At 62.8% G+C, this 50,101-nt stretch carries 46 protein-coding genes, 1 pseudogene and 2 riboswitches (1 of these 49 only partly in view); of the genes and pseudogenes, 23 read left to right on the plus strand and 24 right to left on the minus strand.

The window, feature by feature from the left end:
• From urtB to GM676_RS12700, 3 genes are all read right to left on the minus strand, one after another.
• On the minus strand, positions 1–1,344 hold the 5' portion of the coding sequence (gene urtB / locus GM676_RS12690) for an urea ABC transporter permease subunit UrtB (protein ID WP_155463932.1). 228 nt of this gene lie to the left of the window's left edge; only the first 1,344 of its 1,572 coding nucleotides appear in the window; the start codon lies at positions 1,342–1,344; its stop codon lies beyond the left edge, outside the window.
• A 58-nt stretch (positions 1,345–1,402) separates the two neighbouring features.
• Positions 1,403–2,599: an urea ABC transporter substrate-binding protein gene (gene urtA / locus GM676_RS12695; RefSeq protein ID WP_229262664.1), complete on the minus strand. Its 1,197-nt coding sequence runs from the start codon at positions 2,597–2,599 to the stop codon at positions 1,403–1,405.
• An 82-nt stretch (positions 2,600–2,681) separates the two neighbouring features.
• Positions 2,682–3,791 carry a porin gene (locus GM676_RS12700; RefSeq protein WP_155463934.1) on the minus strand — a complete coding sequence of 370 codons (1,110 nt, stop codon included), beginning with the start codon at positions 3,789–3,791 and terminating at the stop codon, positions 2,682–2,684.
• A 120-nt stretch (positions 3,792–3,911) separates the two neighbouring features.
• Between GM676_RS12700 and GM676_RS12705 the strand changes: the two genes are divergently transcribed.
• From GM676_RS12705 to GM676_RS12715, 3 genes are all read left to right on the plus strand, one after another.
• The gene (locus GM676_RS12705) at positions 3,912–4,139 is read left to right on the plus strand and encodes a hypothetical protein (RefSeq protein WP_155463935.1); all 228 of its coding nucleotides are present in this window, start codon (positions 3,912–3,914) and stop codon (positions 4,137–4,139) included.
• A gap of 78 nt (positions 4,140–4,217) precedes the next feature.
• Complete coding sequence (locus GM676_RS12710; RefSeq protein ID WP_155463936.1) at positions 4,218–5,327, plus strand: DNA topoisomerase IB; 1,110 nt, start codon at positions 4,218–4,220, stop codon at positions 5,325–5,327.
• Between the two features lie 30 nt (positions 5,328–5,357).
• Entirely contained in the window at positions 5,358–5,771 is a 414-nt protein-coding gene (locus GM676_RS12715) for a hypothetical protein (protein WP_155463937.1), read from the plus strand.
• On the opposite strand, the gene GM676_RS12720 is transcribed toward GM676_RS12715, so the two are convergent.
• From GM676_RS12720 to GM676_RS12750, 7 genes are all read right to left on the minus strand, one after another.
• Positions 5,768–6,721 carry an ion channel gene (locus GM676_RS12720; RefSeq protein ID WP_155463938.1) on the minus strand — a complete coding sequence of 318 codons (954 nt, stop codon included), beginning with the start codon at positions 6,719–6,721 and terminating at the stop codon, positions 5,768–5,770. The genes GM676_RS12715 and GM676_RS12720 overlap by 4 nt on opposite strands.
• Before the next feature lie 4 nt (positions 6,722–6,725).
• Positions 6,726–7,262 carry a peptide deformylase gene (gene def / locus GM676_RS12725; protein WP_155463939.1) on the minus strand — a complete coding sequence of 179 codons (537 nt, stop codon included), beginning with the start codon at positions 7,260–7,262 and terminating at the stop codon, positions 6,726–6,728.
• Positions 7,259–8,158 carry a UTP--glucose-1-phosphate uridylyltransferase GalU gene (gene galU, locus GM676_RS12730; RefSeq protein ID WP_155463940.1) on the minus strand — a complete coding sequence of 300 codons (900 nt, stop codon included), beginning with the start codon at positions 8,156–8,158 and terminating at the stop codon, positions 7,259–7,261. The genes def and galU overlap by 4 nt, the downstream gene beginning before the upstream one ends.
• Before the next feature lie 3 nt (positions 8,159–8,161).
• A complete protein-coding gene (ligA, locus tag GM676_RS12735) occupies positions 8,162–10,495 on the minus strand; it encodes an NAD-dependent DNA ligase LigA (protein ID WP_155463941.1) in 2,334 nt (777 codons plus the stop codon).
• A 9-nt stretch (positions 10,496–10,504) separates the two neighbouring features.
• Positions 10,505–11,662: a cell division protein ZipA C-terminal FtsZ-binding domain-containing protein gene (locus GM676_RS12740; protein WP_155463942.1), complete on the minus strand. Its 1,158-nt coding sequence runs from the start codon at positions 11,660–11,662 to the stop codon at positions 10,505–10,507.
• Positions 11,659–15,186: a chromosome segregation protein SMC gene (gene smc, locus GM676_RS12745; RefSeq protein WP_371866220.1), complete on the minus strand. Its 3,528-nt coding sequence runs from the start codon at positions 15,184–15,186 to the stop codon at positions 11,659–11,661. Before smc ends, GM676_RS12740 begins: the two co-directional genes overlap by 4 nt.
• A gap of 91 nt (positions 15,187–15,277) precedes the next feature.
• Positions 15,278–15,835: a phosphatase PAP2 family protein gene (locus GM676_RS12750; RefSeq protein ID WP_229262659.1), complete on the minus strand. Its 558-nt coding sequence runs from the start codon at positions 15,833–15,835 to the stop codon at positions 15,278–15,280.
• A 167-nt stretch (positions 15,836–16,002) separates the two neighbouring features.
• On the opposite strand from GM676_RS12750, the gene GM676_RS12755 reads away from it, so the two are divergent.
• Genes GM676_RS12755 through GM676_RS12765 form a run of 3 tightly spaced genes read left to right on the plus strand, consistent with a single transcriptional unit; the run spans position 16,003 to position 17,136 of the window.
• On the plus strand, positions 16,003–16,602 hold the full coding sequence (locus GM676_RS12755; protein WP_155463944.1) for a glutathione S-transferase family protein: 600 nt from the start codon (positions 16,003–16,005) through the stop codon (positions 16,600–16,602).
• A gap of 19 nt (positions 16,603–16,621) precedes the next feature.
• Complete coding sequence (locus GM676_RS12760) at positions 16,622–16,846, plus strand: addiction module protein (RefSeq protein ID WP_155463945.1); 225 nt, start codon at positions 16,622–16,624, stop codon at positions 16,844–16,846.
• A complete protein-coding gene (locus tag GM676_RS12765) occupies positions 16,843–17,136 on the plus strand; it encodes a type II toxin-antitoxin system RelE/ParE family toxin (RefSeq protein ID WP_155463946.1) in 294 nt (97 codons plus the stop codon). Before GM676_RS12760 ends, GM676_RS12765 begins: the two co-directional genes overlap by 4 nt.
• Here the strand turns inward: GM676_RS12765 and GM676_RS12770 are convergent, their stop codons facing one another.
• Positions 17,137–19,668 carry a DUF1631 family protein gene (locus tag GM676_RS12770; RefSeq protein WP_155463947.1) on the minus strand — a complete coding sequence of 844 codons (2,532 nt, stop codon included), beginning with the start codon at positions 19,666–19,668 and terminating at the stop codon, positions 17,137–17,139.
• Between the two features lie 193 nt (positions 19,669–19,861).
• Between GM676_RS12770 and GM676_RS32775 the strand changes: the two genes are divergently transcribed.
• Both GM676_RS32775 and GM676_RS12780 read left to right on the plus strand, forming a co-directional pair.
• The gene (locus tag GM676_RS32775; RefSeq protein ID WP_170304286.1) at positions 19,862–21,424 is read left to right on the plus strand and encodes a methyl-accepting chemotaxis protein; all 1,563 of its coding nucleotides are present in this window, start codon (positions 19,862–19,864) and stop codon (positions 21,422–21,424) included.
• Positions 21,425–21,560: 136 nt separating this feature from the next.
• A complete protein-coding gene (locus tag GM676_RS12780) occupies positions 21,561–21,749 on the plus strand; it encodes a hypothetical protein (protein WP_155463948.1) in 189 nt (62 codons plus the stop codon).
• Between the two features lie 46 nt (positions 21,750–21,795).
• Here GM676_RS12780 and GM676_RS12785 read toward each other — a convergent pair whose 3' ends face one another.
• Positions 21,796–22,353: an ATP-dependent Clp protease proteolytic subunit gene (locus GM676_RS12785; RefSeq protein WP_155463949.1), complete on the minus strand. Its 558-nt coding sequence runs from the start codon at positions 22,351–22,353 to the stop codon at positions 21,796–21,798.
• A gap of 121 nt (positions 22,354–22,474) precedes the next feature.
• Positions 22,475–22,572: riboswitch (glycine riboswitch) on the plus strand.
• 9 nt (positions 22,573–22,581) lie between these two features.
• Positions 22,582–22,680, plus strand: a riboswitch (glycine riboswitch).
• Positions 22,681–22,725: 45 nt separating this feature from the next.
• On the opposite strand from GM676_RS12785, the gene gcvT reads away from it, so the two are divergent.
• The 7 genes from gcvT to GM676_RS12820 all read left to right on the plus strand — a co-directional run bounded on the left by gcvT (position 22,726) and on the right by GM676_RS12820 (position 30,634).
• Complete coding sequence (gene gcvT / locus GM676_RS12790) at positions 22,726–23,838, plus strand: glycine cleavage system aminomethyltransferase GcvT (protein WP_155463950.1); 1,113 nt, start codon at positions 22,726–22,728, stop codon at positions 23,836–23,838.
• Between the two features lie 33 nt (positions 23,839–23,871).
• Positions 23,872–24,252, plus strand: a complete 381-nt coding sequence (gene gcvH / locus GM676_RS12795) for a glycine cleavage system protein GcvH (protein ID WP_155463951.1) — start codon at positions 23,872–23,874, stop codon at positions 24,250–24,252.
• A 65-nt stretch (positions 24,253–24,317) separates the two neighbouring features.
• Positions 24,318–27,212, plus strand: coding sequence for an aminomethyl-transferring glycine dehydrogenase (gene gcvP / locus GM676_RS12800; protein WP_155463952.1), 2,895 nt, complete (start codon positions 24,318–24,320; stop codon positions 27,210–27,212).
• Positions 27,213–27,918: 706 nt separating this feature from the next.
• Positions 27,919–28,392, plus strand: coding sequence for a hypothetical protein (locus GM676_RS12805; RefSeq protein WP_155463953.1), 474 nt, complete (start codon positions 27,919–27,921; stop codon positions 28,390–28,392).
• Between the two features lie 75 nt (positions 28,393–28,467).
• Positions 28,468–28,725, plus strand: coding sequence for a hypothetical protein (locus tag GM676_RS12810; RefSeq protein ID WP_155463954.1), 258 nt, complete (start codon positions 28,468–28,470; stop codon positions 28,723–28,725).
• A 180-nt stretch (positions 28,726–28,905) separates the two neighbouring features.
• The gene (locus GM676_RS12815; RefSeq protein WP_155463955.1) at positions 28,906–29,871 is read left to right on the plus strand and encodes an AbiU2 domain-containing protein; all 966 of its coding nucleotides are present in this window, start codon (positions 28,906–28,908) and stop codon (positions 29,869–29,871) included.
• A 10-nt stretch (positions 29,872–29,881) separates the two neighbouring features.
• Complete coding sequence (locus GM676_RS12820; RefSeq protein WP_155463956.1) at positions 29,882–30,634, plus strand: hypothetical protein; 753 nt, start codon at positions 29,882–29,884, stop codon at positions 30,632–30,634.
• 124 nt (positions 30,635–30,758) lie between these two features.
• Here GM676_RS12820 and GM676_RS32940 read toward each other — a convergent pair.
• A pseudogene (locus tag GM676_RS32940) lies at positions 30,759–30,893 on the minus strand (YhfG family protein); the annotation flags it as partial.
• A 130-nt stretch (positions 30,894–31,023) separates the two neighbouring features.
• On the minus strand, positions 31,024–32,094 hold the full coding sequence (locus GM676_RS12825; protein ID WP_155463957.1) for a S41 family peptidase: 1,071 nt from the start codon (positions 32,092–32,094) through the stop codon (positions 31,024–31,026).
• Between the two features lie 113 nt (positions 32,095–32,207).
• On the opposite strand from GM676_RS12825, the gene GM676_RS12830 reads away from it, so the two are divergent.
• From GM676_RS12830 to GM676_RS12840, 3 genes are read left to right on the plus strand one after another with little or no spacing between them, the layout of a single operon-like run.
• Complete coding sequence (locus GM676_RS12830) at positions 32,208–32,597, plus strand: ArsR/SmtB family transcription factor (RefSeq protein ID WP_229262660.1); 390 nt, start codon at positions 32,208–32,210, stop codon at positions 32,595–32,597.
• A gap of 8 nt (positions 32,598–32,605) precedes the next feature.
• A complete protein-coding gene (locus GM676_RS12835) occupies positions 32,606–32,842 on the plus strand; it encodes a hypothetical protein (protein WP_155463958.1) in 237 nt (78 codons plus the stop codon).
• Between the two features lie 19 nt (positions 32,843–32,861).
• A complete protein-coding gene (locus tag GM676_RS12840) occupies positions 32,862–33,281 on the plus strand; it encodes a hypothetical protein (RefSeq protein WP_155463959.1) in 420 nt (139 codons plus the stop codon).
• A 1-nt stretch (position 33,282) separates the two neighbouring features.
• Here the strand turns inward: GM676_RS12840 and GM676_RS12845 are convergent, their stop codons facing one another.
• Both GM676_RS12845 and GM676_RS12850 read right to left on the minus strand, forming a co-directional pair.
• A complete protein-coding gene (locus tag GM676_RS12845) occupies positions 33,283–34,914 on the minus strand; it encodes a methyl-accepting chemotaxis protein (protein ID WP_155464015.1) in 1,632 nt (543 codons plus the stop codon).
• A gap of 15 nt (positions 34,915–34,929) precedes the next feature.
• Positions 34,930–35,364 (minus strand): cache domain-containing protein, encoded by a 435-nt coding sequence (locus tag GM676_RS12850; protein ID WP_155463960.1) that lies wholly within the window; start codon positions 35,362–35,364, stop codon positions 34,930–34,932.
• Positions 35,365–35,460: 96 nt separating this feature from the next.
• Here GM676_RS12850 and GM676_RS12855 point away from each other — a divergent pair, with 96 nt between their 5' ends.
• Together GM676_RS12855 and GM676_RS12860 are read left to right on the plus strand one after the other, a co-directional pair.
• Positions 35,461–35,796: a hypothetical protein gene (locus GM676_RS12855; RefSeq protein ID WP_155463961.1), complete on the plus strand. Its 336-nt coding sequence runs from the start codon at positions 35,461–35,463 to the stop codon at positions 35,794–35,796.
• 42 nt (positions 35,797–35,838) lie between these two features.
• Positions 35,839–36,222 carry a cupin domain-containing protein gene (locus tag GM676_RS12860; RefSeq protein WP_155463963.1) on the plus strand — a complete coding sequence of 128 codons (384 nt, stop codon included), beginning with the start codon at positions 35,839–35,841 and terminating at the stop codon, positions 36,220–36,222.
• A gap of 1 nt (position 36,223) precedes the next feature.
• Here the strand turns inward: GM676_RS12860 and GM676_RS12865 are convergent, their stop codons facing one another.
• Genes GM676_RS12865 through GM676_RS12875 form a run of 3 tightly spaced genes read right to left on the minus strand, consistent with a single transcriptional unit; the run spans position 36,224 to position 38,753 of the window.
• Positions 36,224–37,654: a hypothetical protein gene (locus tag GM676_RS12865; protein WP_155463965.1), complete on the minus strand. Its 1,431-nt coding sequence runs from the start codon at positions 37,652–37,654 to the stop codon at positions 36,224–36,226.
• Positions 37,651–38,370, minus strand: a complete 720-nt coding sequence (locus GM676_RS12870; protein ID WP_155463967.1) for an ABC transporter ATP-binding protein — start codon at positions 38,368–38,370, stop codon at positions 37,651–37,653. The genes GM676_RS12865 and GM676_RS12870 overlap by 4 nt, the downstream gene beginning before the upstream one ends.
• Positions 38,367–38,753, minus strand: coding sequence for a GntR family transcriptional regulator (locus GM676_RS12875; protein ID WP_155463969.1), 387 nt, complete (start codon positions 38,751–38,753; stop codon positions 38,367–38,369). The genes GM676_RS12870 and GM676_RS12875 overlap by 4 nt, the downstream gene beginning before the upstream one ends.
• 179 nt (positions 38,754–38,932) lie before the next feature.
• On the opposite strand from GM676_RS12875, the gene xth reads away from it, so the two are divergent.
• The 3 genes from xth to GM676_RS12890 are packed head-to-tail and all read left to right on the plus strand — an operon-like array spanning position 38,933 to position 41,477.
• Complete coding sequence (xth, locus tag GM676_RS12880; RefSeq protein ID WP_155464017.1) at positions 38,933–39,715, plus strand: exodeoxyribonuclease III; 783 nt, start codon at positions 38,933–38,935, stop codon at positions 39,713–39,715.
• A complete protein-coding gene (locus GM676_RS12885; RefSeq protein WP_155463971.1) occupies positions 39,715–40,479 on the plus strand; it encodes a histidine phosphatase family protein in 765 nt (254 codons plus the stop codon). The genes xth and GM676_RS12885 overlap by 1 nt, the downstream gene beginning before the upstream one ends.
• The gene (locus GM676_RS12890) at positions 40,476–41,477 is read left to right on the plus strand and encodes an NAD(P)H-hydrate dehydratase (protein WP_155463973.1); all 1,002 of its coding nucleotides are present in this window, start codon (positions 40,476–40,478) and stop codon (positions 41,475–41,477) included. The genes GM676_RS12885 and GM676_RS12890 overlap by 4 nt, the downstream gene beginning before the upstream one ends.
• Before the next feature lie 121 nt (positions 41,478–41,598).
• Here GM676_RS12890 and GM676_RS12895 read toward each other — a convergent pair whose 3' ends face one another.
• The 5 genes from GM676_RS12895 to GM676_RS12915 form a co-directional block, all read right to left on the minus strand.
• Entirely contained in the window at positions 41,599–43,263 is a 1,665-nt protein-coding gene (locus GM676_RS12895; RefSeq protein WP_155463975.1) for a peptide chain release factor 3, read from the minus strand.
• A 45-nt stretch (positions 43,264–43,308) separates the two neighbouring features.
• The gene (locus GM676_RS12900) at positions 43,309–47,856 is read right to left on the minus strand and encodes a pilus assembly protein (protein ID WP_155463977.1); all 4,548 of its coding nucleotides are present in this window, start codon (positions 47,854–47,856) and stop codon (positions 43,309–43,311) included.
• Between the two features lie 10 nt (positions 47,857–47,866).
• Positions 47,867–48,445, minus strand: coding sequence for a hypothetical protein (locus GM676_RS12905; protein ID WP_155463979.1), 579 nt, complete (start codon positions 48,443–48,445; stop codon positions 47,867–47,869).
• Positions 48,442–49,653 carry a prepilin-type N-terminal cleavage/methylation domain-containing protein gene (locus GM676_RS12910; RefSeq protein ID WP_155463981.1) on the minus strand — a complete coding sequence of 404 codons (1,212 nt, stop codon included), beginning with the start codon at positions 49,651–49,653 and terminating at the stop codon, positions 48,442–48,444. The genes GM676_RS12905 and GM676_RS12910 overlap by 4 nt, the downstream gene beginning before the upstream one ends.
• Position 49,654: 1 nt before the next feature.
• Positions 49,655–50,101 (minus strand): type IV pilus modification PilV family protein (locus GM676_RS12915; protein WP_371866221.1); only part of this gene is annotated, 447 nt, incomplete at its 5' end.

Genomic DNA, 50,101 nt, shown 5'->3' on the forward strand with positions numbered 1-50,101 from the left:
GTCCGGTCCCACGTTACCCAACTGCGACAGCGCCACGCCGCCCAGGCCGGCGATGCCGGAACCGAGGCCGAAGGTCATCATGTCGATTTTGGCGCTGGAGACGCCCACGCAGCCAGCCATGCGGCGGTTCTGCATCACGGCGCGCACGAACAGGCCGAGACGGGTTTTGTTCAGGATCAGCCACACGCCCGCCACCACCAGCAACGCGAAAACGATGATGACGATGCGGTTGTAGGCCAGCACCAGCGAGCCAAGCACGGTCACGCCACCGGACATCCACGACGGATTGGCGACTTCCACGTTCTGCGCGCCGAAGATGGTGCGCACGGCTTGCATCAGAATCAGGCTGATGCCCCAGGTGGCCAGCAGGGTTTCCAGCGGGCGGCCGTAGAGCCAGCGGATCACGGTGCGCTCCAGCGCGATGCCGACGGCGGCGGTGACCACAAAGGCTGCCGGCAGCGCGGCGGCCAGATACCAGTCCAGCGCATCCGGTGCCCAACGGCGGAAGGCAAGCTGGCACAGATAGGTGGTGTAGGCGCCGATCATCAGCAGTTCGCCGTGCGCCATGTTGATGATGCCCATCAGGCCAAAGGTGATGGCCAGGCCCAGCGCCGCCAGCAGCAGCACGCTGGCCAGCGAGATGCCGTAGAAGACATTGCCGATGAATTCCGTGCGCGCGAGGCGGCTGTCCAGCGCTTGCAACGTTTGCGTGGCGGCGATGCGCACGCTCGGGTCGGCGTCGCCGGACACCATGGCTTGCAGCGTCGGACGCAGACTGGCGTTGCTGCTGCCAGCCAGCGCTTCCACCGCGCCACGGCGCTTGGCGGCGTCCGGCGATTGCAGGTTGGCGGTGGCGGCGACGAGGCGCAACAGGTCGCGTACTTCGGCGTCGGTCTCCTTGCCAAGCGCTTTTTCGATCAACGGCGCTTGCGACAGCGTGGCGGATTTCTGCAATTCGATGGCCGCCGCCAGGCGCTGGGAACGTTCGGGCGAGAACATCTTCAGCGCGGACAGCGCCTCTTCGATGGCGCCGCGCAGACGGTTGTTGATCATCACGCCGTCCAGGCCTTCCGGCAGCGGGCCGGTGGCGCCGGTGGCGGCGTCGGTGGCCTTGTCGTCGGCAACGATGTATAGCTTGCCTTCGGGCGTGGCGTAGACATCGCCGTTTTGCAGCGCGGTCAGCAGGCGCGTGGCATCGTCGGTGGCGAGTGCGCCGATGTTGGCGATGGCCGCAACGCGCGCGTCCGGGTCATCGCCAGCCAGGGGCGCCAGCACGGCGGGATCGATCGCCGCACGCGCAACGCCTGCGAACAGCAGGCATGCAAGGAGCAGGAGTTTTTTCAAGATGCGGATTCCTTAGGTGAAGCTGCCCCGCGCCCAGCTGCCGCGCGGGGCGGGGAAATTACAGCTTTTGCTTGCCCTCGTTACCCGGGATGAACGGGCTCCATGGGTTGGCGCGCACCGGGCCTGGAGTTTTCCACACCACGTTGAACTGGCCGTCCGGACGAATTTCGCCAATGAACACCGGCTTGTGCAGGTGGTGGTTGGTCGCATCCATGGTCAGGGTGAAGCCCGATGGCGCCTTGAAGGTCTGGCCGCCCATTGCCGCGATCACTTTGTCGGTGTCGGTCGACTTGGCCTTCTCCACCGCTTGCGCCCACATGTGGATGCCGACGTAGGTGGCTTCCATCGGATCGTTGGTCACGACCGTGTTCGCGTTCGGCAGCTTCTTGGCGGCGGCGTAGGCTTTCCACTTCTTGATGAAGTCCGAGTTCACCGGATTTTTCACCGACTCGAAGTAGTTCCATGCAGCCAGGTGGCCCAGCAGTGGCTTGGTGTCCACGCCGCGCAGTTCTTCCTCGCCCACCGAAAACGCCACCACCGGCACATCGGTCGCCTTCAGGCCGGCGTTGCCCAGCTCTTTATAGAACGGCACGTTGGAGTCGCCGTTGATGGTCGAGATCACCGCCGTCTTGCCGCCCGCCGCGAACTTCTTGATATTGGCGACGATGGTCTGGTAGTCCGAATGGCCGAACGGGGTGTAGACCTCGTCGATATCGCTTTCCTTCACGCCTTTGCTCTTCAGGAAGGCGCGCAGGATCTTGTTGGTGGTGCGAGGATAAACGTAGTCGGTGCCCAGCAGGACGAAGCGCTTGGCGCTGCCGCCCTCTTTGCTCATCAGGTATTCGACTGCGGGAATGGCCTGCTGGTTAGGCGCGGCGCCGGTGTAGAACACGTTCTTTTCCAGTTCTTCGCCTTCGTACTGCACTGGATAGAACAGCAGCGAATTCAATTCCTTAAACACCGGCAGCACCGATTTGCGCGACACCGACGTCCAGCAGCCAAACACCACCGATACTTTGTCCTGTGCGATCAGGCCACGCGCCTTTTCGGCAAACAGCGGCCAGTTGGAGGCAGGGTCCACCACCACCGGCTCCAGCTTCTTGCCCAACACGCCGCCCTTGGCGTTGATTTCATCGATGGTCATCAAGGCCACGTCTTTCAGCGACGTTTCCGAGATCGCCATGGTGCCGGACAGCGAATGCAGGATGCCGACCTTGATGGTGTCCGCGGCGTGGGCCTGCGCACCGGCGGCCATCAGTGCGGTAGCGGCGGCGATGCGGCTCAGGGTGCCGATAAAGTTACGACGATTTTGCATGGGTGAGCTCCGTGGTGGTTAATCAGTATTGAAGTTGCAGGGCGATCGAGAACTTGTCGTTGTCCGCTACGCCAGTGATTTTGGTTTTCGAGTACACGGCGCTGATCTGCGCGTTGTAACCGTCGATGATGTAGTTGGTGCCGACGTCGAATTGTTTGGTGTCGATGTTGGTGTCGGCGGCGAACTTCTGCCAGCGCACGAAGGGCTGGAACTTGCCCCATCCGGCCTTGTCTTCGAAGATGTAGGAAGCGCCGGCCGAATAGGCCTTGCCCTGTTCGGACTTGATGACGTCATCGGTGTCGTACTTGTACCAGGCCGCTTCCACCGCGAACGCGCCGGCGCCCTTGATGCGCTTCTCCAGCAGGAAATCGACGTTGTACGAGCTGTAGTCGCCCACCTTGCCGACCGTGAGGATGCCGTCCTTCTGCGTGCGGCCGGCCACGCCGATGGCGAGGATGTCGGCGCCGCCGAGGTAGTTGCCGGTGCCGTAGTAGCCCGGTTCCGCGTCCCAGAAGTCGTACTGGATGCGGCCCGCGTACATCAGCGCGTCGTCGGCCTTGATGCCCGCGGCCTTGGCCTGGTTCTGCGTCAGCGAACCGATGCCGAAGGTGTGGCCTTCAAACGCGCCGAAAGAGTAACCGAGACGGCCGCCATCGCCCACATTGCCCCATACGACCACGCCGTCGTCGCGGCCGCGGAAGATGCCGCCGTTGTAGCCGTAGCGCGACGCCACGCCGGCCCAGTAGCCGCCGCCCAGCGAGTAGTAAGGACCGGCCATGTTGGCGCGGTCGGACGGCGACAGCAGGCGGCCGGCCCAGATATTCAGTTCCGGCGAGATGGCGAACTGGCCGGCGGCGTCCAGCACGCGGATTTGCTCGCCGTCCCACTCGGTGTTGAACATGCCCTTGATGTTCTTGTTGAGCGAAGCGCCGAAGAACAGGCGTCCGCTGTCGAGATTAAAATCGCTGGAGCGGCCGCCGTCCGGCGCGCCCTTCTCCGCGCTGGTGTAGCTCTCGCGCAGGCCGAAGCCGACGCTGACCGACTTGTCCTCGCCGAAGTTGACCGTCGCGCCGGCAAACGCGTTGCCCATTGCCGCCACAGCCACCGCCAGTACCACCTTCTTCAACGCCATCTTGCTCTCCCGTCTTGGTTTTGGATGAAACAAGATTAACCAGCCGGCAACCTGCTGGACATACGTTGAATGACGTAGTGGTAAAGGTGGCACAATACGGGCTTTGCGAGGAAAACCATCATGACCGTATTTGCCGCCCCTGTTTTCGACGCCACCGTGATCTACGACGGCCATGAGCTGTTCAAGGGCCAGGGCGCCGCCAAGGGCTGGGCCGAAAAGCTGGGCAAGGAGCTGGAATGCGAGATCGGCGTCGAGAAGATCGGCACCGGCTGGGTGCTGACCGGCACCGTGGACGGCGAGGCTTGCAAATGGAGCATCGTCGGCCAGCGCCTCAAGCGCATGGACTGAACAAAGCGTGCGCTAGCGCACATCACCCGGGTGCTCCCGGGCGTAGCATCCCAGCAGACCCGTTCAGCGAGGATGCCCATGAAGCGCGACCAGCACGCCCCCCTGCCCGCCGCCGCCCGCCCGGCGGCAGCCAAACCCGCGCGCGCGCCATCCGCCGCAGCGGGGGCGTCGGCATCGGCGTCCATACCGCCGCCGGTGGCGGCGAAGCTGGCCGGTTTGCGCTACGTCCATGACGACCAGCCGGGCATCGCCCGCCGCTTGCGCGGCAAGCAGTTCCAATACCTGGACGCCGACGGCAGCGTGGTCACGGACGAAGACACACTGGCGCGCATCAAAGCGCTGGTGATTCCGCCGGCATGGACCGACGTCTGGATCTGCAAGCACGCGCTGGGCCACCTGCAAGCCACGGGGCGCGACGCGCGCGGCCGCAAACAGTATCGCTACCACGCCCGCTGGCGCACCCACCGCGACGAAGCCAAATATAGCCGCATGCTCAGCTTCGGCCAGGCCCTGCCCGGCATCCGCGGCGCCGTCGATGAAGCGCTACGGCTCCCCGGCCTGCCGCGCCAGAAGGTGCTGGCCACCATTGTCTACCTGCTGGAAGCGACCCTGATGCGCATCGGGAACGAGGAGTACGCGCGCGAGAACAAATCCTTCGGCCTGACCACGCTGCGCGAGCGCCACGTACGGCTGGACGGCAGCACGGTGACCTTCCGCTTCCGCGGCAAGAGCGGCGTGCATCACGCGGTGGAAGTACACGACCGCCGGCTGGCGCGCATCATCAACCGCATGCGCGACCTGCCCGGCCAGGAACTGTTCCAGTACGAAGACGACGATGGCAATCCGCACGCCATCGATTCGTCCGACGTCAACGACTACCTGCAAGCGATCACCGGCGCCGATTACACCGCCAAGGACTTCCGCACCTGGGCCGGCACCGTGCTGGCGGCGATGGCGCTGAAAGCCTATGAAAAATACGACTCCGAGACGCAAGCCCGGAAAAACATCGTGCAAGCGATTGAATCGGTGGCGAAAAAACTCGGCAACACGCCGACGATCTGCCGCAAATGCTACGTCCACCCGGCGGTGCTGGAGGCCTACCTCGACGGCACCATGGTTGAAACCCTGAGCCGCTACCATCCCGAAGAAGCCGCCGTCCTCGCGCTTTTACAACAGCGATTGGAGTAGAATTCAGGTTCGTAAAACACGAGCCTGACCATGCCACCAGTCCTGCCTTTCCCGATCCGCAAAGAGTGCCCGCCCGGCGCTTGCGTGTGCGGGCGCGAGGACTTGCTCGACGCCTGGGAGCGCGACGGCGCCGATATCCGCGTGCTGCGCCTGACGCGTGAAGAGGAAAAACGCCTGATCGAACGCATCGAGGCCATGACCAGCTACGAAGATCTGGGCCGCATCAAGCAGCGCTTGCAGGAATTGCTCGGCATCCGGCTGACCATCACACCCAGCGACCGTGGCGTCAGCACCGTCATGGGCCTGAGCATCAAACTGGCCGAGCAGCCAGGCCTGTGCCGCCGCACGCACGAGGCTCTGCCCGCCGCCGTGCGCCGCTGCTTCCGCGAGCATCCCGAAATCGTCTACGCCCTGCTGAACGCGCGCGACCTGCTGGGCAATTAACCGGGATGCGCCAGCGCGGCGCCGGGCATGCTGCCCTCGCGGCTGCCATCGGGATAGATGTCGTGGAACTTGCTGTAGTCCAGCACCCGCACATTGCCTTCCATTTTGTCGGACAGGATGTCGGCAAAATGGTGGTTGTAGTAGATGTGCTCCGCCGCGTAAGTCTGGCGCGCGTGCACGAAATCGTTGAGGGTGTCGTCGGTGCCGGAGATGGCCACCGCCAGCGTGGTGCCTTCGGCCTGCAAGTCTTGCTGCGTCTTGCCGAACAAGGGACTCGATTCGTCGATCTTGTGCAGGATGGTCCAGGTCAGCGCGAACACGCCGGAATGTTCGCGTTCCAGAGCCAGATCGTAGAAGCGCGTGAACACCTGCCCTTCCAGCGTGGTCTCGCGCCGCACCAGCGAGGCGCGCACCGAGGCTTCCAGTATCAGGTTGGCGCGCTCGTTCCCGGCGCGCAGCATCAGGGTCGGCACGCCGTTGAATGGCGTGATCACCGCCACGTTGGAAAACATGATGCGCGAGGTCGGACGCGAGAAGCGTGCGAACAGCAGCCCGGTCACCGCCGCCACTTCCACCATGCCCAGCAAAATCTCGGTGGAGGCGACAATGTGGCCGTAGGTCGTCGCGGGATTCATATAGCCATAGCCCACCGTCGCCAGCGTCTCGATCGAGAAGAACACGCAATCGGGGAAGTAACCGGGACGCGCGTTGGAGATGGAGCCAGGCACCAGGTAGAAGGCCAGCGCAAAAACAAGATTGGTCAAGAAGTACAGCGCCCCCACCAGCAGAAAGAAGCGCGGCCAGCTTACCGTCAGCATCCAGTGGTAGATGTCGCCCCAGTGCCAGCGATTGATGCCCACGCGCTTGATGCGCGAGGTCCCGAGCTGAAACTCGCCGCGCACCTGTCCCACGCGCGGACGTATCGGTTGCTGCGGCGACTGTGGCTTCATAAAGTCAATCGTCGTCGTTGGGATCGAGGCCGGGGAACATCACCTCGGTGAAGCCGAATTTGGAAAAGTCCTTGATGCGCATGGGGTACAGCTTGCCCAGCAAATGATCCACCTCGTGCTGCACCACGCGCGCGTGGAAGCCGTCGACATCACGCTTGATCGGCTGGTTATACTGGTCCACGCCCTCGTAGCGCAGGCGCGTGTAGCGCGGCACGCTGCCGCGCATGCCGGGCACCGACAGGCAACCCTCAAACGCTTCTTCCATCTCCTCCGACAGCGGCGTGAGCACAGGATTGATCAGCACCGTCTCCGGCACCTGCGGCGCATCCGGATAGCGCGGATTGCTTTTGAAGCCGTAGATCACCAGTTGCAGGTTGACGCCGATCTGTGGCGCCGCCAGGCCCGCGCCATTGGCCGCATGCATGGTGTCGAACATGTCGGCGATCAGTGCGCGCATGGCCGGCGTGTCGAACTCGGTCACCGGTTCGGCCACGCGCAGCAGGCGCGGATCGCCCATCTTCAGGATTTCGCGGACCGTCATTTGGCTGGCACGCCGATGTCGCACTGGATATCGCGCAGGAATTCGCAGTATTCCGCGCCGGTTTCCAGATGCTTGAGGCCCATCGCGGTGGTGGCTTTCAGGTAGCCCAGCTTGGAGCCGCAATCGTAGCGGGTGCCGTCGTAGCGGTAGGCCAGCACGCGCTCGTCCTTCATCAGCGCCGCGATGCCGTCGGTCAGCTGAATTTCACCACCGGCGCCACTGCCCAGGTTTTCCAGATAGTCGAAGATGCGGCCGGACAGCACATAGCGGCCCACCACCGCCAGCGTCGATGGGGCGTCTTCCGGCTTCGGTTTCTCGACGATGCCGTGCACCAGCTCCAGCTTTGGCTGGTAGCCGCTGGCGCTGACAATGCCATACTGGCGCGTCGCCGCACGCGGCACTTCCTGTACCGCCAGGATGCTGGAGCGCTCGTAACCATACAGGTCGGTCATCTGCGCCAGCACCGGTTTGACGCCGGTGTCGGTATCCATGAAGTCGTCGGCCAGCAGCACGGCGAACGGCTCGTCGCCGATCACCGGGCGCGCGCACAGCACCGCATGGCCGAGGCCCAGCGGCTCCGACTGGCGGATGTAGATGCAGTTGACGCTTTTCGGAATCACATTGCGCACCAGTTCCAGCAACTGCTGCTTGTCGGCGGCTTCCAGCTCGGACTCCAGCTCATAGGCTTTGTCGAAGTGGTCCTCGATGGCACGCTTGTTACGGCCGGTGATGAACACCATCTCGGTGATGCCGGCGGCCACCGCCTCTTCCACCGCGTACTGGATCAATGGCTTGTCAACGATAGGCAGCATCTCTTTCGGCTGCGCCTTGGTCGCGGGGAGAAAACGGCTGCCCAGGCCTGCGACGGGGAATACGGCTTTTTGAATTTTTGGCATGATTTATTTTTCTTCGAGTAGTGCGAGCAGTCCTGCCTCGTCCAGAATGGTGACTTCCAGCTCCTGCGCCTTGGCCAGCTTGCTGCCCGCATCCGCGCCAGCGACAAGGTAATGGGTTTTCTTCGAAACGGAACCGGAGACCTTGCCGCCCTTCGCTTCAATCAGCGCGGCGGCCTGGTCGCGGCCCATGGTCGGCAAGGTGCCGGTCAGTACAAAGGTCTTGCCGGTCAGGTGGCCTTCGGCCGCCGCGGTTTGCGGCAACTGCGCCAGCAGGTCTTCGCGCAGCAGATGCAACGCCTTGACTTGCTCGCGGTTGCCCGGCTGCGCCATCCAGCTGTCCAGCGATTCCGACACCGTCGCCGGCAAGCCGAAGACGTTGAACACCTGTAGGTAAGCCAGCGCTTCCAGCGTCACGCCTTCTTCGACCAGCTGCTTGCTGCGCGGTTCCGTCAGTTTTGGAATCGCCAGCGCGGCCATCAGCTTGACCGGGTCCAGCTTTTCGCGCAGCTTGGCGCTCGGCGGGTGTTCGCCTTGCGGCGCCACGCCGGCCGCCAGCAGCGCGTCGATGGCTTCCTGGTTCTTCGGTTCGGCGAAGAAGTCGGCGATGGAGTCGGCCACCACGCCGCCGATATCGGGCAGCACGCGCAGCAGCGCGGCCGGCACACGGCGGATCAGGTCAAAGCGGCCCAGCCACTCGGCCAGCGTCTTGGCGGTCGATTCGCCGACGTGGCGGATGCCAAGCGCGAACAGCAGGCGCTCCAGCGGCGGGTTCTTGCTGGCGGCAATGGCTTCCAGCAGATTGTCGGCCCACTTGGTGGCGATCTTGCCTTGCGCGACCGTCTCCGGCGTGGTGCCGTCACGTTCATCCGCGAGGCGCTTCATCTCAAGCAGGTCTTCCAACTTGAGCGCGTACAGGTCGGCCACGCGCTTCACCAGCCCATGCTCGACCAGATTGTCGATATAGCGGTCGCCCAGGCCTTCGATGTCCATCATGCGACGGCCGGCGAAGTGACGGATGGCTTCCTTGCGCTGCGCGGAGCAGAACAAGCCGCCGGAGCAGCGCGCAATCGCCTCGCCCTCTTCCCGCACCACGTGCGAGCCGCACACCAGGCAGGCTTTCGGCAGCTCGTAAGCCACCGTCGATTCCGGACGGCGCTCCAGCACCACGGCCAGCACTTCCGGAATGACGTCGCCGGCGCGGCGCACGATCACGGTGTCGCCCACGCGCACGTCCTTGCGGCGCACTTCGTCTTCGTTGTGCAGCGTGGCGTTGGTGACGTTGACGCCGCCGACGAACACGGAAGCCAGCCGCGCCACCGGCGTAATCGCCCCGGTGCGGCCAACCTGCACTTCAATCGCCTGCACCACGGTCAGCGCTTCCTCGGCCGGGAATTTGTGCGCCAGCGCGAAGCGCGGCGCGCGCGAAACGAAGCCCAGCGTGCGCTGGTCTTCCAGCCGGTTGGCTTTGTAGACCACGCCGTCGATTTCGTATGGCATAGTCGGGCGGGCCCTACCGATCTGTTTGTAGTAGTCCATCAAACCATCGTAGCCGTTTACCACGGTGGCTTCCTTCGCCACCGGCAGGCCAAGCTGGCGGTACCACGCCAGCAGCGCCGAGTGCGAGGCCGGCATCTCGGCGCCTTCCAGCGCACCGACGCCGTAAGCGAAGAAACTCAGCTTGCGCGATGCGGTGATGCGCGAATCGAGCTGGCGCAGGCTGCCCGCCGCCGCGTTACGCGGATTGACGAATTCCTTCTGGCCCGCTTCGCGCTGGCGCGCGTTCATGGCTTCGAAATCTTTTTTAAACATCAGCACCTCACCGCGCACATCGAGGATGGCTGGCGGATGATCGGTATTCAGGCGCAGCGGAATGCTGTGGATGGTGCGGATATTGGCGGTGACATCCTCGCCGGTATAGCCATCACCGCGCGTGGCCGCCTGCACCAGCAGGCCGTCGACGTAGCGCAGGTTGATGGCCAGGCCGTCGTATTTCACTTCGGCCGCGTATTCGATCAGCGCCGCCGTATCGAGGCCTTCGCGCACGCGGCGATCGAAGTTCTCGATGTCTTCATCGGTAAAACCGTTATTCAGCGACAGCATCGGCACCGAGTGCGTCACCTGCTCGAACTGCGGCAATGGCGCCGCGCCCACGCGTTTGGTCGGCGAGTCCGGCAGCGCCAGCTCCGGATGCGCTTCTTCCAGCTTTTGCAGCTCGATGAACAGCTTGTCGTATTCCGCGTCCGGAATGGTGGGCGCGTCTTCAACGTGATAGGCGTGCAAATGCCGTTGCAGCTCCGCGCTGAGTTGTGCGATGCGCGTTTTGAAATCCACTTCCATGTACAAACCTTAGCTGAACAGACGCAGTGCGCGGGTCGAACCGGCCGGGATGTCGGCGTCATTCATTTCGTCGTAGAAGTCCTTCACTTGGCCGGCGATTTCGGTCAGCGCGGCGTCGGACAGCGGCTGGTTGTAATCGTCGACGATGGTCGCGTCCAGACGCGCCACCAGCGATTTGGCGCAGGCGACCATGGCGCCGAAGCCGTCGCGCGCCGGCGCCACGCAAGGCACGTCCAGCAGCAGCGTCAGACGCGAGGTGGTTTCCTCGGCCGGCGTGACATTGGTCGACAGCGAGAACAGGAAACCGCCATCACCGTCCGGCATGACGAAACGACCGTCCGGGCGCACGTCGAAGCCTTGCTTCTCCAGCGCGCCAATCAGCGTGGTCACCGACCATGGCGCACCATTGCTTTGCAGGTTGACGCCCAGTTGCGCGTCGTGACCGGCGACGAAGCGGTGCAGATTGCGTGCCTCGGCCATCACTTCGATCATGTCCGGCACGGCAGGTTCGGCGCCGATTTCGTCGGCCACGGCACGCAAGCGCGTCACCAGTTCCGAGTATTCCAGTTCATTCAGCGCGGTGCTGCGGCTGGCCAGTTGCACGCCGCCTTGCAGTTCGGTGTAGACGCCGCCGTGGACGATCGGCTCCCAGTCGCCGCTGACGGCCTTGCCGATGAAATGCACCGGCTTGTTGCCGACCATGCGCAGGGTTTGCAGCACCGGCAGCAGCTTGTCGCCGCGCGCCGGGGCTTCCAGCGCCAGCGGCAGCAGGCAGTCGATCAGCGGATCGACCAGCGCCGTGGCCTGTTCGGCCGCGGCAGCCGTGGCGGCATTGGCGCGCGCGGCCAGTTCGTCCACGCTGGCGGGCTGGCCGCCGATATCGTCGGTGCTGAATTCCGCCGCCACCTCGCTCAGTGCGGCCGCCGCTGCGGCAGCTTCGCCGCCGGCCACGCCGGGAGTGGCGCTGTCGAGCGAGAAGCTGGGTTCCTGACGGGCCACGACCGACGGGGCGTCATCGCCGCTGCGCATCAGCACATCGTCATGGTCGGACGAGAAAGCGCGTTCCACGCTTTTCTTGGCCTTGTATTCCTGTATTTTGTTGTACGTGAAGACGCCGGCGACAAACACGCCGGCGGCTGCGATTAAACTGAGTTGAAGATCTGTCATGCTGCTTGAGCCTCGGAAGCGAAGTTTGCGGCGGATTCCATATCCACCGCCACGATGCGCGATACACCTTGTTCCTGCATCGTCACACCGATCAGTTGATTGGCCATCTCCATCGCAATCTTGTTGTGCGAGATGAAGAGGAATTGGGTCTGGTCAGACATGCGCTTGACCATCCGGCAGAATCGCTCGGTATTGGCGTCATCCAGCGGCGCGTCGACTTCGTCGAGCAGGCAGAATGGCGCGGGATTCAGCCGGAACATGGAGAACACCAGCGCGGTCGCCGTCAGCGCTTTCTCGCCGCCGGACAGCAGGTGGATGGTGGCGTTCTTTTTGCCCGGCGGCTGGGCCATGACCTGCACGCCGGAGTCCAGGATTTCGTCGCCGGTCATAATCAGCTTGGCCTGGCCGCCGCCGAACAGGATCGGGAACAGTTCGGAGAAGTGGCCGTTGACGCGGTCGAACGTGTCTTGCAGCAGATCGCGCGTTTCCTTGTCGATCTTGGTGATGGCGTCTTCCAGCGTGGTGATGGCCTCCTGCAAATCCGCGTTCTGCGAATCGAGGAAGTTCTTGCGCTCGGAAGCGGTAGCCAGTTCGTCCAGCGCCGCCAGGTTGACCGCGCCCAGCGCCGAGATGGCGTTGGTCAGGCGCGTGACTTCACCTTGCAGATACGACGCCTTCATGTCCGGGTGCAGCTTCTCGGACAGCGCCGCCTCGTCGGCCTGCACCTCGGCCAGCTGCGCGGCAAACTGCTCCTGATTCAGGCGCGCCGCCTGCTCTTTCAGTTGCAGCTCCATGATCTTGTCACGCTGCGGTTGCAGCGCGCGCTCGGTGGACATGCGGCCTTCCTCGAACATGCGCAGCTGCTGCGCGATCTGATCGAGTTCGTGGCGCGCGTCGGACAGCGCTTTCTCCTGCGTGGTGCGGCGGTCAAGCAGTTCCTGCAAGCCTTCGTTGGCCGTGCCCTGCTCCAGGCCTTCCAGCTCCATGCGGCCGGATTCGATGCTCTCGTTAACCTGCGCCACCTGCGCCGAGGCGGTGGCGATATTGCGGCGCAGTTCCTCGATCTTGCTGCGCTGGGTCTTCTCGGCAAACTGCACTTCCTGCGCGGCGCGCTCCAGATCGCGCAAGGCTTCGCGCGCATCGGCCAGGCGCTGTTCCTTGGCCATGAAATCGGTCTGGCCGTCTTCATGCTCTCCTTGCAGGTTGCCGAGCTCCATATCCAGCTGTTCGAACTTCTCTTCCGATTCCAGCTTGATCTGGGTTTGCTCTTCTTCCTGCGCGGCGATTTCGGCCAGATCGGTTTCGATCTGCGTGCTGCGCTGGTTGAAGCGCGCCTCGATCTCGGACAGCTTGACCACCTCCAGTTGCAGCGTATGCACCGACGATTGCAGGCTTTGCAGCTTGGCGCGGTACTCGGTCAGGCGGCGCGTCAGTTCCGTCACGGCGGCTTCGGCGCGCACCGAACGGGCACGCGCTTCGTCGGCCAGCATCTGCTGCGCGCGCAGCTGCTTGGTGATGTTGTCGATTTCCTGCTGGCGTCCCAGCATGCCGTCCTGCTCGGAGTCGGCCGCATAGAAACGCACACTGTGCTGGGTAATCACGTGGCCCTGGCGGGTGACGATGCTGGCACCGGCCGGCAGCTTGGCGCGGTCGGCAAAGGCTTCGGCCGTGTCGTCGGCTACGTAGACGTTGTGCAGCCAGTCTTGCAGCAAGCCGCGCAGGCCCGGATCGTTGATCTTCAACAGATTCAGGAAAGGCTTGAGGCCCGGCGCTTCCACCGGCGCCGGCGGCACCGCGGCAGACGGCGCATACAGCGCCAGCTTGGCCGGCGGCGCATCGCTGAAGAAAGCCTTGGCCCATTCGATGTTCGACATTTGCAGCGCCGAGGTGCGCTCGCGCAGCACCGATTCCAGCGCCGGCTCCCAGCCGCTTTCGATATTCAGTTTTTGCCACAGGCGCGGCAGTGATTCCAGCTCGTGCTTTTGCAGCCAGGGCGTCACCTTGCCCTGCGTTTGCACGCGCTCCTGCAACTGGCGCAGCGCATTCAGGCGCGCTTCCAGCTGGGCGTTGGCGGCGGTTTCGGCGTTGACCTGCTGCTGCGCCTCCTGGCGTTCCTGCTCCAGCTTGGGCTGCTGCTCATGCGCCTCCTCCAGCAGGAAGCTCTGCTCTTCCAGCGCCTGCTGCTTTTCTTCCAGCTGCATGCGCAGGTTGGCCAGATGCGCGCTATCCGGCAGGATCAAGCCGCTCTTCTCCTGTTGCAGGCGCTCGCGCCGCACGGCCAGGCCGTTGAGGATGTTGTTGGCGTTGCGCTGGTGCGCCGATTCCAGCTCCAGCTGCTGCTGCGCCTGCATGATGCGGGCGCGCGATTCGGTGCTCTTGGTCTGGGCTTCTTTCCAGGCCTGTTCCAGCATCGGCAAGGACTCGGCTTTTTGCTCGGCCATCACCTGCGACTCTTCCACCTTGGCGCTCAGCTCTTCCAGCGTGAACTCGGCCTCGGAGATTTGCTCGCCGCCTTCGGTGGCCTGGCGCTGCCACTGGTCGCGCTGCGCGGTCAGCGCGGCCAGCTGCGCTTGCAGGCGGCTGCGCGATTCGACCACGAACTTGATTTGCGCTTCCAGGCTGCCGATTTCGGCGTTGGTCTGGTACAGCGATCCCTGCGCGGTATGCAGGCGGTCGCCGGCGGCGAAGTGCGACTGGCGCATCTGCTCCAGCGACAGCTCCACGTTGCGCAGCTTGGCGGTTTGTTCTTCCAGATCGTTCTGCGCCTGTTCGACTTCGCGGAAGTATTTTTTCTGCTCGTTCTCGGCTTCCACTTTGCGCAGCAGCCAAAGCAGTTTTTGCTTCTCTTCCTGGTCCGCTTGCAACTGGTGGAACCTGGTGGCGACGGCGGCCTGGCCTTCCAGCTTTTCCAGATTGGAGTTCAGTTCGCGCAGGATGTCTTCCACACGCAGCAGGTTTTCACGCGTATCGTGCAGGCGGTTTTCGGTTTCGCGGCGGCGCTCCTTGTACTTCGAGACGCCGGCGGCTTCCTCCAGGAACACGCGCAGCTCTTCCGGGCGCGACTCGATAATCCGCGAGATCATGCCCTGGCCGATAATCGCGTAGGCGCGCGGACCGAGGCCGGTGCCGAGGAAGATGTCCTGGATATCGCGCCGGCGCACCGGCTGGCCGTTGATGTAGTAGGTCGAGGTGCCGTCGCGCGTCAGCGTGCGCTTGACGGCGATTTCGGCGTACTGGCCCCACTGGCCGGCGGCCTTGCCGGCATTGTTGTCGAACACCAGTTCAACCGACGAGCGGCCGGCCGGCTTGCGGTGGGTGGAGCCGTTGAAAATCACGTCCTGCATGGACTCGCCGCGCAGTTCGGAGGCCTTGGACTCGCCCAGCACCCAGCGCACGGCGTCGATGATGTTCGACTTGCCGCAACCGTTGGGCCCCACCACGCCAACCAACTGACCCGGTACCTGGAAATTGGTGGGATCAACGAAAGACTTAAATCCCGACAATTTAATGGAAGATAGACGCACGTTGTTATCTGGTGTGTGGGCTGGAAAAGTTCACAATAATACCATTTTGCGCATCGAATAAGGCCGGAAAACGCGCACCGTTGCGACGCCGTCAGTCCAGCGGGAAGCGCTGCTTGCGCCACATCTCGCGGGTGTAGGGCTTATCACGGCCGGACAACTGGAGCGCGGCCTTGGTAATCCACTGTTCGGCCGGGATAGGCTCGACCTGCGGCGCCACCAGCAGCACCGGGATGCACAGCAGCACCAGGATGCGGCTCAGGGCCATGTGATTCTCGGTGCTGGCGTACCAGATGAAGATGGCGGCCACGCCCAAGCCCAGCAGGCAGCCGGTGACCGCTTCGGACGATGGATGGGCGCGCACATACACGCGCGACATGGAAATCAGCACCGCCAGCAGCACGCCGGCGGCGATGCCTAGCTGGCGCACCCACCATGGGGAGGAGCGGGTCGCCAGGTAGCCGGCGACGGGAAACACGGCGGCGGCGCGCATGGCATGGCCGCTGAAACCGGCAAAATCGATCGATTCCACGCCCACGCCCCAGCCGACAAACGCCATCTTGGTGGCCACCACCAGCGCCATGCCGGCGCCAAACAGCACCAGCCAGATGGCGGTCAGGCGCCAGGATTTACCGGCCATCAGCCATACCATGATCGCCACGCCGATGGGCCCGGTTACTGCCAGACTTCCAATTACACTCAACCAATGCCACCACATCATCTGCCTGCTTGCTCCTTGTATTTTGCATTGCAGCACGCATTAAAACACATGCATGTGTATTATGGCGAACTATTACCCAAATGCAATATGCCGATGCCATGTTAAAAATCCTTGGAAAACCCACTTCCATCAATGTGCGCAAAGTATTGTGGACGTGCGCGGAAATTGGCCAGCCCTACGAGCACGAGCCGCATGGCGACGGCCATCTGGCGCTGAATCCCAATGGACTGGTGCCGGTGATCGTCGATGAGGGGCAGGCGCTGTGGGAGTCCAACACCATCTGCCGCTACCTGGCTGGCAAGCACGGCCGCACGGATCTGCTGCCCGCCGAGCCGATGGCACGCGCGCAGGTGGAAAAATGGATGGACTGGCAGGCCACGGAGCTGAACACGGCGTGGCGCTACGCCTTCATGGGACTGGTGCGCGGCAGTCCAGCGTACGCGGACGCCAAAGCCATCGCCGCCAGCGCGGCCGAATGGAACCGCCTGATGACGCTGCTGGACGCCCGGCTTGCCGCCACCGGGGCCTACGTCGCGGGCGACCAGTTCAGCCTGGCTGACATCGTGCTGGGCCTGTCGCACAACCGCTGGCTGTCGACGCCGATCGAGCACCCCACGCTGCCAGCAATGCAAGCCTGGGCCGCCCGCCTGGCCACCCGCGCCGGCTACCTGACTCACGCCGCGAACGGCGTGCCCTGATTAGCGCTACAATCAAGCCATGAACGCTCATCTCAAAACACTGGCCGAAGAGGCACTGAAACTACGCCCGGACGAGCGCGAGGCTTTGGTGCAGGTCTTGATCGCCAGCGTGAGCGAAGAAGATGGCGTGGAGGCCGCGTGGGCAACCGAAATTGAACGCCGCGCCGCAGAGCTGGAATGCGGAGCTGTGCAAGCCATCCCGCTAACTGACGCCCTGGACCAAATCCGCTCCCGGCTAAAATGAATCTGATTATTGCGCCCGCAGCACTCGCGGAGTTGCAAGATGCCGCAGATTTTTATGCCGCCCATGGAGGATTAAACCTGGCTCAAGCGTTTATCACCGAATTTGAGCGCGTCGCCAACCTCGTGCAATCGAATCCCCTACTGGGAGCGACATATCAGCGTAAATGGCATCGTTATTTCCTGAGCAAATTCCCATTCACCCTCGTCTATCAAATCCGCGCAGATGAATTAGTCATCCTTGCCGTTGCCCACAACCGGCGACGGCCCGGATACTGGAAAAAGCGCAGGTAATCAGCCGACCGCAGCGGGGGCGGTGATGGAGGGGTCGTTGTCGGCGCTGCGGGACAGGGCTTCGCTGAGGGCGACGGTGACCACGCCTTCGGCGCGCACGACTTCGGCGCTGCCTTCGCGGAAGCGCTTGGCCAGTTCTTCGCCGGACATGGAGAAGGCTTCCTGCCGCGCGGCGGTCGAGAAGATGTAGAGCGTGCGGCGCGGACTGATCCACGCCAGTTTGACTTTGCGGCGACCGCCCTGCTCGTCCGCGAATTCCAGCCACATGCCGCGCGTAAGGCTGTCGACTTCGATGATGGCGTCTTCGTCATCCTCGCCGGGCGGCGTCTGTTCGGCGCGGGCTTTTTCTTCGGCTTCAGCCTTGGCTTGCAGTTGCAGCCGGCGTTCGGCGGCCTGCTGCGCCACCTGCATCGAGATTTCCAGCTGGCGCTCGGGCGACATTTCCAGCGGCGCGCGTACGATGGAGGCGTGGCATTCGGCCAGTTCGGCAAAGAATTGCAGACGGTCGGCATCTTGCCACTTGATGACGTCCAGCCACTTGTTCAGCGCCGACAGCAGGCCCGGCAGCTTGGCGATCAGTTGCTTGCGTTCGTCCGGCTTGACCTTGGGGCGCACGCTCCAGATCAGGTCGTCCATGGTTTTGGTGGCGTTGTTGACGGCGCCTGGCTTTTCGTCTTCGATGCTGTAGGCGATGGTCAGCACCGAGACCCAGCGCTGCTCAAGGAAGGCTTCCACCACCGCGATCACTTCACCGGTGCCGATGCGCAGGGCGACGGAGTTTTTGGCCAGCTTCTGCGATTCGGCCATTTTTTCCTGCTTGAGCGCGGCGGCGATTGGCGCGGCGATGGCGGCCGCAGCGGCCTTTTCTTCGGCCAGGATGGACGCTTCCAGTTCGTTGACGGCTTCGGTGAAGACGGACAGTTCCTGTTCGTAGTCGCGGCCGACACGGTCGACGCTGCGCTGCATGGCCTGGAACAGCGGATCGTCCGGGCCTTTGCGCTGCTCCCAGCCCATGCGCGACAGCAGTTCCAGCAGGCGGCGCGCCGGGTGGGCTTCCTGGAAGAAGAAGTTTTTGTCGACCAGCGCGGCTTTCAGGACCGGGATTTGCAGGAAGCGGATCAGTTCGCGGATTTCCGGCGAGATGCTCTGGTCGCGGAACACGGTGTCGAACACGGCGGACAGCAGGTCGATGGTGGATTCATCGGCGCGCGACAGGCTGCCTTGCGGCATGCTCTGTTTGAGGTTGGGCAGGTAGAAGACGTTGGCCGGCGCGGCGGCCGGTTCGGCGGACGGCTGGCTTGGCATGTTCTTTTGCAGCTCGGCGAGGTAGGACAGCAAGGGCTGCTTGGCGCCGATTTGCGCGAGACGTTGCGCTTCCTCGTTGGTCATGGCGCCGACATGGAAACCCTGCGCCGGCCCCTGCACCCACGCCCCGCCAGCCGCCACCGCGCCGGGCGCGCCCACGATGAAGCCGCCAGCCGGCGTCACCATGCCGCCAACAGCTGTTTGCCCACCAACAGCAGCCCCGCCGGCGACAGCGCCAGGGAGGCCAGCGGACATGAAGCCGCCGCCAGCGACAGCACCGGCGGCAGCGCCGACGGCAGCGCCGACGGCGCGGGCGCGATCGGCGTTGGGCGCCCAGGTGCTGCCGGCCGACAGCGCGGCCGCCGGTAAATCGGGAATCGTCAGATCCACGCCCTGCATCATGCCGCTGGCGATGCCATCCACAATCTGCCCCGCAGCCGAGCCCGCCACATCGCTGGACGCGAAGAACTGCCGCAACTGCTGCGCCAGCGCCGCCTGGTTGGTGCGCGCCTTGCCGGCCGCACTGTCTTTGCCGGCATCGGTGCGACGCCGCTTGTAACTATCCACCGAGCCCGGCAGCACGCCCTTGCTCTGCAAGGCCAGACTCAGCGCCTCCAGCATCGGCCCCATTTCGATAAACATGCCCGGCTTGAGCAGCGGCTGCAACAGCCCCGCCGATTCTTCCTCCGGATCGAACTCCGTCCACGCCTGCTGCAAGGCCACCAGAAACACCTCCGGCCGGAACGGATTCTGATTCACGCGCAGGATATCGCGATCCAGCAGGAAGGCCAGTCGCACATTCAAGGTTTGCAACTGATCCGCATACAAGCTCTCGAACGGCTTGCTGACGCCGCTCAGCGCCACCTTGTTGTCCATTTCCTCGAAAGGCACCAGCGACAAGGCCAATCCCTCGGCCCGCACAGCCGGCTTGGCGACCGGCGCCAGCTCGGCGATCTCGCGCCGCAGCGCCTTCTCCAGCGTGCTGGTGGCCAGATGCAAAAAGGCGAAATTGCGGTTGCGCAGCTGATTGCCCGCCCGCAGACGCTGCTGGATCTGGCGCGTGTCGCCATCGGTGGCGTCGATCAGCGCACCGGCCAGCTTGTTGGCCAAATCCAGATACTGGTCGCCCGCCTGCTTGACGGCAATGCCGATCAGCTCTTCCAGCAAGGCATGCCGCGGCGACACCGTCTTCTTCGGCGTGGCTGGCATTGTGGAAGTTGCAATCATGGGCGGACCTGCTCAGTTAAATCATCTCTATCCTGTATTGTTACACGGCATTTCCACAAAGCAATATCATGAAACCAAGAATATGCAATATTTCGCGTATTTTGCTGAATTCCTGCAACTTTGATGCGGCGCAAATGACAAGCTTGAGGTTTCCTTAAGATAAAAAACTCCATCTCCCGCCCCAAGGAAACCTATGAAAATCCTGCACAATCTGGAAACCTCCAGCAAGCTGCTGGCCGCCTTTGCCCTTGTACTATGCCTGACCGCCCTGCTCGGCCTGAGCGCGCTGTCGCGCATGCATGCGATTAACGAGGTGACATCTGAATTGTCCGGCAAATGGCTGCCGCAGGCTAGCACCATCCTGTCTCAGCGTAACGACACGCAGGCCGGCGACGAGGCCGAGCGCCTCAAGGCGTTGAATCTGCAAATGAGCAAACTGCTGGTGGCGGCGATGCAGTCGAATCAGGAAGCCGCAGAGCGGACCGGGCAACTCTACAGCGGCGCTCAAGTGCTGACCTACAGCCTGCTGGCGGCGTTGATCAGTGGCGGCGCACTGCTGGCCTTGTGGGTGGCGCGCTCGATTTCCTCTCCCTTGCAACAGGCCATGCTGATGGCGGAGCGCATCGCCGGCGGCGACCTCAGCACACGCATAGCGCCGCAGCCGCGCAACCAGACCGGCAAGCTGCTGCAAGCCATGCAGCACATGAACGACAGCCTGCTTGGCATCGTCGCGCAGGTGCAGAGCGGCGCGCGCGCCATCGGCGGTGCGGCGGCCGAGATTGCGGAGGGCAATCAGGATTTGTCCGGCCGGACCGAACAGCAGGCCTCGGCGCTGGAGGAGACCGCGTCTTCCATGGAGCAGCTGACGGTCACCGTGCGGCAAAATGCCGAGCATGCGGTGGAAGCCAACAAGCTGGCCTTGTCGGCCTCCGCGATTGCCGAGCGCGGCGGCGGCGATGTGGCGCAGGTGGTGGGCACCATGGCCTCCATCAACGACAGCTCGAAGAAGATTGCCGAGATCATCGGCGTGATCGACGGGATTGCGTTCCAGACCAATATTCTGGCCTTGAACGCGGCGGTGGAGGCGGCGCGCGCCGGCGAGCAAGGGCGGGGTTTTGCCGTGGTGGCGTCCGAGGTGCGCAGTCTGGCGCAGCGCAGCGCGGCGGCGGCCAGGGAGATCAAGGAACTAATCGACGATTCGGTCGACAAAGTGGCGCGCGGCACGCAACTGGCCGATCAGGCGCGCAAAACCATGGATGAGGTGGTCGGCAGCGTCAAGCAGGTGACCGGCTTGATCGGCGAGATTGCCGACGCCAGTGCCGAGCAGACGGCCGGGCTGGAGCAGGTCAACCACGCCATTTCCGCGATGGATCAGGCCACGCAGCAGAACGCGGCCCTGGTTGAGCAGGCGGCTGCGGCGGCCGACGCCATGCGCGGCGAAACCGGCAAGCTGAATGCGGCCATCAGCGTATTCGCGGCCGATGCCGCCACGCGGGTCAACGCGGCAGCCGTCGCAGCAGATGGCGGCGAGGCGCGCGGCAGCGACGGCGGTCGAAGTGGTCGCGGCAAGAACGGGCATGGCGGGGACGACGGCCGCGATGGCGTTCGCGGCAAGCACGGCGGCGGTCGCAGTAATCGCGGCGGTGATGGTGGCGGTCTCGCGGCCGGCGAGCGCACGGCTGGACGCGGGACGCCGCCGGCCCTGCCGCGCCCCACGCGCGCCGAGCGCAAGGAAGTGGAATGGGAAGAGTTTTAAGCTAAGGCAGCAAGGCATGCTCCTACATGCCCGCTAGCGGAACTCCGATAGCGAGCACCCGGCTGAAAACGCATCATTGCTCAACCAGAAACGCTTCCGCGCCTCTGGCATTCTTTCACTTTGTAAAGGAATCAAAATGAGCACGAACCAAAAAGGTGGCAGCAGCAAGCAAGGCTCCAACCAGGGCAGCAGCAAGCAGTCGGGCAACCAGGGCTCGTCCAGCGGATCGCGTGGCAGCGGCACGCAAGGCGGCACCCACGAGCAGCACGTTGAAGCCGGCCGTCAAAGCCACAAAAACGACGGCAAGAAGTCGGGCAACCGCTAAGCACACCGCAGCGGAAGATGCGGCGCCAAGTGCGCCGCATTGTGCTTCAGATGTTGGTGACCCGCTGGCCGCTCGGCGGTACAAAGTCCGCCACGCCGTCGACCAGCCCTACTTTCAGGGCCTCGGAGGCGGTGAGGTGCAGGTCCGAATACTCATGCGTGCGCCAATGGTCCTCGGTCAGCTCCACGTGATTGCGCAGAATCTGCTCGGTACGGGCGTCGTCGGCCTGCAAGCCTTCGACGATGATGCGCAGCGCGTCCGGCCGGGCGCCATGTGGCGCGCTGGCGTGCGACTTGTGCACCATGAAGCGCGCCGTGTCGCTGGCATACCGCTCGGCACCGGCCAGGTACAGGATCACGGCGATCGACGCCACCGCGCCGGCGTTGTAGGTGACGATCTTGATCGGCAGCTTGCTCAGGTAGTTGTACAGACAGATGCCGTCGCTGACGTAGCCGCCGTTCGACTGGATCAGGATGTGGGCAGTGGTGATGCGGTCTTCGGTCATGTCGGCAACCGCGTCGAACACGCGGCGCACCATGTCGCTGTTGACGTCGCCGGACAGCGTGAACCATGCATGTCCATCGTAGTTTTGATCTTGGCTCATCGTTGGGCTCTCGAAATAGTGTGATTTATTCTAGCAAATTGTTGCCTTGGCAGCTTTCCCGTTGCCCATTCGTGCGCAGCCGGGCAAGATTGACAATGAGGCCCTTCTGGCATATATTCCCGAGTCTTGATCGGGAGAGGGTTGCCGGGCGATTCGCCAGCGCAGCCGCCGAAGGGGCACTACCCAAAAACTCTCAGGCAAAAGGACCGGTCAAGGGGCTATCGACTTAGCTCAAACTCTGGAGAGAGATCGCAGCGGCGATCCACCGAAGGGGCGTGCGGAATCTTCTTCCGCTATCTCTCAGGTACCAAGGACAGAGGGGTTTTGGAATATTTGCTATTCCCGTTAACCTCTTTTCGTTTGGACCGTACCATGACGCTCAAAGCTACCCCACTCAATAACGCACACCGCGCAGCCGGCGCCCGCATGGTCGATTTCGGCGGCTGGGACATGCCGGTCAACTACGGTTCGCAAATCGAAGAGCACAACGCGGTGCGCACCGACGTCGGCATGTTCGACGTCGCCCACATGTGCGTGGTCGATATCAAGGGCGAGAATGTGCGCGGCTTCCTGCGCCATCTGTTGGCCAACAACGTCGACAAGCTGCAAGTGTCGGGCAAGGCGCTCTACTCCTGCATGCTCAACCCAGAGGGCACCGTCATTGACGACTTGATCGTCTACTTCATCAACGAAAACTGGTTCCGCCTGGTGGTCAACGCCGGCACCGCCGAGAAGGACGTGGCGTGGATGCAGCAGCAGAACAGCACCGGCCTGACCATCACCCAGCGCCGCGATGGCGGCAACGCCATGGCGCTGATCGCCGTGCAGGGCCCGAACGCGCGCGCCAAGGTATGGGAAGTGATTCCTGAATCGAAGGAAGCCACCGCTGAAATGAAGCCGTTCAACGTGGCCTTCGCGCAGAGCGCCGCCTTCGGCGAAGCGATGATCGCCCGCACCGGCTACACCGGTGAAGATGGTTTCGAAATTGGCGTTGCGGCCGACAAGGCCGAGCAGCTGTGGAACGCGCTCACCGCCGCCGGCGTCAAGCCGGCAGGCCTGGGCGCGCGCGACACCCTGCGCCTGGAAGCCGGCATGAACCTGTACGGCCAGGATATGGACGAAACCGTGAACCCGCTGGACGCCGGCCTGGCATGGACCATCGACCTGGTCTCCGAGCGTGACTTCATCGGCAAAGCCGCGTTGCAAGCCAAGGGCCAGAACGCCCAATTCGTCGGCCTGATCCTGCGCGAAAAAGGCGGCGTGCTGCGCGCGCATCAGAAAGTCATCGTGGCAGGCACCGACGCCACCGGCGAAATCACCAGCGGCACCTTCAGCCCGACCATGCAGCAGGCGATTGCGCTGGCGCGCGTGCCGATGGGCGTGAACGTCGGCGACACCGTGCACGTGGAAATCCGCGACAAGAAGCTGGCCGCATCTGTGGTTAAATTGCCGTTCGTCCGCAACGGCAAGATCCTGGCCGTTTAATTTAATACCCTTCACCCTCTGGAGCATTACAACATGAACATTCCTGCTGACCTGAAGTACACCGAATCCCACGAATGGGTACGCGCCGAAGCCGACGGCACCGTCACCGTCGGCATCACCGAGTACGCGCAGGACGCACTGGGCGATATCGTTTTCGTCGAGCTGCCGAAAGTCGGCAACAGCTACACCGCCGGCGACGACGCCGCCGTGGTGGAATCGGTGAAAGCCGCTTCGGACATCTACGCTCCGGTATCGGGTGAAGTCGTGGCCGTGAACGAAGAAGTGGTGAACGCGCCAGAATCGATCAACGCCGACGCCTACGCCAACTGGCTGTTCAAGATCAAGCCAGCCGACGCCGGCGCGATCAACGGCCTGCTGGACGCCGCCGCCTACGGCAAAAACATTGGTGCTTAATTAGCGCCACAAGGCCAGCCCTGTGCTGGCCTTTTTGTATTCCCCTCCTCTAGCCCTGACAAATCATGACCCGCACCAGCCTGACCCAACTCGAAGCGCGCGACGCCTTCATCGCCCGTCACATCGGCCCAGACGCCAACGAACAGCAGGAAATGCTGTCGGTCCTCGGCTACGCCTCGCGCGCCGCCCTGATAGACGCGATCGTCCCGGCCAACATCCGCAACCAGGCCGCCCTGCCGCTGGGCGCCTACACCCAGCCGATGCCGGAAAACGAAGCGCTGAACAAGCTGAAAAAAATCGCGTCGAAAAACAAGGTGCTCAAGTCGCTGATCGGCCAGGGCTACTACAACACGCTGACGCCCAACGTCATCCTGCGCAACATCTTTGAAAACCCGGCTTGGTACACCGCCTACACCCCATACCAGCCTGAGATCTCGCAAGGCCGCCTGGAAGCCATCCTGAACTTCCAGCAAACCATCACCGACCTGACCGGCATGGGCATCGCCAACGCGTCCATGCTGGACGAAGGCACCGCCGCCGCCGAGGCCATGACGCTGATCCAGCGCGTGAGCAAATCGAAATCCAACGTGTTCTACGTGGCCGACGACGTGCTGCCGCAAACGCTGGAAGTGGTGCAGACCCGCGCCAAGCCGCTCGACATCACCGTGAAAGTATTCCACCCGGCCGAACTGGCCGGCATCGGCGAATGCTTCGGCGTGCTGCTGCAATACCCGGGTGTGAACGGCAACGTGCGCGATTACAAAGCCGACGTCGAAGCCATCAAAGCCAAAGGCGCGATGGTGGTCGCCGCCGCCGACCTGCTGGCGCTGACCATGCTGACGCCACCGGGCGAATGGGGCGCCGACGTGGCCGTTGGTAACTCGCAGCGCTTTGGCGTACCGCTGGGCTTTGGCGGCCCGCACGCCGGCTACATGGCCACCCGCGATGAATTCAAGCGCTCGATGCCGGGCCGCCTGGTGGGCGTGACCATCGACGCGCAAGGCAACAAGGCCTACCGCCTGGCCCTGCAAACCCGCGAGCAGCACATCCGCCGCGAAAAAGCCACCTCCAACATCTGCACCGCGCAAGTGCTGCTGGCAGTGATGGCGTCGATGTACGCCGTCTACCACGGCCCGCAAGGCCTGCTGCAAATCGCCAAGCGCGTGCACCGCCTGACCGGCGTGCTGGCTTCGAACCTGAAGACCCTGGGCTACACCATCACCAACGACAGCTGGTTCGACACCCTGACCGTGCAGGTCAAGAACGCCGAACAGCTGCACGCATCGGCGCATTCGCACGGCGTCAACCTGCGCGTGATCGACGCCACCCACGTCGGCGTATCGCTGGACGAAACCACCACCCGCGAAGACATCGCCCTGCTGTGGACCGTGTTCTCGCATCCGGTGGGCGGCCCTGCCCACGGCCCGGACTTCGACAGCGTGGAAGCCGCCGTCGAGCGTTCGTTCCCGGAATCGCTGGCGCGTAGCTCGGCCTACCTGTCGCACCCGGTGTTCAACCGCTATCACTCGGAAACCGAGATGCTGCGCTACCTGCGTTCGCTGGCCGACAAGGATCTGGCGCTGGATCGCACCATGATCCCGCTGGGCTCCTGCACCATGAAGCTGAACGCCACCAGCGAAATGATCCCGGTGACCTGGCCGGAATTCTCCACCATCCACCCGTTCGCGCCGGAAGCGCAAACCGTGGGCTACCGCGAGATGATCGCCTCGCTGGAAGAAATGCTGTGCGCGGTGACCGGCTACGCCGCCGTCTCGCTGCAACCCAACGCCGGCTCGCAGGGCGAATACGCCGGCCTGCTGGTGATCCAGGCCTACCACCAGTCGCGTGGCGAAGGCCACCGCAACATCTGCCTGATTCCATCGTCGGCGCACGGCACCAACCCGGCATCGGCATCGATGGTCGGCATGCAAGTGGTGGTGACCGCCTGCGACGCCAACGGCAACGTCGACCTGGCCGACCTGAAAGCGAAAGCCGAACAGCACTCGAAGAACCTGGCCTGCGTCATGGTCACCTACCCTTCGACCCACGGCGTGTTCGAAGAAGGCATCCGCGAACTGTGCGACATCGTGCATAGCCACGGCGGCCAAGTGTACGTCGACGGCGCCAACATGAACGCACTGGTGGGCGTGGCCGCACCGGGCGCGTTCGGCGGCGACGTCTCGCACCTGAACCTGCACAAAACCTTCTGCATCCCGCACGGCGGTGGCGGCCCGGGCGTCGGACCTATCGGCGTCGGCGCGCACCTGGCCAAATTCCTGCCTAACCAGCGTTCGAACGGCTACATCCGCGACAACGCCGGCATCGGTTCCGTGTCGGCCGCGCCGTATGGCTCGGCGTCGATCCTGCCGATTTCGTGGATGTACATCGCCATGATGGGCGCGGAAGGCCTGACCGCCGCGACCGAAACCGCGATCCTGAACGCCAACTACATCGCCCGCCGCCTGGCGCCGCACTTCCCCGTGCTGTACTCGGGCCACGACGGCCTGGTGGCGCACGAATGCATCATCGACCTGCGTCCGCTGCAAGACGCCACCGGCATCTCCAACGAAGACGTGGCCAAGCGCCTGATGGACTTCGGCTTCCACGCGCCGACCATGTCGTTCCCGGTACCGGGCACACTGATGATCGAGCCGACCGAATCGGAATCGAAAGCCGAGATGGACCGCTTCATCGACGCCATGATCGCGATTCGCGGCGAAATCGCCAAAGTGGAAAGCGGCGAATTCGACAAGCTGAACAACCCGCTGAAATTCGCCCCGCACACCGCCGAAGTGCTGACGGCCGACGTGTGGGACCGCAAATACTCGCGTGAAGTGGCAGCGTATCCGGTGCCATCGCTGCGCAAGCAGAAATACTGGCCACCGGTCGGCCGCGCCGACAACGTCTACGGCGACCGCAACCTGTTCTGTGGCTGCGCCCCGATCAGCGACTACGAATAAGCTCCCTGAGCTAACCCCAAGCCCGGCCTAGTGTCGGGCTTTTTTTTCGCCCCGCACTTGATAAAACGACAAATGCGACCATGTAGACGGCTCTGCCATCACCGGACAAAACCCATGCTCGCACCGAAGCCGCCACGTTCCGTACACGACAGCAAACCTGTCGCCGTCCAAATCGTAAAGCAACACCAATCCGGCGCCGTCGACAAACACGTCCTCATTGTGGACACAAAAAAAACGAAGCCGACGCCAAATCAGACCAAGCGACGAGATTAAGCTGTCGCAATATGGCATTTCGTTCCCATGCAGACAGCGAGTTCGACAAGCTGAACAACTCGCTAAAATCCGCACTGCACACCGCCGAGGTGCTGAAGGCCGACGTGTAGGACCGCAAGCATTCGCGTGAAGTGGCGGCATACCCGGTACCATCGCTACGCAAGCAGAAATACTGGCCAGCCGGCCGTGCCGACACGTCTACAGCAACCGCAACCTCTGCTGCGACTGCGCTCCGATCAGCGACACGAATAAGCTAACTAAGCCACCTCAGGGTCGCTCCAGCGCCAAGCTTTTTTCGTCCCTTACCTCCGATGTGAAATTCGGCGTGTTTTTCAGACAAGCAAGATGTTACTCTTACACCCAACGGCCGAACTCGGCCACTAGCGGACCTAAAGAGTGGAGTCGCATAATTTCATGAAACGTCGGAGATAAAATGCCTGTCGGCTCGCGTCAATTTCCCTTGCTTATTTTGCTCTCGCTCGCATTGACATCGATACTATGTCCATCGATTGCGCTAGCGTGCAAAGATCGAATCTATCCCCCGACATTTCCAACCGTAGAGCTTCAAGCTTTTGAGCATGTATATGTGATTCGAGTGGACCAATTGATGTATGCTGCTTCGTCGGAAGATAGCCGATATTCCAAGCCTTTCAGCTTCGAAGGAAAAGTCGTTCGTGTAATTAAAGGAACGAAGGTTGCAGGCGACGCCATTCGCGCAGCCACCACCAGCGATGAAGAAGCTCATGCTCGCTGCCCAATTTCTTTGGAGTCTGGGAAGACATATTTGCTGATGCTCAATGGGAGCGGACTGACCTACAGATTGCCACGCTACGGATCGCTTTACATCGCAACTGACAGACCGGAGTTTGGGCGCTATCTCGCTGACCTGACAAAGAAATCGCGATAGGTGCAGCTTGAAAGACTTGATTCGGCCAGAAGCGGAAGTTCACGATGTCGTTGCAGTGCAATTTAAGGCCACCCTATGATTAGTAAAGAAACTGCCCCGGAGGCTTGGGCTACGCTCATGTACGAGCTGGAAGACGCTCAGGAGCACTTGACCTCGCTCATATCCAAGATGAATAGCGATACCGAATACGACGAGGTGAATCTACGTATCGACCTTGGGCATGTGTTTTCACATCTGAATAGAGCTTGGAACCGGCGAGATGCTTCTGGTGACACAGATAAGGAAAATTGGCAGCGTGACAGTCAGTTTCCTACAGACTTAGAACCAACGTGACCGAGTTCGGCCATAACCGGCGGCTGGGAAGATAAGAAAATCTTTACGTTTAAAATGGCAGAAGTTACGCATAAGGCCCGCCAACCCTGCGGGCCTTATTCATCTAAAATCGTACTTCGCTTGGCACACATGTGCCGCTAAATCCTGCCTTACCAGTGATAGAACTAAAGGGTGAATAATATGGCGGTTGCAGACTACGAGTACACAGTTGAGCAGTGCGACGTCTCGCAGCAAAACCGTGGCCGACTTACTGCGTACCGCACGTTCCGACGTAAATGCCTCGATTACATACGTGCCGATAGCAGAACTTCCGTAGCAACACAGATTCATAACCTTGCGTGGCACACGGCCGTCTTCAAGACGCTGAATGAGGCAAGACGCATTGAGCCTGAGCAAAAAGTGAACGCTGGGATGTGGAACTTGATATCTGCCGGGTACTTCACAATGGTCACTCTCGGCGTGCGTCGTCTTGTCGACCATCACGCAAAGACAGACTCTATTTGGAACGTGCTAGAGCATCTTGAAAAGCATCCGGAGTTGCTAACGCGGGAGAACTACGTTTGTTACGACGGCGTGCCGTTCGACCACGCTAAAGCATTTTCAGCGTATGTCGCCATGCTGGAAGTGTCTGATGAAAGTGGCGACAGTGGAACTTGGTTGCCCGCCGGTGGCCCAGATGCCTGGGACACATCGCAGTTGTTGCACAAGGCGTTCGACAGATTAGCCGGAGCACACGGCTTAAAAAAGCGGACGGATAAAATCCCAGCGGAGCTATTTGCAAAACTCAAGGACCAGCTTCGTGCACCTGCGATTGAGCGAGTGCGGACCCTTGCCGACCGCAGCATTGCACATGCGGAGAGAATAAGCCCGGACTCTCCTGTGCCTGTGACAACGTTTGATGATGTCGAAGAGGCGCTCAGAATAATAGTGCGGGTAACGAATTTTCTATCCGCGTCAGTCTTCTACGATGCGGCGTTTGGCAGCGTGGTACCGACACCTCAGTATGATGTACTCGCTAATCTAGACGCACCTTGGATATCGAGCGCCCTCATTCCGGACCTGCGTGACAAGTGGCGGGAAGTGTGTAACTCAATGAACACTTGGGCCGATGATATCGATGATGGCTTCCTGCTGGAGCTGAGCTAATGGAGAAATAATGGATGCGACGGTCTGGTACTTACTAAAAATTTTCGATGACGAACGATGGGCAGATGCGTTCATGCGTGGCGAGTTGCGCCTAAACCGACTGCGGCACTTTAAGAAAATCGAGGAGAAGGAATACGCTGACGATGCCCGGCCAGATGAACATGAAGCCGCTTCGCATTGGTGGCAGCCCGACAAAGTGCGACTTAAGCTAAATATTCATGGTGTCGGCGAGCTTGATATAACCGACGACCTTGCGGGACCCGTAATCACCTCGTATTCGCACCATGAAAATCTCCATGTGTTTTGTCTGTACGCTATTCGCACGTTTGGAATCTCAATACAAGGTGAGACATTTTCGATAAGCGAGGAAGACGCCGACCGAGTTCGCGAGCAGTTATTCGTCAGCGAGAAAGTTGCAAAGTTTGGCAGACACGGCGTGCTGATTGACGCTGCGACGTTTATAGAAAAAATGAAGACGGCATTGAGGACCCGTGGTGTTGGATTCGCGAGCAACCTAGTCGAGTATTACGACGACGAAACGTTTAATGGCGAAATCAAAGTGGACCGCATACCGTTTTCAAAGCGTAAGAGGTTTAGCTTTCAGAACGAGTACAGATTTGTCGTCAACACTAAGACCGAAGGCGACGACCATCTTCAACTCGAACTTGGCGACATTTCAGAGATTTGCAGAAAAGTGGACCCACTCGAACTGAACGATTTGTTCAAATTTGAAAAAATCGAAATGCCCCTACCACTGAATTAAAAAATGACTCTTGGCGACCGGCGGCTTAGGGGCGATAACGGCCTAAAGAAACTTACAATTTCAGCATTGAATACGTGATAGCAAACGCCAGTTACTCTGCCAGGGATCGTGACGTTCGCCATACTTATCGGGCATATTTTTGCTTGAGCAGTGCCAGAGTGCTCAAAGTCCCCTCCTCTGGGACGCTTAAGCCCCCTAGCTTCAGGCTGGCGACGTAGTTCTCGTTCCGCAGCCGGAGAATGGCCTGCCGCTTCACTTCATCTGTGGCGGCCGGGCATTACTCGCTTTTTTTGCTTATGCATTGCTCGCTCCTGAGTTTTCTATCCGGCCGTCTCATTTTGCGCCGCAAAACGTCGACGGCCTTCAGGTGCTGGCTGGCCAGTAGCGATTTATAAAGCTGTTTCCAGCTCGGCGAGTTTTTTCTCAAGGATCGACCGTTCCTCGGGATAATTGATCGTTGGTAGCAGTTGACGCAGGGCTAATGCGTTTGCTTTGGTCAGGGCTTTGTCGGCGGCGATGGCGATATCGGGTTTGACGCCGCTACCTTCCCAATCGCCTTTTGTGATCGGGTTGATTGAGCGCCCCACCGGGATGACGGCGATGAGGTTCGGATTGATGCGGAACGGCTGGATCGGGTGCGCGCCGCCGCCGGTGGTTTCCCCCACTACGGTGATGCGTTTGATCGCCTGGAGGTTGTACGTGAAGTCTTCGGCTGCGGAGAATGTTCCGCCGCTGGTCAACACGTAGACCGGCTTGTCCGCGCCAAAGTGCGCTCCCGGAACGGCGGGATCGCTCCAGAAGGAGTTGGTTTCATTATCCGCACGGTAGTAGATGTCCGAGAGATGGATCTTTTTATCGCCAAGCAGGTAGCTTGCCACATGCGCGACCATGCGCGGGTCGCCGCCATGGTTGTCGCGCAGATCGATGATCATCGCGCTGCCATTGGCTGCCAGGTTCATGGCGGCTGTCGCAGCGGCCCCGGCGACACTCGCTTCAAAGAAGCCGTTGAACTTGAGGTACATGATATTTCCCGGCAGGCGCTCCACTTTTTCAAACGAGAAGTTGAGGTATTTCCCCACTTCGGTCATGTGCTGCCGGACCTCGGGCGGCAGGCCTTGGCTCGCTGAGGGACGCGGCCGATCAGGTTGCGCGTTCGGGACGTGGCGGATGCTCAGGTGCTTGTCCGGATGGGCGGCCTGGATATGGGCCGTCAGCAAGTCGGCAAATTCCGCATCCGTCGCCACCTTTTCGTAGTCCCCCTTGAGCAGATGATCGCGGACGGCGGCGGCCATTTTGTTGCCTTCTTCTGCGTAGATATATTTGCCGGACAGACGTTGGGCTAACAGGTCGATGGTGGCGGCCTTGTCTGCCGCGCTCAACGGCTCGGGTTGTTGTGCGTGGGCGGTGGTGACGGCGATGGCGCAGAGAGTCATGACTGCTGCGGAAAGGAATTGTCGCATGGGACTTGGGCTCCATAAAGATAAAGAGCCCTTAGCTTAGCCGTTGACTTGTTTTCAAGTTTGCGCATGCGACGAGCAAGCATTTTCCTGGAGTAAAAACACGCTTGGGAGAGATGGATACCGAAGGCCTCAAAAAAAGCTTTGACTTGCTGACACCTGTCAGATATTCTTTACACATGAAATCAAAACATCTCACCGGTGACCAGCTACTGACCGCGCTTTCCGCGCTGTCGAATCCGCATCGTTTGCGGGTGGTGGCGGCGCTGGCGACGGGAGGACGGAATTACGTCAGCCAGCTGGCCCGTGAGTTGAATATCAGCCGCCCCCTGCTGCATCTGCATTTGCAGAAGCTGGAGGAAGCCGGTCTGGTCACCAGTCAGCTGGAGTTGTCCGATGACGGCAAGGCGCTGAATTATTTCGAGACCGCGCCTTTCGCCATCGACCTGACGCCGGCCACGATTGCCCAGGCAGTGCAAACCTTGACAAACAATCCTGAAAAATAGAGGCATATATGTCTGAACCGATTTACCTGCTGACTCTCTTCATGCCGCTGGCGACCATTGTGCTGGTGTTCGGCATGCGCTTCATCGTCGCCATCAAGAAGGCCAAGTTGCAGGCCGAGGGCGAAGAGGCTTATCGTCAGATCGCCGAGCGCGCTGTCGTCGCGCAGGAGCAAACCGCAGCGGCGCTGGCCGATCTGCAAACCCGCATCATCGTGATTGAGAAAGTTCTGAAACAAGTCGAATAAACTTTAAAGGAGCGTCACCATGCAACCAGTATCGCTGTTTCGCTTGTATTCGCTGAGGGCTGTGTATCTGATTATCGCGCTGGGACTGGCGCTGGTGGTGTGGCCGAGCATTATTCATCACGCCGAACCGTGGGGCCTGTCGCAGGGCGTGGTGAAGTGCATGCTGGCCGCATTCAGTTTGCTGTGCGTGGCCGGTATCCGCTATCCGCTGCAAATGCTGCCGGTGCTGTTCTGGGAGCTGACCTGGAAGACCATCTGGATGCTGATCGTGTTCCTGCCCGCCTGGCAGAACGGCACGCTGAACGACGACATCATCGGCACCGCCATCGAATGCGCGGTGGTCATCATCATCCCGCTGGCCATGCCGTGGCGCTACGTGTTCGCCCACTACGTCAAGAAAGACAGCGACCGCTGGCGCGCCGCCCCGGTCGCCGCCTGACTCAGTTGCGCACCGAGGCCAGACGCAGGCGCACGATGCGGGCGCTGCCGGCGGGCCGGGTGGCGTCGGGCGGGTCGGCGTTTTCGTCCAGCTTGAAGATGGCCACCGCTTCCGACAGGTAGACCGCCTGCCGCTGCAAGGTGCTGGCCGCAGCGGCGGCTTGCTGGACCAGCGCCAGGTTCTGCTGGGTGATCTGGTCCATGCTGACGATCGCCTGCCGCATGCCCGCCACGCCCTGCGCCTGCTCGCTATTGCCCTCGCCGATCTGGCCGATGATGTCGCCCACCTGGCGCATCGAATCGACGATTTCCGCCATGCTGGCGCCCGCCTCTTCCACCGTGCGCGTGCCTTGGTCGATATCGGCCACTGAATCGGCGATCAGCAGTTTGATTTCCTGCGCCGCCGACGCCGAGCGCTGCGCCAGCAACCGCACCTCGCCCGCCACCACCGCAAAGCCCTCGCCGTTCGCGCCCGCGCGCGCCGCTTCCACCGCCGCGCTCAGGGCCAGCATGTGGGTCTGCACCGCCAGCCCGTCGATCACACCGACGATTTCCACCACCCGCCGCGAGCTGCCGCGGATCGACGCCATGGTCACCACCAGCCGCTGCACCACGCCGCCGCCGCGCGCCGCGAAGCTGTTGGCGCACTGCGCCAGCTGGCCGGCCAGCTCTGCATGCGTGGCCGTCTGCGCCAGCTGCGCGCCGAGTTCCTGCATCGCGCCGTCCGCCTCCTCCAGCGTGCCCGCCTGCGCGTGCGTGCGCCGCGTCAGCACCGCGTTGCCCTGGGCGATCTCGCGCGAGGCATTGTCGATCGACTGCGCCGAGGCCAGAATGGTTTTCAGCGTGGTGTTCAGATTGCGGATGCTGGTGTCCAGCGCACGCGAGGTCTCGGCGATTTCATCGCGGCCGTACACGCGCTGGCGCACGGTGAGATTGCCTTCGGCCAGATCCACCGCCGCCGCGCCGATCTCGCGCACTTCTTTCAGCATCGCCTGACGCACCGCCATGGTCACCAGCAGCGACAAGGCAATCGACAAGGCCACCACGATCGGCATCCAGGTCGACAGCACGCTGAAATCGGCCTCCGCATCGGCATAGGCGCGCTCGCTCAGCGACTGCTCCAGCCGCGACAGCTCTTCCAGCCGCTGCGCCACCACATCAAACGCCCGCTCGGCCTTGGACATGGCGTTGGCCGCCATCGACTGGTCCGCCATGGCCAGCTCGATCACATCCTCCATAGTCTTGACGTACACCGTGTGCGCCGCCTGCGACTGCACCACGAAGCGGCGCTCGGCCGGGTCGGCCAGCGTGGCCATTTCCAGCTGCGCGAACTGGCGGTCCAGCGCGGCGTGGCGCAGGTGGATGTCGCGCACCAGCGCATCCACGCGCGGGGTCGAGAAGCTGGCGTTGATCCAGGTCAGCAGTTGGTAGATTTCGGTATGCGCCTTGTGGGCGTTGGCCACCAGGTCGGCCGCGGCCTTCAACCGCACGGCGCGCTGCTGCATCATGTTGTCCAGCGACTGGTTCTGCCGCACCAGCCCGAGATAAGCCCCGGCCGACAACGCGATCAGCAGGATCAGCACGACGCCCGGTGCCAGCAGCAGCTTGGGCCCTAGCTTGAGTTTGCTCAGCATGGTTTGCACGATGGTTCAGTGCTTGTAGATGCCGGCTTCCAGCGCCACGTCGCCCACCCGCAGCACAAAGGTGCGCTTGGCCTCGACCTTGCCGGTTTCGGGATTGCGGAATTTGTAGTCGACCCAGCCACGGCCGGCGCCGCGCGCCAGCGCCACCATCTCTTGCCGGAACAGCTTGCCGTCCGCGTCCGGCACATCCAGCAGATTCTTGCCGATCAGGGCGTTGGTGGGATGGGCCACGGTAATCCCGTTCAGGTCGCGCATGGCCAGATACAGCGCGCCCTGGTTGAATTCGGGGTCCTTGCTATTGATGCGCGCCACCATCTCCGCCTTGCCGTGCGCGCGCACGAAGCGCGCGCCCTTCTCGGCCAGCGCCATCGCATCCTTTTCATTGGGCGCAGCCTGCGCCACACAGCACACCATCCAAGCCATTCCGATCAACGCGCGCATGATTCCCCCTGACAGCCAAGATGTTGTAATCTACGCTGGCTGTCACCCCGCATTCTTGCGCTGGATCAATGGACACAAAGTAACAACAGGAGCGACATGAAAGCATCGACCAAGGCGGCCCTGATCTCGGCTTTGATTTTCCCCGGACTGGGCCATCTGTTCCTGCGGCCGGCACGTGCCTTGCGCGGGCTGCTGTTCATGGCGCCGGCGGCGCTGGTGGCGTCGTACATCGTGCGCCAGGTGCTGTCGGTGTCGCTGCAAGTGCTGGGGGACTTGAACAGTGGCGCATTGGCCGCCGATCCGGGCGCCATCATGGCGCGGCTGGACGCCGCCGGCAGCCCGGCCGACAACTGGATGGTGCTGCTTGGTATGTTGTGCTGGGTGGGCGCAATTGCCGACGCCTTGTGGCTGGGCCGCCGCAACGGCGATTAAGCAGCGTAGAATTAGCGTTCCAACAACATAAAGGGACGCGCCATGAAATCAGCCAAGCTTATCCTGATTGGATTGTTCATCGCCGGCACAGCGCTGGCGCAAAGCGGGGGCATCCGCCGCACCGTGGTTCAGAAAGCCGACGTGTCCGTCCCCGGACGCGAGGCGGTGGTCGCCAGGGTCGAGCTGGACGCCGGTGTGGCGGCCGGCCGTCACTCCCACCCCGGCGATGAAATCAGCTATGTGCTGGAAGGCGAAGGCGAGCTGCTGATCGACGGCGAAGATCCGCGCCGCGTCAAGGCCGGCGAATCCTTCGTGATCCCGGCCGGCACGGTTCACGATGCCATCAACACCGGCAAAAGCACCATGAAGCTGGTGGGCGTCTACGTGGTCGAGAAAGGCAAGCCGCTGGCCACTGCCGCCAAATGAGTCAGACCGCCGCGCGGCAGGCCGGCAACATCGGCGGCAGCGCAACCAGCTGCTGCCAGCGCAGGCGCATGACGATCGCCGTCACCAGCGCCACGCCGGCGCCGAACCAGAACAGCGGCAAGTCGGGGTGCATCTGGTCCACTATCGCCAGCGCGATGTCGGCCACCACGACCAGCGTGATCACCACGATGTTCAACAGCATGTTCGGACGCGGCGGCGCAGCGGCGTAGTCGCGCATCAGCACGGGGACAAACGGCAGCACCAGCGCCGCCAGTGCAAACGTAATGCCGCGCACTTGCGGTTGCCCAAGAATGACGGCATCGATGCCCACGACCGCCACCGTGCACATCAGCCACAAGCGCAGGCTACGGAATAGCAACGCGCCCATCAGCACCTGGTTGAATTGCGCCGACGCCGGCGCGGCGGGCGCCAGGCGATACAGCCCTTGCTCGCCGCTGAAGCGCACCGCGTTCGCCGCCAGGGTCGAGACGTACACCACCACGCTCATCATCAGCATGGCTTGCATCATGGTGCTGGTGACCATGGTGAGCACCGGATCGCCCTTGGTGGCAAGATGGTGGCCGATCAGGGCCATGATCACGGCCGAGATCGCGGCATAGATGACAGTGCCGCCGTCGTGGGCACAGGTGCCCAGCGTGTGCAGCATCTGCCGGCCCTGACCGGCGCCGCGGCGGCTGTCGGCACGCAAGGCGGCGTTGTAGGGCTTGCGCAGCCACGCCAGCCAGCGAATGCCGCTGCCCGGTTCGGTGTTCAGCACTTTGCCGCTGGCGATGGCCTGCTGGCGGGTGAAGCGCTGGTACCAAATCCAATGACGGTCGCCGCCTTGGGGGAACAAGGCGCGCAAGGCGGGACGGCCCAGCAGCGCCAGCAGCGCCGTGCCGATCACCGTCACCAGCGGTTCGCCAATCGAGTCCGCCACTGCGGCCAGTTGGTCCAGCGGATGCTTGTGGACCATGGTCGAAGAGACAATAACCACCGAGGGCAGCAGATTCATCCAGCTGTAGCGCTGGGCGTACAGCACATACACGCTGAACAGCGCGCCCAGCAGCAAACCATATCCGGGATGGCCAGCCAGCAACCAGCTGAGCACTGCCGTCAACACGGTCGCGCCGACGTATAGTTCGGCCGTCAAGCGCTTAAGGTTGAGCCGCAAGCCGGGCACCAGCACGGCATTGGTTGGGGTGTTTTGCTGTACGGCATTTTTCAGGAAGGCGCCGCACCATAAAAAAACCATGCCGCTGGCCAGGCACAGCAGCAATATCTCGCCAAACGCCAACTTATCGAAATGGTAATTCACGGCCAACTGGATCAGGGCGAAGGCGCCGACGATCCAGCTCAGACGCACCAGCAAGCGGCAGCTGGCGCCGTCATATATCACTTGAAGCAACAACTGGCGATTCGCGGCATTCATTTGGTCACCTCGACAAACAAGTCTTCCAGGCTGAGATTCTTACCTTCCAGTAATTCATCGAGCGCGCCTTGCAGCACGATCTTGCCGCCTTGCAGGAACGCCACGTCCAGCGCCACCCGCTCCAGATCGGACAGGATGTGGGTGGAAAAGATCACCGTGGTGTCGCGTTCGATGACATCGCTGATCAGTTCCTGCAAGAAATCGCGGCGGCCGACCGGGTCCAGGCTGGCGACCGGTTCGTCCAGTACCAGCAATTTGGGGTCGTGGGCCAGCGCGCGGATCAGCGACAGGCGTTGTTTCTCGCCGCCGGAAAGCTTGCTGATTTGCTTGGTGGCCGCTTCGCCCGCCAAGCCCCAGCGCTGCATCAAGCCGTCCACCTTGGTCTGGTTCCAGCGCGGGTACAGGGCCTTGAAATAGTCCAACAGTTGCACAGGCGTCAACCATTCAAACAGCTCGGATTTCTGCGGCACATAGCCAATGTTGGCGCGCGCCTCGTCGTTCAGCGCACCGGCCGGCTGGCCGAACAACTTGCTGCCGCCGGCATCGGCTTCACGCAATCCCAGCAGGCATTCCAACAAAGTCGATTTACCGGCGCCATTGCGGCCCAATAAACCAATCACCTTGCCCTGTTCAATATTCCAGTTAATCCCTTGTAAAACCTGTTGCTGACCAAAGGCTTTACGCAGATTCGATATTTCAATGATGCTAGGTTTCATTTACTTTCTCCGAGAATTTTTTTAAACAGATTCAGGACAGTTTCATCATCCAATTCCAATTGACGTGCTTCGGCGGCGGCCCGCTCCAGTGTCGGCCTTATAAGATGGTCCGGGCCTTGCAGCGCTTTGCTCTCGGCCACCAGCATGCCGACGCCGCGGGCACGGCTTAATAAACCTTCGGTTTCCATCATGTTATAAGCCTTGGAAACCGTCATGGGATTGACGGCTAATGTCACCGCCACATCCCGCACCGAGGGTAAAACATCGCCGGGTTTTAAAACGGTGGCGGCAATCAATCGCCGCACCTGCTCGATCAGTTGCCGGTAAATCGGATCGGACGAGCCGGTCGCTATCGTGAACAGGGACGCTGTATGGGTAGTCATGGCAGTCGTATTGGTGTATTAGTTGATTAATACAGTAGACGACACCGTCAGGCTTGTCAAGCACATTCAGCAAACGTCGCCAGAACTTGGCTGGATCGTGCCAATCTCTGGCTTAAAAGCAGGCCTTTTGCGTGCGCTGGCGCACCGGCACGGGCCGTTTTGCCAGCTATGCTGGTCAAATGCGTATCGCCACCTTCAACGTCAACGGCATCGGCGCCCGCCTGCCTGCCCTGCTTCAATGGCTGGAAGAAACCCGGCCGGACGCCGTTTGCCTGCAAGAATTGAAGGCGCCGCAGGAAAAATTCCCGGAAGCCGCGATGAATGAAGCCGGATATCAAGCCATCTGGCACGGGCAAAAAAGCTGGAATGGCGTGGCGATTCTGGCGCGCGGCCAGCAACCGGTGGAAACCGGGCGTGGATTGCCTGGCGATCCCGAGGATGCGCAAAGCCGATATATCGAGGCGGTGGTCAACGGCATTATTATTGGCGGTTTATATCTGCCAAACGGTAATCCGGCGCCAGGCCCGAAATTCGACTACAAATTAAAATGGTTTGAACGGTTTATTCTGCACGCTTCGCAATTAATTGAAGGCGGCGCGCCGGCCGTGTTGGCAGGCGATTTCAATGTCATGCCAACTGAATTGGATGTGTATAAGCCGGAGCGCTGGCTGGATGACGCCCTATTCCGTCCGGAAGTTCGGGCGGCGTTTCATCGATTAATCGACCAAGGCTGGTGCGATACGCTGCGGGTTACTCATCCGGACGAAGTAATTTATACCTTCTGGGATTATTTCCGCAATGCCTACCAGCGCAATGCGGGCTTGCGCATCGACCACATTTTGCTCAGCCCTGCCCTCACGCCCGCCCTGAAAGCGGCCGGCGTGGACCGTGAAGTACGTGGGCGCGAGAAGCCCAGCGACCATGCGCCGGTGTGGGTCGAGCTGGATCTGGGAGACCGCTGATGGAGCAAAAATGGCCGCAGCAACTCTGGCTGGTCCGGCATGGGCAAAGCGCCGGCAATGTCGCCCGGGACGAGGCGGAAGCCGGCAAGAAGCTGCTGATCGATCTGGCCGACCGCGATGTCGACGTGCCGTTGTCGGAACTGGGGCAGCGCCAGGCGCAGGCGATGAGCGGCTGGTTCCGGGCGCTGCCGCCAGACGCGCAGCCCAACGTGGTGTTGTTTTCGCCCTACGTGCGTGCGCGCTCGACGGCCAAGGTGGTGCTCGACCACCTCGACCGCGACGGCTTGCTGGCGGTGGCCACCGACGAGCGCCTGCGGGAAAAGGAATTCGGCATACTGGACCGTCTCACGCCGCTCGGAATTCACGACAAATACCCGGAGTTGGCGGAACAACGTGCCCATGTCGGCAAGTTCTATTTCCGGCCACCCGGCGGCGAAAGCTGGTGCGACGTCATCCTGCGGCTGCGCAGCGTGATCGACACCATGACGCGCGAATATCATGGCGAGCGGGTGCTGATCGTGGCGCATCAGGTGATCGTGAATTGCTTCCGTTACCTGCTGGAGCGGCTGGATGAGGATGCTATCCTCGCCATCGACCGGGCCGGGGACGTGCCCAACTGCGGGATTACCGAGTACCGTTTCGATCCGGCGGCTGGCAAGCATGGCAAATTGATGCTGGTGCAGGCTAATTTTGTGGCGCCGCTGGAGCAGAGCGGCACGCCGGTCACGCATCAGAAAGACCAGCCGGCAGCGCCAAAATCATGAATCAGGACATCACCGCCCGCTTGCTGCGCGACTGGCCGCTGCCCATGCCGGGACCGGACGCGGATAAAAATGAGCGTGGTTATGCGCTGATCATCGCAGGATCGCGGGAGATGCCGGGAGCAGTGCTGCTGGCCGCCACGGCTGCCCTGCGCGCCGGGGCTGGCAAGCTGGCGATCGCCACGGCGGCCAGCGTGGCCCCGCACATCGGCGTGGCCGTGCCCGAGGCGCGCGTGATCGGGCTGGAGGAAACGCCGGAGGGCGGTTTGTTGACAGAGCAACGTGCGGATTTGCTGGGCGTATGCCGGCAAGCCAGCGCGGTACTGATCGGTCCCGGCATGCAGGACGAGACGGCCTGCTGCCATCTTGTGCGGGCGCTGCTGTCTGAATGCGGCCATGCACCGCTGATCCTCGACGCCGCCGGCATGAGCATCGTCAGCCGCGATGCCGACTGCGCCCCCGCTGCGACGGCCGATGCCGGCAACCACAGCGAAGCGCCGGCCTCGACCTGCGCCGGCGACCTGGCCGTAGCGTCAGACGGCGGGCACGCGGCCGCTCATGGGCAGGAGCCGGCTGTGGGCGGTTTCCGCTTCACCAGCCCGGTGCTGCTGACGCCCCACGCAGGCGAGCTGGCCAGTCTGACCGGGGCCGACAAGGACGACATCCTGGCCCAGCCCGAAGCCGCGGCCCGGCTGGCGGCGCAGCGCTGGCAGGCGACAGTGGCGCTGAAAGGCGCGCTCACCGTGATAGCCGATGTCCACACGCAGCAATGGCGTCACGAAGGCGGCAACACCGGGCTGGCGATATCGGGATCGGGAGACGTACTGGCCGGCATCATCACCGGCCTGGCGGCGCGCGGCGCGCCCTTGGAACAGGCCGCAGCCTGGGGCGTGGCCCTTCACGCGATGGCGGGAGAACAGCTGGCCCTGAAACACGGACCGCTAGGCTACCTCGCGCGCGAAATCAGCGCCGAAGTCCCCGCCCTCCTCCGTGCCATTTAGCCCGGGGTCAGTTCTTAGCCCGGGGTCAGTTCTTGCAATCGCACACGGCCTCATGCATGAATTCAAGAACTGACCCCGGGTTTTGCGCGAAAGCCCGACTGTCTGCTCTGGCCCCGAAAGATTAAAGCTTGGCGGAGTGTTCGCGGGTGGCGTGGAATTGCAGTTTCGGCCAGCGCTCCTGCGTCAGGCGCAGGTTGACGCTCGACGTTGCCAGATACGCCAGGTTGCCCGCCGCATCGTAAGCCACGTTATGACCCAGCTGGTCTTCGAAGTCGGCCAGCGCTTTTTTGTCGTCGCTCGACACCCAGCGTGCGCTGCTGATGCTGGTGCTTTCAAACACCGCGTCGACGCCGTACTCGTTCATCAGGCGGCTTGCGACCACCTCGAACTGAAGCACGCCAACCGCACCCAGCACCAGCTCGCCCCCCTGCACCGGCTTGAACACCTGCACCGCACCCTCCTCGCCCAGCTGCTGCAAGCCTTTGTGCAGCTGCTTGATTTTCAGCGGGTTGCGGATGCGCACCTGGCGGAAAAAGTCCGGGGCGAAGAATGGAATGCCGGTAAAGGTCAGCATCTCGCCTTCGGAGAAGGAGTCGCCGATCTGCATATTGCCGTGGTTGGGCAGGCCGATGATGTCGCCGGCGTACGCCTCTTCCACCTGCTCGCGGGTCGATGCCATGAAGGTCACCACCGAGGATACCTTCACCTCGCGCCCCAGACGCAAATGCTTGACCTTCATGCCGCGCTCGAAACGGCCCGAGCACACGCGCAGGAAGGCGATGCGGTCGCGGTGCGCCGGGTCCATATTGGCCTGGATCTTGAATACGAAGCCGGTGAACGGCTCTTCCTTCGGATCGACCGCGCGTACACTGGCGTCGCGCTCGCGCGGCGCCGGCGCCCAGTCCACCAGCGCCGACAGGATCTCGCGCACGCCGAAGTTGTTGATCGCGGAGCCAAAGAACACCGGCGTCTGCACGCCCGACAGGAATTGCTCCAGGTCGAACGGAGTCGAAGCGCCGCTGACCAGTTCCACTTCCATGCGCAGCTGGTCCATCTCCAGCGGGAACATCTCCTGCAAGCGCGGGTTGTCGATGCCTTCGATGATTTCAAACGCACCGTCGGCACGCTCCTCACCGGCCTTGAACAGCATGATGGTGTCGTTCAGCAGGTGGTACACGCCGCGGAAGTTCTTGCCCATGCCGATCGGCCAGGTCACCGGCGCGCATTTGATCTTCAGCACCGACTCCAGCTCGTCCAGCAGTTCCAGCGGATCGCGGGTTTCGCGGTCCATCTTGTTCATGAAGGTGACGATCGGCGTGTTGCGCATGCGGCACACGTCCAGCAGCTTGATGGTCTGCGCTTCCACACCCTTGGCGGCGTCGATCACCATCAGCGCCGAGTCGACGGCGGTCAGCACGCGGTAGGTGTCTTCCGAGAAGTCCTGGTGGCCCGGGGTGTCCAGCAGGTTGACCACGTGGTCGCGGAATTCAAACTGCATCACCGACGATGCCACCGAAATGCCGCGCTGCTTCTCGATTTCCATCCAGTCCGAGGTCGCGTGGCGGCCCGATTTACGGGCCTTGACGGTACCCGCCATCTGGATCGCGCCCGAGAACAGCAGCAGCTTTTCGGTCAGCGTGGTTTTACCCGCATCCGGGTGGGAGATGATGCCGAAGGTGCGGCGGCGCTGTACTTCGCGCGCGATCAGGGCCGGCGTTCTGGCGCTGGCCGCGGCCGGGGCGTCGTCGTTATTCTCGGGGATTGTGTTTTCGGTATCGTTGACCATGTGTGGGCGAGCTAAGGCGGTTCTGCAAACCCTCGATTATACCCTTTATTCTCCTTTAATACGACGCCATCCGACCCGGTGCGCCTCGGCCGTATCCAGCTCCTTGGTGCGGCTGGTGGCGTTGCTGCCGTCGGCGAAGGTGGTGATCAGTTTCAGCTGCCCGCTCGGCAGCCGCACGATGATGAAGCCGACCGCCGCCGAGGTGTTGGACAGCGTGGTGCCGGCCGGGTCGCCGTTCACGCCCTGCCCGGTGCACACGTCCACCTGGTACAGATTACTGGTGCCGCCCACCGAGCAGGCCGACGACGACGATGGAATATTGGTGATCACATTGGCCACGCCGCTGACGATTTGCGGATCGAGGTTCATGCGTTCGCCGGCGTTCAGGTTCCAGTTGAAGTACCAGCCGTTTTTGCTGTTCAGGTCGACCGGGTTGTTGGTCACGGCGTAGGTGGTGCTGTTGCTGGACGAACCCAGCACGCTCAGGGTTTGCTGCACCAGGCTGGAGGTCGGGATGGTGCCCAGCGCCGTGCCGCTGTCTTTCAACGCGAACAGGGTCTGGACGTCGGTGTTGCTGGTGTCCGGCACATCCAGCAGACGGCCGGTGCCGAACAGCACCATGCGCACGGCGGTGGTTCTGGTGGTGGTCAGGCCGCTGGGGTCGGTGCTGGTGACCGGTACGCCGCATTGGGTCACGTCCGGGCGGGTGGTGATCGGCTTGGTGACGCCGGCATCGCCCATCTTGATCACGCCGATGGCGCCGCTGGCGGCGGTCAGGTCGAAGCGCCACATGGCGCCCAGCACGTCGCCGCCGTACACATAGGTGACCCCGGCGTCGGCCAGCGGGTCGCTGCTGATGGCGGTGATCTTGGCCAGGCCGGATGGCGTGGTGGTGTCGCCCGAACCGGTCCTGGCGCGCGCCAGGATGTTGCCGGTGGCCGCGTCGACGATGAACAGCACGCCGTTGCCGGTGCCGCCCGCCACGCCATCGCTGCCGGGGATGTTGTTGTAGCCGGAAGTCAGGAACACCACCCACTTGTCCTGCCAGATGCCGAACTGCGGATTGCCGAAGCTCAGGCCCAGGTCGGGATCGTTATGCTGCGGGCACACGGCGGCGTCGGCGCACAGTTCCCACATCACCTTGGGCGCGGTGGGATCGGTCACGTCCAGCGCGTAGTAACCGCGCCCGCCCGCGTTCAGGCCGCCGACCAGCATGGTGCGCCAGGCGCCGCCGATCTTCACGTCCGCCACCTCCGGCGAGCCGTCGGCGGTGAACTGGTGGTTGGTGCCGTAGGTGGTGCTGGCCAGCGCCGCCATCTTGCTCATGACGATGCGCGGCACGTAAGCCCAGCGTTCGTTGCCGTTGGCGGCGTCGAAGGCGTGCAGCATGCCGTCGTTGGCGGCCACGAACACGGTGCCGGGACGGCCGGCGTAAGTGTTCTTGTAGTCGGCGTAGGCCACGTCCGGATAGTTGTTGTGCGGTTCGCGCAGGTAGGCCGGCTTGGACGAGGCGATGTCGCCGATCACGATCGGCACGGTGGCGCCGGCGGCGTCGGTGGTGGTGCTGTAGGCACGGAACAGGTTGTCGTCGGCGTAGTCCTGCACGCCGCGCAGCCAGTTGACCATGTTGGTGCCGCTGTTGACCGTGGCCTTGTCGGTCGCCGACAGCAGCGTGCACTGGGCCAGGATGGCGCACTTGTTGGCGAACCAGGCCTTGGTGGCACCATCCATATTATCGTAGGTGAAGTCGACCGGATCGCTGCCCGGCAACTGGCTGGCCTGCATCATCTTGATGCGGCGCGTGGCGATCGATTTGCCGACCGTGGTGCTGGTGCTCCAGCTTGGGGTCTTGATCACGTCGCCGGTGGTGGTGTCGATCTTGCGGTCGGTCAGTTCGCCGTACCAGCGCACGGTGGTGAAGGTGGCCGAGAAGATGTCGTTGTCGGTCAGCGTGATGTTCGGCGTGGAGGTGGCCGCCGCCGCCGCCGCGCCGGTACGCACCTGCATGTTGGACAGCGCTTCGCGCAGGCCGCTCACCACGTCCTTGGGATCTTGCGCGCTGAAGTATTTGCCGTGGCCGTTGATGGCGGCGTGCCACAAGTCGTCCACCCGTTCCTGCACGGTGCTGGCGGTGTTGGTGGTGTCCGGGTCCGGCCACACGTAGGCGCCGCCGCCGTTCCACGGGCAGCCGCTTGGCGCCTGCGTGATCAGGTTGTAGAAGTCGCCGCCCGGTTTGGGCGCGGTGTCGTAGCTGGCTTCATAGGTCATCACGCCGTCCACGCCCAGGCCCAGCGTGTAGGTGTTCATGTGCAAATGGGTGTTCTCGCCGTTGGCGGCGGGCACCGAGCCGGGCTTGGTCATGTCCGGCTCCAGCGACGGCCGCAGGGACACGGTGCTGGTGCTGGAACCGCCGTTGTACCAGTGCAGCGCGACGTCGGCGATGGATGGCTGCGTCTGCGCCCGCTTGTCGACGCAGCCGGAGGAAATGGTGCAGAAGCGCGCGCTGTTCTCCACGTTGTCGTTGTTGACCACGTTGGCGGTGCTGCTGCCGTTCCAGTAGCCGTCGGTGGTCAGGATCATGAAGTTGGGCTGGCACGGGTACTGCACCACTTCCTGCCCGGCCGCGTAGTTGTACGGCGTGAGGTTGGCGAACATGCGGCCGACGTTGTCCATCGCGGTGCGGATCGGCGTCGAGCCGGAGGTGGTGGTGTTGTACAGGGTGCTGTACCAAGTGGTGCGCGCGCTGCCGGTGAAGTCGGCCGGTTTCAGGTCCATGGCCGAGCCGGCGCCGGCGTTGGACAGCTTGACGTAGCCCACCTTGTAGTTGGCGGTAATCGGCGAGAAGGCGATGCCCACCGAGGTCTTCATCATTTGCAGGCGGCTCTTGTAGTAGACGTACCAGTTGGCGAAGTTGGTCATCTCTTCGGCGTAGGTGCAGGTGGCGCCGGCGCAGTCGACGCGGTCGGCCGATTTCGGATAGGTCTGGCCGCTGACGATGTTGACCCGCACGAAAGGATTCGGCGCGCCGGAACCGGCCGACAGCGCCGCCGTGGTGGTCGGGATGGTGTCCATGCCGGCCGACACCACGGTGCTGACCAGCGTGCCGGGATTGCTCACCGCGCCGATGGTCAGCGCGCCGGTGTTGGCGGTCGAGCCGCTGTCCACCACGCACACGCTGTTGGTCGGCAGCGCGTTGACGCAGGCGGCGTTGCTGCCGGCGTAGGCCTTGTAGGTGCCGCTGGTGCCGATCTTGGCGATGAACAGCGCCGCCACCTGCGCCGCCGTCTGGTTGCGGCCGATCGCCATGCTGCTGAACAGGCTGGTGGCGTTGTAGCTGGTGGCCCCCATGGCCGGCGTGCCGCTGTTCGCGGTGGTGCCGCTGAAGGTGACGTAGGCCGGCGCCACGCGCACCGAGTTGGCGGTGACGGTGAAGCCCCAGCCGGCGCGCGAGCTGTCGCTGACGGTCATGCAGTTGGTCAGGCTCTTGCTGCCGGTGCAGGTCACCGGCACCACCGCCACCACGTTCTCCGCCGCCAGCGTGATGCCGAACACGCTGCACGCCGGCACGGTCGGCTGCCCGGTCGGCGTTTTCACGCAGGCGTAGTACTGGTTGGTGGTGCTGCGGGCGATGATGTTGGCCGCCACCGTGCTGGCCATGGTCTGCTGCTTGATGGCGGTGTTGGTGCCGGTGCTGGCGGTCATGGTGCCGCTGGTGATGTTGACGCTGCCGCCGCTTTCGGCGATCGCGATGTTGGTGATGTTGAGCGAATTGGCGGTGGACGAGGCGCCGATGGCGATGGTGCCGTACGACGCCACCGCGCCGGACGGCGTCGAATAGCTCGGATAAACAAAGGCGCCCACCCGCTTGCCCTGGCAAGCGGTCAGCAGCCGGTCGCTGCACCAGCGCACCTTGACCGGCACCGGATAGCCGGACGGCGCCGCCGCCCCGATCGCGGTCGATTTGCAGGTCTTCATGGTGTCGTCGGTGCAGTACTGGCCGACGCCGATGGTGTAGTAGTACGGGCCGGTGACGATGTCCACCGGCGATTTGTAGGTCGCGTCCGGATAGGTGTAGCTGGAGGTATTGAACTGGCACACGCCGCTGCTGCTGGTGGTGCACCATTTCAGGTCCGGGAAGCTGGACACCAGATTGATGTTGGAGGTGACGGTGTTGCCAAACAGGTCGGCCTTGCGGGCGCCGAAGCCGTCGCCGCTGACCGAGGTCCAGTTGCTGGTGTTGGCGGCGGTTTGCTCGGGATAGTAGGTGCCGTCGGCCTTGATCGGCACCTGGTAGTGGATGGCCGGGTTGTAGTACTGCTTGTTGAAATCCGGGCTCATGAACGGCGGATGGCCGACGTTGCAGGCCATGATGCCGGCCGCCAGCGTGGCATTGCTGCGGCACAGGCTGTCGTTGACGTAGTCCGGCGTGTAGGTCTGGTCCATCGAGCCGGAGTTATCGAACAGCAGCATCAGGTTGGGCTTGACCGTGCCGGTGCCGGTGATGTTCAGCAGCGGCACCTGGGCGATCTGGGTCTGGGCGGCCATCGCGGGCAGCGCGATCAGCAGCGCCAGCAGGGCAAGTAGCTTCTTCATGATGAGTTCCTCAAGGGCCTTTCATGATGACGGCCTGCGTCACCACATTGCCGCCGCGCGGGCCGAACACGCGCGCCGTCACCACATAGTGGATCTGGGCCGCGACAGCCAGGTTGGAAGCGTCGATCTTCAGCGTTTCGCCCAGCGCGCGCGGGCCGGTGGTGCCGCTGCGCGGCGCGGTGATCTGGCAGCGGTTGGCGTTGTCGTCGTAGGCGCCCGGCAGCGTGCACATGCGGTGGATCACGTACTGCACCCGGTTGCCGTCGGCGTCGGCCGGCAGCGTGATGGCGCCGGTCCAGAAATTCGGGTTGCTGACCGTCCACAGCTGCGGCAGGGTCGCCACGTAGCCGACCGCCGCCTGGTCGGCCAGCAGCAGGTTCTTGTTGGGCACATTGCGCAGGTAGGTGAAGCCGGCGTGCAGGCCGGCGTCGGCCGCCTTGGCCAGCGCCGCCTCGTACGCCAGGTTGGAGGTGGTCAGCGTGCTGGAGTTGCTGGACTTGAGCAGGTAAATGCTGCTGACCATCATCACCGCCAGCATGATGAGCATGATCGGCAAGGCGATGCCGCGCTGGGAATTAAGCTGTCTCATGGCCGGAACTGTGAATTGAGAATCGGGACGATGGTTTCGAACACGCGATAGCGATAGCACTTCCAGTCGGTGGCATCGCCCGCCACGGCCACGTTGACCGTGACCGGCACCGCCGCCACGCCCCGCGGCACGGCGTTGGCAAACACGGTCGGCTGCGCCGTGGTGGCGCTGCATGCGGCGCCGGGGCGCGGTTTCTCGACGGTCTTGCTGCGCGCCACCACGGCGATGCGCACGGCGGCGATGCGCTGGTAGTCGCCGGGACCGCCGTTGACGCCGTCGTTGTCGGCATCGATCATGGTGCCGCTCCAGACCGTGGTCTGCATGCCGGTGCTGGTGGCCACCATCTGCGTGCCGTTGCCGGCCGGGTTGGGATCGTAATTGGCCAGCGCGCGGTTGTCGAAGCCGTATTGCGCCTTGATCGAGACGATGTTGTCGGCCACCGAGGAGCCGGCGCCCTCGGCGCCCGCCAGGTCGGTGGCGCGCAGCAGCAGGATGCCGTTCCGCACCGACCAGGTGTGGAAATGCAGCAGGTCCGGCTGGCCCAGGTTGTACATGAAGGTGACGTTCTTGGCGTAGGCCTGCGCCATGGCGGGCGCCGGATTGTAGCGGTACTGGCTGCCGCCAGCCAGCAGCATCTCGGCGCCACGGCCGGCGGCCGGGTTGAAGCCGGCCATCTGCATGATGGTGCAGGGCCGGTCCGACGCTTGCGCCGACACCACCAGCACATCGCCCGGGTTGTAGCCGTAGGGACCGATCTGCGCGCCCACCACGAAGCTCTCGCCGCCATAGTCGGCCGTCATCTTGATGGAACCGACGCCGGCGTTGGAACTGCCGCTGTTGAAGGAGATCACGTCGGGCGCGGCGCCGTTGGACTGGATCACCACCCCCGCCAGCGGCGTGATGTCGACGCCGTCTTGCTTGGCGCCCAGCAGCTGGTAGCCGCGCTGGTCGCTGAAGGTGGTGTTGCAGCCGGCCACGGTGCGGTCGTTCAGGCCCCAGCCGGCGGTGGCGGCGTCGCCGCTCAGGGAGAACATGGCCAGCATGCCGTTTTGCATGGAATCGGAACCGCCAACGGCGGCGTCCTTGTTGGCCTCGCCGCTGATCACCAGCCGGGTGGCGAACAGCAGCGCCAGCAGGCCGATCACCACGCTGACCATCAGCTCTACCAGCGAGAAGCCGCCCTGGCGGCGCGGGATCAAGGTATTCATGTCAGCGCGCGATGTAGGAAGTGACACGGTGGCGGTTGGTCTCGCTCCTGGCCTTGCGCTGCCAGCGGATGGAGATGTCGACCTGATAGCGGTTCTGCGCCGGCTGGTCCTGCACCGCCACCGACAGGATGGCGCCGGGGATGTTCCCACGGGTTTCGGTGACCCAGGCGCTCAGCTGGTCGTTGGCGGTGGCGCCTTCGGCCAGGTTGTACAGGGCGATGTTGGGCAGGTCGGCGTTGATCACGCCGATCAGTTTCTCGGCCGCCAGCGTGGCCTCGGCGCGCATGCCGGCGTCCGACAGCGCCGAGTAGGCGCGCGCCTGCAAGCCCACCGTGCCCAGCAGGCCGATGCCGAGGATGACGATGGCCAGCATCACCTCCAGCAGCGCGATGCCGCCCTGCCGCTGCCGCTGCGGCGGCGAGCCGGCGCGCCTGGCGCGCGGTTGCGG

Source organism: Duganella radicis, assembly GCF_009720825.1.
GTDB classification, from domain to species: Bacteria; Pseudomonadota; Gammaproteobacteria; order Burkholderiales; family Burkholderiaceae_D; genus Rugamonas; species Rugamonas radicis.

Excerpts from the sequence above, each read along its gene's own strand:
- GM676_RS12810 (WP_155463954.1), top strand. The coding sequence starts at position 28,468 with ATGATTAGTAAAGAAACTGCCCCGGAGGCTTGGGCTACGCTCATGTAC.
- GM676_RS12905 (WP_155463979.1), bottom strand. The coding sequence starts at position 48,445 with ATGAGACAGCTTAATTCCCAGCGCGGCATCGCCTTGCCGATCATGCTC.
- GM676_RS12710 (WP_155463936.1), top strand. The coding sequence starts at position 4,218 with ATGAAGCGCGACCAGCACGCCCCCCTGCCCGCCGCCGCCCGCCCGGCG.
- GM676_RS12825 (WP_155463957.1), bottom strand. The coding sequence starts at position 32,094 with ATGCGACAATTCCTTTCCGCAGCAGTCATGACTCTCTGCGCCATCGCC.
- GM676_RS12765 (WP_155463946.1), top strand. The coding sequence starts at position 16,843 with ATGAATCTGATTATTGCGCCCGCAGCACTCGCGGAGTTGCAAGATGCC.
- galU (WP_155463940.1), bottom strand. The coding sequence starts at position 8,158 with ATGCCAAAAATTCAAAAAGCCGTATTCCCCGTCGCAGGCCTGGGCAGC.
- GM676_RS12770 (WP_155463947.1), bottom strand. The coding sequence starts at position 19,668 with ATGATTGCAACTTCCACAATGCCAGCCACGCCGAAGAAGACGGTGTCG.
- GM676_RS12760 (WP_155463945.1), top strand. The coding sequence starts at position 16,622 with ATGAACGCTCATCTCAAAACACTGGCCGAAGAGGCACTGAAACTACGC.
- GM676_RS12875 (WP_155463969.1), bottom strand. The coding sequence starts at position 38,753 with ATGACTACCCATACAGCGTCCCTGTTCACGATAGCGACCGGCTCGTCC.
- GM676_RS12755 (WP_155463944.1), top strand. The coding sequence starts at position 16,003 with ATGTTAAAAATCCTTGGAAAACCCACTTCCATCAATGTGCGCAAAGTA.
- gcvP (WP_155463952.1), top strand. The coding sequence starts at position 24,318 with ATGACCCGCACCAGCCTGACCCAACTCGAAGCGCGCGACGCCTTCATC.
- GM676_RS12835 (WP_155463958.1), top strand. The coding sequence starts at position 32,606 with ATGTCTGAACCGATTTACCTGCTGACTCTCTTCATGCCGCTGGCGACC.
- GM676_RS12700 (WP_155463934.1), bottom strand. The coding sequence starts at position 3,791 with ATGGCGTTGAAGAAGGTGGTACTGGCGGTGGCTGTGGCGGCAATGGGC.
- GM676_RS12885 (WP_155463971.1), top strand. The coding sequence starts at position 39,715 with ATGGAGCAAAAATGGCCGCAGCAACTCTGGCTGGTCCGGCATGGGCAA.
- GM676_RS12850 (WP_155463960.1), bottom strand. The coding sequence starts at position 35,364 with ATGCGCGCGTTGATCGGAATGGCTTGGATGGTGTGCTGTGTGGCGCAG.
- gcvH (WP_155463951.1), top strand. The coding sequence starts at position 23,872 with ATGAACATTCCTGCTGACCTGAAGTACACCGAATCCCACGAATGGGTA.
- GM676_RS12830 (WP_229262660.1), top strand. The coding sequence starts at position 32,208 with ATGGATACCGAAGGCCTCAAAAAAAGCTTTGACTTGCTGACACCTGTC.
- xth (WP_155464017.1), top strand. The coding sequence starts at position 38,933 with ATGCGTATCGCCACCTTCAACGTCAACGGCATCGGCGCCCGCCTGCCT.
- GM676_RS12705 (WP_155463935.1), top strand. The coding sequence starts at position 3,912 with ATGACCGTATTTGCCGCCCCTGTTTTCGACGCCACCGTGATCTACGAC.
- GM676_RS32775 (WP_170304286.1), top strand. The coding sequence starts at position 19,862 with ATGAAAATCCTGCACAATCTGGAAACCTCCAGCAAGCTGCTGGCCGCC.
- GM676_RS12870 (WP_155463967.1), bottom strand. The coding sequence starts at position 38,370 with ATGAAACCTAGCATCATTGAAATATCGAATCTGCGTAAAGCCTTTGGT.
- GM676_RS12860 (WP_155463963.1), top strand. The coding sequence starts at position 35,839 with ATGAAATCAGCCAAGCTTATCCTGATTGGATTGTTCATCGCCGGCACA.
- GM676_RS12845 (WP_155464015.1), bottom strand. The coding sequence starts at position 34,914 with ATGCTGAGCAAACTCAAGCTAGGGCCCAAGCTGCTGCTGGCACCGGGC.
- ligA (WP_155463941.1), bottom strand. The coding sequence starts at position 10,495 with ATGGAAGTGGATTTCAAAACGCGCATCGCACAACTCAGCGCGGAGCTG.
- GM676_RS12715 (WP_155463937.1), top strand. The coding sequence starts at position 5,358 with ATGCCACCAGTCCTGCCTTTCCCGATCCGCAAAGAGTGCCCGCCCGGC.
- GM676_RS12785 (WP_155463949.1), bottom strand. The coding sequence starts at position 22,353 with ATGAGCCAAGATCAAAACTACGATGGACATGCATGGTTCACGCTGTCC.
- GM676_RS12805 (WP_155463953.1), top strand. The coding sequence starts at position 27,919 with ATGCCTGTCGGCTCGCGTCAATTTCCCTTGCTTATTTTGCTCTCGCTC.
- GM676_RS12780 (WP_155463948.1), top strand. The coding sequence starts at position 21,561 with ATGAGCACGAACCAAAAAGGTGGCAGCAGCAAGCAAGGCTCCAACCAG.
- GM676_RS12840 (WP_155463959.1), top strand. The coding sequence starts at position 32,862 with ATGCAACCAGTATCGCTGTTTCGCTTGTATTCGCTGAGGGCTGTGTAT.
- GM676_RS12750 (WP_229262659.1), bottom strand. The coding sequence starts at position 15,835 with ATGGTATGGCTGATGGCCGGTAAATCCTGGCGCCTGACCGCCATCTGG.
- GM676_RS12740 (WP_155463942.1), bottom strand. The coding sequence starts at position 11,662 with ATGACAGATCTTCAACTCAGTTTAATCGCAGCCGCCGGCGTGTTTGTC.
- GM676_RS12895 (WP_155463975.1), bottom strand. The coding sequence starts at position 43,263 with ATGGTCAACGATACCGAAAACACAATCCCCGAGAATAACGACGACGCC.
- gcvT (WP_155463950.1), top strand. The coding sequence starts at position 22,726 with ATGACGCTCAAAGCTACCCCACTCAATAACGCACACCGCGCAGCCGGC.
- GM676_RS12900 (WP_155463977.1), bottom strand. The coding sequence starts at position 47,856 with ATGAAGAAGCTACTTGCCCTGCTGGCGCTGCTGATCGCGCTGCCCGCG.
- GM676_RS12865 (WP_155463965.1), bottom strand. The coding sequence starts at position 37,654 with ATGAATGCCGCGAATCGCCAGTTGTTGCTTCAAGTGATATATGACGGC.
- GM676_RS12720 (WP_155463938.1), bottom strand. The coding sequence starts at position 6,721 with ATGAAGCCACAGTCGCCGCAGCAACCGATACGTCCGCGCGTGGGACAG.
- GM676_RS12820 (WP_155463956.1), top strand. The coding sequence starts at position 29,882 with ATGGATGCGACGGTCTGGTACTTACTAAAAATTTTCGATGACGAACGA.
- GM676_RS12855 (WP_155463961.1), top strand. The coding sequence starts at position 35,461 with ATGAAAGCATCGACCAAGGCGGCCCTGATCTCGGCTTTGATTTTCCCC.
- urtA (WP_229262664.1), bottom strand. The coding sequence starts at position 2,599 with ATGGCCGCCGGTGCGCAGGCCCACGCCGCGGACACCATCAAGGTCGGC.
- GM676_RS12815 (WP_155463955.1), top strand. The coding sequence starts at position 28,906 with ATGGCGGTTGCAGACTACGAGTACACAGTTGAGCAGTGCGACGTCTCG.
- GM676_RS12890 (WP_155463973.1), top strand. The coding sequence starts at position 40,476 with ATGAATCAGGACATCACCGCCCGCTTGCTGCGCGACTGGCCGCTGCCC.
- GM676_RS12910 (WP_155463981.1), bottom strand. The coding sequence starts at position 49,653 with ATGAATACCTTGATCCCGCGCCGCCAGGGCGGCTTCTCGCTGGTAGAG.
- def (WP_155463939.1), bottom strand. The coding sequence starts at position 7,262 with ATGACGGTCCGCGAAATCCTGAAGATGGGCGATCCGCGCCTGCTGCGC.